Origin of the sequence: uncultured Gilliamella sp., assembly GCA_945271295.1 — a bacterium.
In the GTDB taxonomy this organism is placed as follows: domain Bacteria; phylum Pseudomonadota; class Gammaproteobacteria; order Enterobacterales; family Orbaceae; genus Gilliamella.
The window spans coordinates 57672-115342 of record CALYPG010000005.1 but is presented as its reverse complement, the minus strand read 5'-3'; the positions used below and the strand labels follow the sequence as shown (position 1 = coordinate 115342).

General features: G+C 32.0%; 52 protein-coding genes and 1 pseudogene (1 of these 53 only partly in view). 15 read left to right on the top strand and 38 right to left on the bottom strand.

The genetic code is table 11. The annotated features are described in order from the left end of the window. Positions 1-256: 256 nt before the first annotated feature. From rhaD to rhaB, 3 genes are read right to left on the bottom strand one after another with little or no spacing between them, the layout of a single operon-like run. Positions 257-1081: a rhamnulose-1-phosphate aldolase gene (gene rhaD / locus Q0K76_RS04635; protein ID WP_294612132.1), complete on the bottom strand. Its 825-nt coding sequence runs from the start codon at positions 1079-1081 to the stop codon at positions 257-259. A 13-nt stretch (positions 1082-1094) separates the two neighbouring features. Then, complete coding sequence (locus Q0K76_RS04630; RefSeq protein WP_294612130.1) at positions 1095-2345, bottom strand: L-rhamnose isomerase; 1251 nt, start codon at positions 2343-2345, stop codon at positions 1095-1097. A 37-nt stretch (positions 2346-2382) separates the two neighbouring features. Further along, complete coding sequence (rhaB, locus tag Q0K76_RS04625; RefSeq protein WP_294612128.1) at positions 2383-3804, bottom strand: rhamnulokinase; 1422 nt, start codon at positions 3802-3804, stop codon at positions 2383-2385. A gap of 209 nt (positions 3805-4013) precedes the next feature. Here rhaB and asd point away from each other — a divergent pair. Then, positions 4014-4850 (top strand): annotated as a pseudogene (gene asd / locus Q0K76_RS04620) (archaetidylserine decarboxylase); the annotation flags it as partial. A gap of 97 nt (positions 4851-4947) precedes the next feature. Here asd and Q0K76_RS04615 read toward each other — a convergent pair. Then, a complete protein-coding gene (locus Q0K76_RS04615; RefSeq protein ID WP_294612124.1) occupies positions 4948-5478 on the bottom strand; it encodes a DedA family protein in 531 nt (176 codons plus the stop codon). A gap of 179 nt (positions 5479-5657) precedes the next feature. Between Q0K76_RS04615 and fdhD the strand changes: the two genes are divergently transcribed. The 4 genes from fdhD to Q0K76_RS04595 all read left to right on the top strand — a co-directional run bounded on the left by fdhD (position 5658) and on the right by Q0K76_RS04595 (position 10020). Continuing rightward, positions 5658-6470, top strand: coding sequence for a formate dehydrogenase accessory sulfurtransferase FdhD (gene fdhD, locus Q0K76_RS04610; protein ID WP_294612122.1), 813 nt, complete (start codon positions 5658-5660; stop codon positions 6468-6470). Between the two features lie 402 nt (positions 6471-6872). Beyond that, on the top strand, positions 6873-7691 hold the full coding sequence (locus Q0K76_RS04605) for a purine-nucleoside phosphorylase (RefSeq protein ID WP_294612120.1): 819 nt from the start codon (positions 6873-6875) through the stop codon (positions 7689-7691). Between the two features lie 62 nt (positions 7692-7753). Continuing rightward, positions 7754-8992: a nucleoside permease gene (locus tag Q0K76_RS04600; RefSeq protein ID WP_294612118.1), complete on the top strand. Its 1239-nt coding sequence runs from the start codon at positions 7754-7756 to the stop codon at positions 8990-8992. Positions 8993-9120: 128 nt separating this feature from the next. Continuing rightward, on the top strand, positions 9121-10020 hold the full coding sequence (locus Q0K76_RS04595) for a DMT family transporter (protein ID WP_294612116.1): 900 nt from the start codon (positions 9121-9123) through the stop codon (positions 10018-10020). 57 nt (positions 10021-10077) lie between these two features. On the opposite strand, the gene Q0K76_RS04590 is transcribed toward Q0K76_RS04595, so the two are convergent. Both Q0K76_RS04590 and dsdC read right to left on the bottom strand, forming a co-directional pair. Next, complete coding sequence (locus Q0K76_RS04590; protein WP_294612114.1) at positions 10078-11028, bottom strand: hypothetical protein; 951 nt, start codon at positions 11026-11028, stop codon at positions 10078-10080. Between the two features lie 1523 nt (positions 11029-12551). After that, entirely contained in the window at positions 12552-13526 is a 975-nt protein-coding gene (gene dsdC / locus Q0K76_RS04585; protein ID WP_294612112.1) for a DNA-binding transcriptional regulator DsdC, read from the bottom strand. A 234-nt stretch (positions 13527-13760) separates the two neighbouring features. Between dsdC and dsdX the strand changes: the two genes are divergently transcribed. The 3 genes from dsdX (at position 13761) to Q0K76_RS04570 (ending at position 17173) form a co-directional block, all read left to right on the top strand. After that, positions 13761-15098 carry a D-serine transporter DsdX gene (gene dsdX, locus Q0K76_RS04580; protein ID WP_294612109.1) on the top strand — a complete coding sequence of 446 codons (1338 nt, stop codon included), beginning with the start codon at positions 13761-13763 and terminating at the stop codon, positions 15096-15098. Between the two features lie 21 nt (positions 15099-15119). Then, on the top strand, positions 15120-16454 hold the full coding sequence (locus Q0K76_RS04575; RefSeq protein ID WP_294612106.1) for a D-serine ammonia-lyase: 1335 nt from the start codon (positions 15120-15122) through the stop codon (positions 16452-16454). Between the two features lie 242 nt (positions 16455-16696). Then, positions 16697-17173, top strand: coding sequence for a hypothetical protein (locus tag Q0K76_RS04570; protein ID WP_294612103.1), 477 nt, complete (start codon positions 16697-16699; stop codon positions 17171-17173). A gap of 139 nt (positions 17174-17312) precedes the next feature. Here the strand turns inward: Q0K76_RS04570 and amtB are convergent, their stop codons facing one another. The 9 genes from amtB to Q0K76_RS04525 all read right to left on the bottom strand — a co-directional run bounded on the left by amtB (position 17313) and on the right by Q0K76_RS04525 (position 27653). Continuing rightward, positions 17313-18593, bottom strand: a complete 1281-nt coding sequence (gene amtB, locus Q0K76_RS04565) for an ammonium transporter AmtB (RefSeq protein ID WP_294612101.1) — start codon at positions 18591-18593, stop codon at positions 17313-17315. Positions 18594-18613: 20 nt separating this feature from the next. Beyond that, positions 18614-18952 (bottom strand): P-II family nitrogen regulator, encoded by a 339-nt coding sequence (glnK, locus tag Q0K76_RS04560; RefSeq protein WP_294612098.1) that lies wholly within the window; start codon positions 18950-18952, stop codon positions 18614-18616. A 352-nt stretch (positions 18953-19304) separates the two neighbouring features. Continuing rightward, positions 19305-20792, bottom strand: coding sequence for a dGTPase (gene dgt, locus Q0K76_RS04555; RefSeq protein ID WP_294612095.1), 1488 nt, complete (start codon positions 20790-20792; stop codon positions 19305-19307). 38 nt (positions 20793-20830) lie between these two features. Next, a complete protein-coding gene (gene purK, locus Q0K76_RS04550) occupies positions 20831-21904 on the bottom strand; it encodes a 5-(carboxyamino)imidazole ribonucleotide synthase (protein WP_294612093.1) in 1074 nt (357 codons plus the stop codon). Between the two features lies 1 nt (position 21905). Further along, positions 21906-22406 carry a 5-(carboxyamino)imidazole ribonucleotide mutase gene (purE, locus tag Q0K76_RS04545; protein ID WP_294612092.1) on the bottom strand — a complete coding sequence of 167 codons (501 nt, stop codon included), beginning with the start codon at positions 22404-22406 and terminating at the stop codon, positions 21906-21908. Positions 22407-22623: 217 nt separating this feature from the next. Continuing rightward, positions 22624-22974 (bottom strand): RidA family protein, encoded by a 351-nt coding sequence (locus Q0K76_RS04540; protein ID WP_294612090.1) that lies wholly within the window; start codon positions 22972-22974, stop codon positions 22624-22626. A 25-nt stretch (positions 22975-22999) separates the two neighbouring features. Beyond that, positions 23000-25006: an excinuclease ABC subunit UvrB gene (gene uvrB / locus Q0K76_RS04535; RefSeq protein ID WP_294612175.1), complete on the bottom strand. Its 2007-nt coding sequence runs from the start codon at positions 25004-25006 to the stop codon at positions 23000-23002. Between the two features lie 393 nt (positions 25007-25399). Continuing rightward, positions 25400-26860 carry a molybdate ABC transporter ATP-binding protein ModF gene (gene modF, locus Q0K76_RS04530; RefSeq protein ID WP_294612087.1) on the bottom strand — a complete coding sequence of 487 codons (1461 nt, stop codon included), beginning with the start codon at positions 26858-26860 and terminating at the stop codon, positions 25400-25402. A gap of 16 nt (positions 26861-26876) precedes the next feature. Next, positions 26877-27653 (bottom strand): TOBE domain-containing protein, encoded by a 777-nt coding sequence (locus Q0K76_RS04525; RefSeq protein ID WP_294612083.1) that lies wholly within the window; start codon positions 27651-27653, stop codon positions 26877-26879. Between the two features lie 428 nt (positions 27654-28081). Here Q0K76_RS04525 and modA point away from each other — a divergent pair, with 428 nt between their 5' ends. From modA to modC, 3 genes are read left to right on the top strand one after another with little or no spacing between them, the layout of a single operon-like run. Further along, entirely contained in the window at positions 28082-28834 is a 753-nt protein-coding gene (modA, locus tag Q0K76_RS04520; RefSeq protein ID WP_294612079.1) for a molybdate ABC transporter substrate-binding protein, read from the top strand. 12 nt (positions 28835-28846) lie between these two features. Then, positions 28847-29536, top strand: a complete 690-nt coding sequence (gene modB, locus Q0K76_RS04515; RefSeq protein ID WP_294612076.1) for a molybdate ABC transporter permease subunit — start codon at positions 28847-28849, stop codon at positions 29534-29536. 6 nt (positions 29537-29542) lie between these two features. After that, the gene (modC, locus tag Q0K76_RS04510; RefSeq protein ID WP_294612074.1) at positions 29543-30223 is read left to right on the top strand and encodes a molybdenum ABC transporter ATP-binding protein; all 681 of its coding nucleotides are present in this window, start codon (positions 29543-29545) and stop codon (positions 30221-30223) included. On the opposite strand, the gene Q0K76_RS04505 is transcribed toward modC, so the two are convergent. The 4 genes from Q0K76_RS04505 to Q0K76_RS04490 form a co-directional block, all read right to left on the bottom strand. Continuing rightward, entirely contained in the window at positions 30202-30939 is a 738-nt protein-coding gene (locus tag Q0K76_RS04505) for a UDP-2,3-diacylglucosamine diphosphatase (RefSeq protein ID WP_294612071.1), read from the bottom strand. The genes modC and Q0K76_RS04505 overlap by 22 nt on opposite strands. Beyond that, positions 30932-31423 carry a peptidylprolyl isomerase B gene (gene ppiB / locus Q0K76_RS04500; protein WP_294612069.1) on the bottom strand — a complete coding sequence of 164 codons (492 nt, stop codon included), beginning with the start codon at positions 31421-31423 and terminating at the stop codon, positions 30932-30934. Before ppiB ends, Q0K76_RS04505 begins: the two co-directional genes overlap by 8 nt. 72 nt (positions 31424-31495) lie before the next feature. After that, positions 31496-32347, bottom strand: a complete 852-nt coding sequence (gene folD, locus Q0K76_RS04495; protein ID WP_294612066.1) for a bifunctional methylenetetrahydrofolate dehydrogenase/methenyltetrahydrofolate cyclohydrolase FolD — start codon at positions 32345-32347, stop codon at positions 31496-31498. A gap of 62 nt (positions 32348-32409) precedes the next feature. Then, positions 32410-33099, bottom strand: a complete 690-nt coding sequence (locus tag Q0K76_RS04490; RefSeq protein ID WP_294612063.1) for a DUF2884 family protein — start codon at positions 33097-33099, stop codon at positions 32410-32412. A 457-nt stretch (positions 33100-33556) separates the two neighbouring features. Here Q0K76_RS04490 and Q0K76_RS04485 point away from each other — a divergent pair, with 457 nt between their 5' ends. After that, positions 33557-33823 (top strand): GrxA family glutaredoxin, encoded by a 267-nt coding sequence (locus Q0K76_RS04485; protein ID WP_294612061.1) that lies wholly within the window; start codon positions 33557-33559, stop codon positions 33821-33823. 73 nt (positions 33824-33896) lie between these two features. Here Q0K76_RS04485 and tsaB read toward each other — a convergent pair whose 3' ends face one another. The 4 genes from tsaB to Q0K76_RS04465 form a co-directional block, all read right to left on the bottom strand. Continuing rightward, positions 33897-34577 (bottom strand): tRNA (adenosine(37)-N6)-threonylcarbamoyltransferase complex dimerization subunit type 1 TsaB, encoded by a 681-nt coding sequence (gene tsaB / locus Q0K76_RS04480; protein ID WP_294612058.1) that lies wholly within the window; start codon positions 34575-34577, stop codon positions 33897-33899. A gap of 30 nt (positions 34578-34607) precedes the next feature. Then, positions 34608-36512, bottom strand: a complete 1905-nt coding sequence (locus tag Q0K76_RS04475; RefSeq protein ID WP_294612055.1) for an ATP-dependent DNA helicase — start codon at positions 36510-36512, stop codon at positions 34608-34610. Positions 36513-36926: 414 nt separating this feature from the next. Next, positions 36927-37901: a glycosyltransferase gene (locus tag Q0K76_RS04470; protein WP_294612052.1), complete on the bottom strand. Its 975-nt coding sequence runs from the start codon at positions 37899-37901 to the stop codon at positions 36927-36929. A 10-nt stretch (positions 37902-37911) separates the two neighbouring features. After that, positions 37912-38892, bottom strand: coding sequence for a glycosyltransferase (locus Q0K76_RS04465; protein WP_294612049.1), 981 nt, complete (start codon positions 38890-38892; stop codon positions 37912-37914). A 137-nt stretch (positions 38893-39029) separates the two neighbouring features. Between Q0K76_RS04465 and Q0K76_RS04460 the strand changes: the two genes are divergently transcribed. Then, a complete protein-coding gene (locus Q0K76_RS04460; protein WP_294612046.1) occupies positions 39030-39968 on the top strand; it encodes a glycosyltransferase in 939 nt (312 codons plus the stop codon). Between the two features lie 377 nt (positions 39969-40345). Here Q0K76_RS04460 and Q0K76_RS04455 read toward each other — a convergent pair whose 3' ends face one another. Beyond that, the gene (locus tag Q0K76_RS04455; protein WP_294612043.1) at positions 40346-41314 is read right to left on the bottom strand and encodes a glycosyltransferase family 8 protein; all 969 of its coding nucleotides are present in this window, start codon (positions 41312-41314) and stop codon (positions 40346-40348) included. Between the two features lie 188 nt (positions 41315-41502). Here Q0K76_RS04455 and Q0K76_RS04450 point away from each other — a divergent pair, with 188 nt between their 5' ends. Next, the gene (locus tag Q0K76_RS04450) at positions 41503-42480 is read left to right on the top strand and encodes a glycosyltransferase (RefSeq protein ID WP_294612040.1); all 978 of its coding nucleotides are present in this window, start codon (positions 41503-41505) and stop codon (positions 42478-42480) included. 16 nt (positions 42481-42496) lie between these two features. Then, the gene (locus Q0K76_RS04445; protein ID WP_294612038.1) at positions 42497-43564 is read left to right on the top strand and encodes a glycosyltransferase family 2 protein; all 1068 of its coding nucleotides are present in this window, start codon (positions 42497-42499) and stop codon (positions 43562-43564) included. Positions 43565-43590: 26 nt separating this feature from the next. On the opposite strand, the gene msbA (Q0K76_RS04440) is transcribed toward Q0K76_RS04445, so the two are convergent. From msbA (Q0K76_RS04440) to Q0K76_RS04375, 14 genes are all read right to left on the bottom strand, one after another. Next, positions 43591-45363 (bottom strand): lipid A ABC transporter ATP-binding protein/permease MsbA, encoded by a 1773-nt coding sequence (msbA, locus tag Q0K76_RS04440; RefSeq protein WP_294612035.1) that lies wholly within the window; start codon positions 45361-45363, stop codon positions 43591-43593. 26 nt (positions 45364-45389) lie between these two features. Then, positions 45390-47126 carry a lipid A export permease/ATP-binding protein MsbA gene (gene msbA, locus Q0K76_RS04435; RefSeq protein ID WP_294612032.1) on the bottom strand — a complete coding sequence of 579 codons (1737 nt, stop codon included), beginning with the start codon at positions 47124-47126 and terminating at the stop codon, positions 45390-45392. Positions 47127-47251: 125 nt separating this feature from the next. Continuing rightward, complete coding sequence (locus Q0K76_RS04430) at positions 47252-48310, bottom strand: glycosyltransferase family 2 protein (RefSeq protein ID WP_294612029.1); 1059 nt, start codon at positions 48308-48310, stop codon at positions 47252-47254. A 128-nt stretch (positions 48311-48438) separates the two neighbouring features. Next, positions 48439-49389 (bottom strand): hypothetical protein, encoded by a 951-nt coding sequence (locus Q0K76_RS04425; protein ID WP_294612025.1) that lies wholly within the window; start codon positions 49387-49389, stop codon positions 48439-48441. After that, positions 49382-50698, bottom strand: a complete 1317-nt coding sequence (locus Q0K76_RS04420) for a UDP-glucose/GDP-mannose dehydrogenase family protein (RefSeq protein ID WP_294612021.1) — start codon at positions 50696-50698, stop codon at positions 49382-49384. The genes Q0K76_RS04425 and Q0K76_RS04420 overlap by 8 nt, the downstream gene beginning before the upstream one ends. A 2-nt stretch (positions 50699-50700) precedes the next feature. Next, complete coding sequence (locus Q0K76_RS04415; RefSeq protein ID WP_294612018.1) at positions 50701-51657, bottom strand: UDP-glucuronic acid decarboxylase family protein; 957 nt, start codon at positions 51655-51657, stop codon at positions 50701-50703. 82 nt (positions 51658-51739) lie between these two features. Further along, positions 51740-52795 (bottom strand): glycosyltransferase family 2 protein, encoded by a 1056-nt coding sequence (locus Q0K76_RS04410; protein ID WP_294612015.1) that lies wholly within the window; start codon positions 52793-52795, stop codon positions 51740-51742. Positions 52796-52839: 44 nt separating this feature from the next. Further along, positions 52840-53895 carry a WavE lipopolysaccharide synthesis family protein gene (locus Q0K76_RS04405; protein WP_294612012.1) on the bottom strand — a complete coding sequence of 352 codons (1056 nt, stop codon included), beginning with the start codon at positions 53893-53895 and terminating at the stop codon, positions 52840-52842. 23 nt (positions 53896-53918) lie between these two features. Next, the gene (locus tag Q0K76_RS04400; protein ID WP_294612011.1) at positions 53919-54881 is read right to left on the bottom strand and encodes a glycosyltransferase family 2 protein; all 963 of its coding nucleotides are present in this window, start codon (positions 54879-54881) and stop codon (positions 53919-53921) included. A gap of 34 nt (positions 54882-54915) precedes the next feature. After that, the gene (locus tag Q0K76_RS04395) at positions 54916-55239 is read right to left on the bottom strand and encodes a hypothetical protein (RefSeq protein WP_294612009.1); all 324 of its coding nucleotides are present in this window, start codon (positions 55237-55239) and stop codon (positions 54916-54918) included. After that, complete coding sequence (locus Q0K76_RS04390) at positions 55239-55973, bottom strand: glycosyltransferase family 2 protein (RefSeq protein WP_294612007.1); 735 nt, start codon at positions 55971-55973, stop codon at positions 55239-55241. Before Q0K76_RS04390 ends, Q0K76_RS04395 begins: the two co-directional genes overlap by 1 nt. 1 nt (position 55974) lies before the next feature. Next, a complete protein-coding gene (locus Q0K76_RS04385; RefSeq protein WP_294612004.1) occupies positions 55975-56604 on the bottom strand; it encodes an HAD family phosphatase in 630 nt (209 codons plus the stop codon). Continuing rightward, positions 56594-57220, bottom strand: coding sequence for a hypothetical protein (locus tag Q0K76_RS04380; RefSeq protein ID WP_294612002.1), 627 nt, complete (start codon positions 57218-57220; stop codon positions 56594-56596). The genes Q0K76_RS04385 and Q0K76_RS04380 overlap by 11 nt, the downstream gene beginning before the upstream one ends. Beyond that, positions 57217-57671 carry the 3' portion of a glycosyltransferase family 2 protein gene (locus Q0K76_RS04375; protein WP_294611999.1) on the bottom strand. Its footprint extends 295 nt past the window's final position, so the window shows 455 of its 750 coding nt (coding positions 296-750); its start codon lies off the right edge, out of view — the gene reads right to left on this strand; it ends in the stop codon at positions 57217-57219. Before Q0K76_RS04375 ends, Q0K76_RS04380 begins: the two co-directional genes overlap by 4 nt.

Sequence of the window (57671 nt, the reverse complement as noted above, 5' to 3'; positions counted from 1 at the left end):
ACAAGCATATTTACGCTACACAAACAAAGATCTCACAATAAATTCGTTAATTAGTTAATCCAAAAAACAATCATTCAACGTAAAACAATCCATTTAAAATACCTATTAACTGCACCATTGCCAAATACCCATTTTTTTTATTTTTTTAAGGTATAAAAAATATGTTACTTAAGTAGCATTAACAAACTCCTCAAATTCCGGAAGGTTACCTTATTGCCCTGCTCTTTGCCTTTTCATTTAAATAAACATTAAAATATTATACTTTTAAAGCATCTTCCATAGGATTAACGCCAAAACGTTCAGCTAAGTGTCTAAATTGTTCAACAGAAATAGTTTGCCGTTTACCGCCCATAGACATGACTTTTACTAATACTTCGGCGGATTTTTCTGCTGTATCAATTAAACCAAATGCTTCATCTAAACTTGGACCTGTACCAAATACACCATGAAAAGCCCATAATACTAAGGTATGCTTAGCCATTTGTTTGGCGGTGGCATAACCAATTTCATCTTTACCGGGAACCATCCAAGGTACCACGCCAACGCCATCGGGGAAAACCACCAAACACTCAGTACTCATTTCCCATAATAGTCTGGTTATTACGGCGCTATCAAGTTCTAATACATAAGTTAAAGCAATTAAGTTAGTCGCATGGCAATGCATAATAACGCGATCTTTACCTTGGCTTTTTTCCATGCGAACAATATGGGATTGTAAATGCGCAGCAAGCTCAGAAGTTGGTGTTCCGCCGTTTATTAGCCCCCACATAATGTAATAACCTTTACCTTGTTCATCTATTTTCACTACCGCTAAAGTATCAGCGGGATCAAGAATGACATTACGGAAAAATTTACCAGAACCTGTTACGATAAAGTATTGATTAGCAAGCTTGCTCACATCTTGAGTTAAAGAAACATGGCGTGGATTTGCATAAAAATCACTTTGAAATGACGTTACATCACTGTCAAGTAATCGTAAACTAACATTACCACCATTACGTTCATCCCAACCTTTTAACCACATATCATAAGTAGCTTTAATCATGCCTTGTACAAACCATGAAGAGAGAATTTGTTGCATTGTATTCACCTTATTATCGTTGACTTAATACCGTTTTTTCGTATTGACGAACCTCATCCAACCATGCACTACCAATTGGTACATCATTTAGCTGACAATACTTGTCCCAAACAGCTTGCCATGGTAGGGACTTTTGCTCTTCTAATAATGCTAATCGAGAAGTAAAGTCGCGATCATGTTCCATTTTTTTAAGTTGTGCAGTAGGCTCCAATAACGCTTTTAACAAACATTTTTTCATATTACGTGTACCAATAACCCAAGCGGCAATGCGATTAATTGAGGCATCAAAGAAATCTAAACCAATATGGACTCGGTTAAATAAATTGTTACGAATGATTTCGCTAGCAATATTTTGAGTTTCATCATCAAACAGTACCACATGATCACTATCCCAACGTACTGGGCGGCTAACGTGTAATAACAAATGTTCAACAAATGGCATCACCGCTGAAATTTTATCCGAAATAACTTCAGTTGGATGAAAGTGACCGGCATCTAAACAAAGTGCGGTTTTACGTGAAGTAGCATAAGCTAAGTAAAATTCATTCGATCCAGCAGTATAAGATTCTAAACCGATACCAAATAATTTACTTTCAACGGCATCGATATGGAATTTTGTGTCTATTTTTTCACTAATAATGTCATCTAACGATTCTAATAAACGTTGTCTTGGTGCAAATTTATCAACAGTAATATCTTTCATACCATCTGGTAACCAGATATTCATTACTGATGCCGTACCTAATTCTCTCCCAAAATATTCCGATACTTTACGGCAAGCTTTACCATGATCGATCCAAAATTGACGAATTTCATTATTGGTATGCGTTAATGTACCATCACTACTTAAAGGGTGAGAAAAATAAGTTGGATTAAAGTCTAATCCGATTTTTTGCTGTTTTGCCCAATTTACCCAATTAGTAAAATGTTCAGGTTTTACTTCATTACGATCCACTTTTTGATCCGATTCTAAATAACATGCATGTAAATTTAATCTTTTCGGTCCAGGAATAAGGTCAAATGCTTTATCTAAATCAGAACGGAGTTCTTGTGCGGTGCGAGCTTTACCGGGGTAATTACCTGTTGCTTGTATACCACCGGTCAAATCACCTGATTGATTTTCAAAACCGGCGACATCATCACCCTGCCAGCAATGAACAGATATCGGTAATTTAACCATCATAGCAATTGCCGCATCGGTATCGACACCTATTTCGGCAAATCTTGCTTTGGCGATCTGGTAGGCATTGTCAATTACACTCATTTGTTGCTCCTTGATAAAGTAAGTAATTTTTTTGTAGTTAATTGTTCTCTTTGGGGGAATAATATTTTGTATTAAAATTTTGGGCTATGATGCGACGTAAAGTTGTAACATCTTTGATATCCCCTAATGAAATAAGTTGATAACCAATATTGCCTAATGCTGAAGATTCAATAGGGCCAGCAGTAACATTTATGTGGCAAATATCGGCACATAACTGATTCAAAAATTCATTTTGGCAACCACCACCAACAATATGTAACGTTTTAATTGGTTGTTTGCTTAACGATGAAAGTTGGTCTATGACATCTTTATAAAGCATCGCTAAACTATCAAAGATACAACGAACTAATTGGGGGAGGCTTTGAGGTATGTTATTGCTATCGTTATGGCTATTTTCTAAACAAATTTGTTTGATTGCCTCTGTCATTGATTCTGGGTTTAAAAATCTTGGATCGTTTGGATTGACAAGGTATAAAAATGGCTGTTCTTTTTTAGCAAGTTCAATCAACGGTACGATTTCTTTAACATTATGTTCTGCACATACTCGCTGAAATAACCATAAACCCATAATATTTTTAAGCACTCGATAATGACCATTAACGCCACCTTCATTAGTGATATTGCTTATTAATGCTTCTGATCCAGTAACTGGCGTTTTGGACTCAATACCCATTAACGACCAAGTTCCCGAACACAAATATGCACAATTTTGATGACTTAGTGGCGCTGCGATAACTGCACTTGCAGTATCATGACTCGCAACAGCAATAACAGGAATTTGATCACCTTTGGCGCTTTGCCAATACCCGACTATATTGCCGGGTGATTGAATATCGCCAAACCATTGACGTGGTAAACCAAGATAACTAAGAAAATCATTATCCCAATCATTAGTGGTAATATTGACCAATTGGGTAGTGGTAGCATTGGTATATTCACAATTAAGCTTACCGGTTAATCTATAAATGAGGTAATCGGGAATCATCACCAAATTAGTGACTTGTGATAGCCAATTTGGCTGTTCTAACATCATCGCTTTAAGTTGATAAAGAGTATTAAATGTTAAAAATTGAATACCGGTTTTTTGATAGATATTTTCTGTACCAAGTTCTTGTTGGACTTGATGCATAATATTATCAGTTCGATGATCGCGATAAGAATACGTAGGGCCGACTAGATTGCCATCTTTATCTAGTAGCACATAATCCACACCCCAAGTATCAATACCAATACTGTCAAGTTTGATGTTTTGATCAAGGATTATATTTAATCCAATCAATATTTGTTGTTCGATATAAGCCAGATCCCAACAAAAATTTGATCCAAGTTGTTTAACTGTATTACTAAATCGATATATTTCTTTAAGCGTTAACTGCTGTGTTTGTTGTTGATAACATGACAACATTACTCTACCGCTAGAGGCACCTAAATCGATAGCTGCAATATATCTATCCGCCATTATCATCATCCCTATTATTAAGATAGATATAATGTAATGTGGAATGATTAAAATAGCTTTTAAACGGTTGCCATTGTTTAAGCCTAATTGGCAAAATATTTAAAATCTGTGTGATCCATACCACAAATAATCAAATAGTGGGGGATTCACACATTCTTTGTAAATATTTGTTATAATTATTTACTTCGATCATAATTAGGGAGTAATAAATGTTAAATCAGCTAAAAGCAATTATTCAGTACCTTCTGCCTAAACAGTTGTTAACCAATATATTCGGTTGGCTAGCAAAAAAACAATTAGGTAAAGTCACAACATGGATGATTACAGGTTTTAGTAAACTGTATAAAGTAGATTTAAGTGAAGCCCAATTGAACGATGTAAAAGACTATAAAACTTTTAATGACTTTTTTGCTCGCGAGTTAAAAGATGGTGCTCGTCCTATCGATCAGGCAGACAATGTAATAGTGATGCCTGCTGATGGAGTAATGAGTCAATTTGGTTCAATTCAAGATACACAACTCATACAAGCTAAAGGTCATTTTTATTCATTAGAATCGCTTGTTGCTTGTCATCCCGATATGATTAAGTTTTTTAAAAATGGGGCTTATGCAACCACTTATTTATCGCCTAAAAATTACCACCGCTTTCATATGCCTTGTGATGGAATCTTGCGGGAAATGATCTATGTTCCAGGTACATTATTTTCCGTAAATAAAGCCACTACTGAAAGTATTCCTAATATTTTTGCGCGCAACGAACGGGTAATTTGCTTATTTGAAACTGAATTTGGGCCGATGGCGCAAATTTTAGTCGGTGCAACCATTGTTGGTAGTATCGAGGTTAAATGGGAAGGCGTTATTACCCCGCCACGTGATGGTATTATGAAACGTTGGACTTACGCTGGTGAAGTAAAATTAACCAAAGGGCAAGACATGGGATGCTTCAAACTAGGTTCCACTGTCATCACGCTATTTGCTTCAAATACTGTAGAATTTGCCAATAACTTGAAAGTGGGTGATATAACGCGTGTGGGGCAAAAATTAGCAGAAAGGATTTAACCTAAATTAATTATTGTTCTCTTTAGTTATTTAACTAAAGAGAACATAATATCTTTCTATAACTCAATCATATGATGGCTAACTGTTAGCCAAAAAGCGTCTCTAACCAAGGTACACCATATGCACCCGGCGCAAGAAGAACAAATGCCCAGATCGGTGCTGAAGCAATATTGGCAAAGTTAAACTTGGTTGTTGGCATATGCATAGTACCAGCAATTAATGGAACTATCGCTCGCAGCGGACCAAAAAATCGTCCGATAAAAACGCCCAATGTACCATAGCGATGAAAAAACTGTTCAGCACGATAAACCAATTTGGGATGCTTATTCAGTGGCCATGAAGTAATAATCTTTTGATGATAATGCTTACCCAACCAATATGAAACCCAATCACCAACAACAGCCCCCAGCGAAGCTGCAATCAAAACAGGTAACAACGAAATAGCACCGGCGCCAATTAATGCGCCAGCCCCAAGTAAAATTGCTGTTGCTGGTACTAGCAATGAAATAACAGCTAGCGATTCCCCAAAAGCCAAAGCAAAAATAATCGGCACTGCCCAAATTTGGTTATTTTCAATAAATTGCATTATTGCATGTGTAATTTCGGATAATGACATATTTTGATTATGTAAATTATAAATTGATTAAGGTAGGTTATTTTACCATAATAATATAATTGCAGTTTAGGTTGTTAACTTATGCTTGAAGATTAGCATTGATTACATAATTACTTGCCTAGTCAACATGACAATTGCTAACGCTATTTTTAAAAATCACCGTTGCCAAGAGATGAACTATGAGTACCGGCATTGAAACCATTACAGTAAATAAATTCCAGACGAATCAATTACAGTTGCCAGAAAATGATTATTTGGCTATCGAGCAGCCTGTAGCATTAATTTATAATGGTATTTCACATGTCGTGATGATGGCAACACCAAAAGATCTTGATTATTTTGCTATCGGTTTTTCATTAACTGAAAAAATTATAGAATCAGTTAACGATATTTTTGGTATTGATATTATTGAAACTGCTAAGGGAATTGAAGTCCATATTGAATTGGCTTCTCGTCGTTTTATTGCTTTAAAAGAAAGACGTCGTAACTTAACTGGGCGCACTGGTTGTGGTATTTGTGGTACGGAACATATTGATCAAGTTTGTCAAATAGCGCCGATCTTATCTTTTAACGATAAAATTGTATTATCTGATTTTGACCATTCGCTAACTTACTTAAAGCAAGTACAACTAGTGGGGCAACAAACCGGCTGTACTCATGCTGCAGTATGGCTTGATTTACACGGTAATTTTATAGCTGGATTTGAAGATATTGGTCGTCATGTTGCGTTGGATAAGTTACTGGGTTATCGTGCCAAACACTGCCAAAATAATAACCAAATGCCAAAAGGCGTGGTACTGATTTCTAGCCGGGCAAGTTATGAAATGGTACAAAAAATAACCTGTTGTGGCATTGAAATTTTATTGGCTGTTTCTGCTGCTACTTCAATGGCAGTGAATATGGCAAAACAGAGTAATTTAACCTTAGTTGGATTTTATCGAGGTGATAAAGGTGTGATTTATTCCGCTCATGATCGCATCAGTCAATACTAATATTATTAGATTATGCTAACTACCCTTTATAACGAAATTTGGCGATGTAACGCTTAATAGGAAATTAAAGAAAAAATACTAATTGTACGATTATTCAATAATATACTTAACATGCCTCTTTCTTTATTTTGCATAAACGATCATAATATAACCTTATAAATAATAACCACATTATTTAATAACAATTTTTATTCTGTGATCTTTTTCTCATTAAGGAGAAAAGTAAATTACTATTTTTTTTGTTTATGACATACTATGTCGGCATAATTAAGCTAAGCTTATATAAATTCAAGATATAGTACTGTTAACAAATATAAACAGTAACAATTTAAGAGATAAATATGGTACTTTACCAACAAATATCAAAGCTCAAATCTATAAATAATTTCAAAGGACACCGTTATGCATAAAACAGCAGATATTCAACAAGCAGTCAATTATATTCAACAACTAACAAGCCAAAAACCAACTATTGGGATCATTCTTGGTTCAGGACTAGGGCCTTTTGCTGATACTTTGGAAGATGCTGTGCATATCCCTTATGATGACATTCCTCACTTTGCTAAATCTGCTGCTGTTGGTCATGCTAATGAATTAGTGATTGGTAAAAGTGGCAATAAAACCGTCGTTGCTATGAAAGGACGTTTCCATTATTACGAAGGTTTTACGCTTGATCAAGTTACTTTCCCGGTGCGGGTGATGAAAATGCTTGGCGTTGAAAAACTGATAATTACTAATGCCTGTGGTGCGGTTAATACTGGTTTCCAACCTGGTGATTTAATGCTTATTACCGATCATATCAATCTTACCGCTAATAATCCGTTAATGGGGCCTAATAATAATGAATTAGGGGTGAGATTTTTAGATGTCAGTGAAGTCTATAATAAACAATTACGTGCAACTGTCGTTGAGGTAGCCAAAGAACTCAATATCACTTTACGTCAAGGTGTATACGCATGGTGGACAGGTCCAACTTACGAAACCCCAGCAGAAATTAGAATGATCCGTGTGTTAGGTGCTGATGCGGTCGGTATGTCAACCGTTCCGGAAGCCATCATAGCACGTCATTCTGGCATTAAAACAATTGGCATCTCCTGCTTAACTAATATGGCTTGTGGTATTTTGGATCAACCTTTAGGGCATGAAGAAGTAATTGAAACTGCGGAACGCGTTAAAGCAACATTTTTAAAATTAGTTACCCAAACCATTGCACGTTTTTAATAGGTAATTTTTAAATATTTTAATAATTTAATAAAAGTTCACCTTCGATTAGGTATAAAACAATGAATATAAAAAATAGATTAAAAATAATGCTGTTTTTGCAATATTTTATATGGGGGAGTTGGTTAACAACATTTGGCGCTTACATGAATAACACCTTGCATTTTTCAGGGGTTGAAGTTGGTATTGTTTTTAGTTCTAAAGGCCTTGCAGCCCTGATTATGCCAGCTGTTCTTGGTATTATTGCAGATAAATTTATACCGGCTAAATATTTGTATATGCTTTGCCATTTAGTTGGCGCGATTGCCCTGTTTTATGCGGCACCTATTAATAATTCAACCATTATGTTTTGGATTATGGCGTGTAATGCATTTGCGTTTATGCCAACTATCTCACTATCTAATTCCATTAGTTATTATTGTTTGGAAAAAGGTGATTTAGATACTGTTACTGTATTCCCTAAAGTGCGAGTGTTTGGAACTATAGGTTTCATTGTAGCGATGTGGACAATTAGTTTACTTGGTTATGAATTAAGTAATATGCAACTTTATGTGGCATCAGCGGCATCAGTTTTATTAGTGCTGTATACAGCAACGTTACCTAATATTCCAATTGTCAAACAACAACATCAATCTTGGTTTTCACGTTTAGGGTTAGATGCATTTGTGTTATTCAAAAAACCAATTATGGCGGTGTTTTTCCTTTTCGCCATGTTACTAGGAGCTATATTACAAATCACTAACGTTTTTGGGGGAGCCTTTTTACATGATTTTGCTAATTACCCGCAATATAAAGATAGCTTAGTTGTAAGCCATGCGGCTATTTTACTATCCGTTTCGCAAATGGCAGAAGTTGGCTTTATTTTAACCATCCCATTTTTCCTCAAGAAATTTGGAATAAAAAAGGTCATGATAATAAGCATGATAGCGTGGACACTCCGTTTTGGGTTATTCGCCTTTGGCGATCCATCACCATTCGGATTTGTATTACTGATGTTATCTATGATTGTTTATGGTTGCGCATTTGATTTCTTTAATATTTCTGGTTCTATTTTTATCGAAAAAGAAGTTAGTTCAAATATTAGAGCTAGTGCCCAAGGTCTTTTTATGACAATGGTAAATGGTATTGGTGCCTATATTGGTTCAATTCTAAGTGGATTAGTCGTCGATATGTGTACTCATGATGGTATGAAAGATTGGCATACAATTTGGTTAATTTTTGCTTCTTATGCATTATTACTCTGCATCATTTTTTACTTTACCTTTAATTATGATCATAATAAAACACCAATAACCAACTAACATTCCTTAGTTAAATAAAGTTTAAAATTTATGAAAAAGTAACAGGATTTTATCCTGTCACTTTTTCTTTGTTATTTCATCGAAAAGTATCGATGAAATTAGTATTAAAGTAATGAGATATAAATAATATGAAAGAGCAGTTTTTAGGTGGATTTTTAGTTTTTTTAGGGGCTTGTAGCTTTGGGGTTCTCTCTTCTATCGTTAAAACCGCTTATCGTGCAGGTTATACCCTCGGTCAAGTTACCGGTGTTCAGTGTTTTTTTGGCATGTTAATGTTATGGGGACTTCATCTTATTTTCAGTTCGATTAATAAGAAAAAAACAAACGCCAACAAACATAAACAAATTACCAAAAAATGGAAAGTTATTATTGTGGGGATTTTTCCTGGTTTGGTAGGAATATGTTATTACCAATGTGTCCAGTTAGTACCGGCATCGATTGCCATTATTTTATTAATGCAATATTTATGGATAAGTGTCATTATTGATTTTGTTGTGTTTAAAAATAAACCCTCAAAATTACAACTGTTAGCGGTTTTTGTAATTATTGTAGGAAGTTGTTTAGCTGCCGGGATTTTTAATAATGAAATCCGATTAAATTTAAAAGGTTGTGCATTCGGATTTTTAGCCGCATTGATGTATACACTATTTATTAGTACTAGTAGCAAAATTGGCAATGAGTTACCTAAATTAGAAAAAAGTGCCTTAATGATAAGCGGAGCTTGTATTATTACCTTTTTGATTTTTCCGCCATTGTTTTTCTTTAAGCTCAATATTAGTGATCAAATTTATCAATTAGGCTTTTTATTAGCACTTCTTGGTACGGTAATACCACCTTTTTTATTTTCTGTTGGTATTCCTAAAATAGGAATTTCTTTGAGTGCTATATTATCGGCTGCCGAACTCCCAGTTGCTGTTATGTCATCTTATTTTTATTTAAAGGAATCAGTGTATTCTACTCAATGGTTTGGTGTAATAATTATCTTATTTGCCATTGCTTTACCCAATTTGAAACACCTCAAAAAATAAACACAATGTTATAAAGCTAGGTGTGGGCAAAAACCACACCTACTTTAATCAGGAAAGTCAATGATACATTATTTTTACTGATAGTCGACTACTGCAAAAACAGAAGATGAAATGAATCAGAATAAAGCTAATATACCCGCTTATCAGGTTATCAGAAAACAACTTCACGAAGATCATAATTTGATAAAATATAGGAACAATCAATGTAAATATAATTGTAATAATTACTGTTATAAGCAATTTTCCAAATTTTATGCTTGAATCAATTTTGGTAAAACGGTTACGAGCAGCAAAATAAAATATGGCGTAATAAAGTACCATTAATAACAGGAAAGCAAATAATACAATTAAATAACTTCCATCATTTAATTCAAACAAAATTCTATAAAATAATGGATATACGACATCCGTCCAAAATAATGCAATGAAGAGTAACATCAAAGAACTAAAGACATGTGCATAAATTCGACTACCAGTTAAACCTTCTAATATATAAGATTGCTGCTTAGTAACATTGGTTTTAGCAAATAACAAAAACAGCAAATACAATAAAAATATAGATATTATAAAAATTATCAAACTTGCTAATTTACTAATCAATGTCAACCATAAACCTATTTGAGATAGAGACATAAATAATTCGGTAGATGATATAATTAGTATAAAAATGCGAGAATAAATAACAACTTGATATATTATTTTAATTCCAAAATAACATAGAGCAAAAATAAGCCCTATCAACGCTACTTTTATTCCAAAGTCAGCAATTGAATATAGCCGAAATTTCTGACAGAAAAAAATGGTAGCTATAAAAAATAAAAGTAGGGTAGATAAATTAAAGGCTAAAGACATAATGATTTGTTTGGATAAAAAATTATCTGGTAAATATGAATTGGCATAAGATTGGATTAATAAAAAACCATACATCAATCCGAAAAAAATAATAAAAAAAACACTGATAAAAATGAACGGTAATTTGAAAAAAGATGGGCGATTGATTGTATTCATTACATGTCCTTATAGTTATAACTTGTGAATAACATTCTGATATATATCCATATTTTGAAAGTAGATTGTTAACTATTCTAGTTAACATCGTCAATATATTTATCCCAATGGTTGGGTGTGAGAATTATCTTATTTGCTAAAATATTACCCACTTAAAATACATTATAAAATCGATATAATTTTATAAAGCTCAGTGTGGGCAAAAACCACACCTACTTTAATCAAGAAGGTCAATGATACATTATTTTTACTGATAGTCGACTACTGCAAAAACAGAATATGAAATGCATCAGAATAAACAGATTATTTACGCCAGTAATGCTATTTTCGGGTGCAAGGTATTCAAATATCAAAATTAGGATATCTTTTAAATTAAATAAAGGAACAATTAATAGCAAAATAAATACAATCAGTACCATTACAAGCATTTTCAAAAATTGAAGCACTGAATTAAATTTTTTAAAACAGTTACGAGTAGCAAAATAAAAAATGAAATAATAAAGCATTAGTATCAATAATTCAAAAACAAATATTAAGATTAAGTAGCTCTCATCGATCAATATACCGGGGAAAAGGAGGTAAGGATATCCGATGTACATCAAAAATAACGAGACCAAAAGTAACATCAAAAAACTAAACGTATGTGCATAAATCCGACTGGCAGTCAACCCTTCTAATTTATAAGGTTGTCGCTTAATGACATTTTCATGACCGAATAAAAAAAACAATAAATACAAAAAAAATAGAGATACTAGATAAGTCATCACATCTCTCCATTTAAATAGCATAAATAGATCTATTTTCCCAATCCAACTTGACCGAGATGATGATATAAACTGTTCATTAATAATTCTTATCGCAAAAATATTTAATATGTGGAACCCAACATAAAATAGAGCAAAAATAACGCCAATCATCTCAACTGTTAATCTAGAATCAACAAGATAATGAAATCGAAATTTATAACAGCACAAAATGGCTATCATTAAAAATAAAATTAAAGGAAATAACTCTTTGATAAATAAAAAAATCATTCGTTTGTATAGAAACTGATCGGATAAATCCGGTAAATTTTGTGCAAAGTAAAAAACCATCATCAATCCAAAAAAAATAACACCAAATACACTTATGAAAATAAACGGTAATTTGAAAAAAGATTGACGGTTACTTGTAGTCATTATATTTCCTAACAGTTATATTTGTTAAATAACACTTCTAGATTTGTTATCCTATATTTAACAAATAAGCTGATAACTATTTTTACTAATTATTCTAGGGGGATGCTGATCTTTAATAAAAAATTAAAAACAGGCATAACTAATTGTTATAATTGAATTCTTAACAACAAAAAACAACCTTATTATCCAGATTCATGTTACCAGATAATCAATGGATAAATCTATAAAAACGCTTAATCAAAACAAAGCGAGCACAATTAGTACTCGCATATTGCTATATTTATTACCTTGGTGGGTTGATTAAAATGAAAGATCAACAGATCCTAGTATTTGTAATGATATAGATTATTCATTATTTTCATAATTATCCGAATTATCAATAGCAGATGCATTACTTTTTAACCATTGAATAAATACATCAACTTTAGGATTGTACTTGCCATGAGGTGTTAATATATGATATCGCTGTTTACATAATGCATGCATTCTCGGAAACGGTGCCACTAATTGCCCTGATTGAATACTTTGTTCAATTAAATGTTTTCGTCCCATTGCAACCCCGGCATGATTGATGGCAGCAATTATTGCTGAATCGGAACGATCAAAAAATATTTTATGGATATCATTAAAGGCTATTGATAATGAAAAATGCGTGGCCCAAGTATCCCATTCATCAAAGTTGGAGTCACTACCCCACGCCTGATTATCATGCAACAAGGTGCACTGATATAGATTATCAACATTATCATACAAGTTATTTTGTTTTGCATAAAATGGGCTACAAACTGGAATGATCGTTTCACTCATTAAATACTCACCATTTAATTTTTCATAAAAAAGATCATCATAATAAATAGCTAAATCAATTCTGTGTTTGTTAAAATCGATAATTTCATTTCCAGACAAAACGTTAACAGTAATATAAGGGTATAACTTAGTGAATTGTCCGAGTTTAGGTACTAACCATCTTTGCGCAAAAGAAGGCCTTGAATAAATTGTTAATGTACCTATTATTTCTTGATTTTTAATTTCTAAAATTTCTTGATTCAAGATATTTAGTGATTTTTTAAATACATTAAATAAATTTCTACCATCACGAGTCAGTTCAATTCGTCGATGAAAACGTTCAAATAATTTAAAGCCTAACTCTTCCTCTAATTTATTGATCTGATGACTTACAGCACTAGGGCTAATACAAAGCTCTTCGGCAGTAGAACTGAAGGATAAATGTCGGGCAGCAGATTCAAAAGTGTGTAACTTTGCTAATTGATAACGATTAACGACGCGATTTGTTGCTAGATAGTTTTCTTCCTTATACATCTGTCATTTCTCCTGTACTTCGTTTTTGGTAACTTTGGTTAACAGTTTTACTAATAGTAATGATTATATTCAATTAATTTTCTTAAATATAAATATTGAAATGAGCTTTTATTTGATTTAAATCACTTCTTTGCGTGAATCTAGTTCATGTTAAATTGTTTATTTATCATTTGTCAAATACTAACCAAAAACATTTAATAGGAGTAATTTTTTTAAACTTAAGAGAGGAGCATTATGGATTCACAATTTTGGATTATCTGTGTTTTAATCACCAGTATTATTTTAATAGTAATTTCGATTGTAAAATGTAAACTTCATCCTTTTTTAGCTTTATTACTTGCCAGTTTTTATGTTGGAGGATTGATGGGGATGGCTCCCCTGAAAATGATTAATGCAATAGAAAGCGGTGTTGGTGGTACCTTAGGTTTTTTAGCGGCAGTAATTGGACTAGGAACCATTCTTGGTAAAATGATGGAAATTTCAGGCGCGGCTGAACGAATAGGGATAACATTACAGAAATGTCGCTGGTTATCGCCGGAAGTGATTATGGTGTTAGTCGGTTTAATTTGTGGTATTACGCTTTTTGTTGAAGTCGGTGTCGTGTTACTTATACCATTAGCTTTTTCCATTGCCAAAAAAACAAACACCTCATTGTTAACTTTAGCTATTCCATTGTGTACTGCGTTAATGGCTGTTCATTGTATTGTTCCACCTCATCCTGCCGCATTATATGTCACCAATGCACTAGGCGCCGACATAGGTACCGTAATTGTATATGGATTAACGGTAGGACTGATGGCATCATTAATTGGTGGACCACTGTTCCTTAAAGTAATTAAAAATAAAATACCTTTCAAAACCGTACCGGAAGCATTTTCTGATATGAAGGTAAGAACAGAAGAAGAATTGCCTTCTTTAAGTTCAACATTATTTACTGTCTTACTCCCGATTGTTTTAATGTTAATTAAAACGGCTGCAGAATTGAATATGGATAAAACGTCCCCATTATATTCAATACTGGAATTTATTGGCAATCCAATTACGGCGATGTTTATTGCTGCTTTTGTCGCTTACTATATTTTAGGTATTCGTCGTAATATGGGAATGGCAACATTATTAACCAAAACTGAAGACTGTTTTTCATCAATTGCGAATATTTTGTTAATCATTGGAGCAGGCGGTGCCTTTAATGGAATTTTAAAAGAAAGCGGTCTTAGTGATGGTCTGGCGGGTATTTTATCTCATTTAGATATGCACCCTATTTTATTAGCTTGGTTAGTTGCAATTATCTTACATGCAGCAGTCGGTTCTGCTACAGTCGCAATGATGGGAGCTACGGCGATAGTGTCGCCAATGTTAGCTTTATATCCAAATGTTAGCCCTGAAATTATTACATTAGCAATAGGCTCTGGCGCCATTGGCTGTACTATTGTTACTGATTCACTATTTTGGTTAGTTAAACAATATTGTGGTGCAACACTTAGCGAAATATTTAAATATTATACTTCCGCGACCTTTATTGCTTCATTAATCGCGTTAGCTGGAACATTTTTATTATCTTATATTATTTAATAAAAAGAGAGGAAAGGAATCATGACATCTAAAGATATTAAAAATCTAATTCAACAACATCCTTTAGTAAATAATTTAATAAAATTACAAGAAACAACTTGGTTTAATCCTAAAATCACTACCTTAGCAGAAGGTTTACCTTATGTTGGGTTAACCGTTAAAGATGTACAAGATGCAAGTGCAAGATTAGTAAGATTTGCCCCTTATTTATGTAAGGCATTTCCGGAAACAGCAATAACAAAAGGAATTATTGAATCTGACATTGTTGCAATACCGAATATGCAAACCGCATTAGAGTCACGCTATCACACTAAAATCGCGGGCAACTTATTACTTAAAAAAGATAGTCATTTACCTATTTCAGGTTCAATTAAAGCGCGTGGCGGTATTTATGAAGTACTCACCCATGCAGAGAAACTGGCTATTAAACATGGTTTATTAACCGAAAAAGATGATTATAGTCAATTATGTTCCGATAAATTTAAACAGTTTTTTAGCCAATACAGTATTGCTGTTGGTTCAACTGGCAATTTAGGTTTATCTATAGGTATTATCAGTGCCAAACTTGGTTTTAAAGTGAGTGTGCATATGTCAGCAGATGCACGTGAATGGAAAAAACAAAAATTACGCTCACATGGCGTTAATGTTGTTGAATATGAACAGGATTATGGTGTTGCTGTAGCACAAGGTCGCCAAGCAGCACAATCTGATCCTAACTGTTTTTTCATAGATGATGAGAACTCACAAACACTATTTTTAGGTTATTCGGTTGCAGGAGAACGCCTTAAAAAACAGTTTGAGCAAATGAACATAAAAGTAGATAAACAACATCCACTATTTGTTTATCTTCCTTGTGGTGTAGGTGGCGGCCCCGGTGGTGTGGCATTTGGTCTCAAATTAGCCTTTGGAGACAATGTCCACTGCTTTTTTGCTGAACCAACGCATTCACCATGCATGCTATTAGGTGTTTATACTGGTTTACACGATCATATCGCTGTGCAAGATATTGGTATTGATAATATTACTGCGGCAGATGGATTAGCTGTTGGTAGACCTTCAGGTTTTGTAGGTCGAGCAATGGAGAGATTGTTAGATGGTTTTTATACCATTAGCGATCAGCATATGTATGACTTACTTGGTTTACTCAATCAACAAGAACACATACAGCTTGAGCCTTCAGCTTTGGCTGGCATGATTGGCCCTTTACGAATAGAAGGAGATAAAACATATTTAAATCACATAGGTATATCTAACGAGGTATTAAACAATGCGACACATCTTGTATGGGCAACCGGTGGCGGTATGGTACCTGATGAAGAAATGAAAAAATACCTTAGTTTAGCAAAGTTAGATTAGCATTTACCAATAGTCATTAAATTAATTACAACACAAATGGTTTTTTATATAGCAACAAATAAAAAACCATTTATTAAAACATTTTAAGCAACATATATCCTTAAGTTTATAACGTTATAATTTTTATAATATAGAGTTCTTATTAACCAGAAATATCATTACCAAACAAGTAGTAACTGTTTTTTTTCATTGTCAGACATTTTGTTATATTTTTATCCTAAAAATAAAAAGGAAGTTATAGAATGGCAACATATAAAAAACCTTTATTTACCTTAATCCCTAGCAATGAAGCTGTACTTAAACAAAAATTAAGTTATTGGGATGAAGAATTAGATTTATCTGATCCTGCTAATGAAGTTTTTGCTTTACGTATTAAGAAACTTAAGCTTCATCATTCAAAGTACACTGAAAAAGAGTATACGGAAAATCACTCTGTTAATACTAATCGAGGATTTTCTTTTATTTTCAATGAAATTTTTGAATCAGAACATCATGCAAAACAAATAAGAATGTTAAAAGATGAAATAGCACTGGATAAAGAATCCAATAAAATAAAGGCGTTACTTGGTAATCGTTTAAAAGAGATTACTCAAACTCATCCAGAGCTAGAAGTTGATTTAAATGATTTTAGTAAATTACCCACTAAAGTCAAAGATCATCTTTTTGCTCCACCTCTAGTTTTAGTTGAAGATAATGCCATTATGTTATGGGATGATTAAGTTGTGTCAGAAATTATTTTGATCAGTTCATCTTAATTAATAGTCACTTATCTTTTTTTTGCAGGGCTTAATGCCCTGCACTTTAATACACTGTTTAGTTATTTTTTAATTAATAACAATTTAATTATTAAAAATATGGTTAATTATTAAAGGCACTTTCACCGTGACTGTTGATATCTAAGCCTTCGCGTTCATGTTCTTCGCAAACACGTAAACCTACACACAAATCGGCAATTTTATAAGCGATAAATGCCACAACTGATGTCCAAATTACACAGGTCACTATACTCATTACCTGAATACCAATTTGAGTTGCCATGGTGATACCTTCTTGATAGCCAACTCCACCTAAAGCTTCTGAGGTGAATATACCAGTAAGTAGACAACCCACCATACCACAGACCCCATGAACGCCAAACACATCGCATGTGTCATCTACTTTCAAGATTCGTTTGAGTGAAGATACCCCCCAAACGCCAGCAGCACCGCAAATAAGACCAATTAATAATGCTCCCCCTACGCCAACAAAACCTGCGGCTGGTGTGATACCGACTAATCCAGCGATAACTCCTGATGCAGCGCCCAAACAAGATGGCTTACCTCGGCGTATCCATTCAGTTAATGCCCAAGATAATACGGCAGCAGCTGTTGCAACAACGGTATTAATAAAAGCTAATCCCGCTACTTCATCGGCATGAGTTGATGAACCAGCATTAAAACCAAACCAGCCAATATAAAGGATTGCCGCGCCAATATAAACTAGTGGTAAGTTAAAAGGTTTTAGCGGTTCACGGTTAAAACCAATGCGGTTTTTAAGTAAATAAGCACCCACTAAACCAGCTACAGCAGCATTAATATGAACAACTGTACCACCGGCAAAATCTAATGATCCTTCATCACCTAAAATCCCTCCTCCCCAAACCATATGCGCCATGGGAATGTATGAAAAAGTAAACCAAATCACCATAAAAATTAATACCGCAGAAAAGCGAATTCGTTCGGCAAAAGCGCCGGGGATTAAGCAACAAGTAATGCAAGCAAACGATCCTTGGAAGGCAATCCAAATTAATTCATAAATCGTGCCAGAAACATCGGTAATACCAACACCAACCAATAATATATGCTTGAAATTACCAAAGAACCAGTTCCCTTCACCAAACGCAAGAGAATAACCATAAATCACCCATAGAATAGCAATAAGGGAAAAGCTGACTAGCACTTGAGATAACATGGATAACACGTTTTTAGCTCGTAACAAGCCACCATAAAAAAGCGCAATACCCGGTACAGACATAAATAGTACTAAAGCAGTACAGATCATCATAAATCCATTATCAGCTTTGTCCACAACCGCAACTTCATCAGCAAACACAGGGCACGCCAGCAAAAAAAACAAAGTTAAAGTGAATTTTTTTAACATAATTATATCCTTAATAATCATTACAATGCTGATTCATCGGTTTCGCCAGTACGAATACGGACGACATGTTCTAAAGGCGTCACAAAAATTTTGCCATCACCAATTTTGCCAGTATAGGCAGCTTTAGTTATGGTACTAATTACTTCATCAAGAAGATCATCGCTTATCGCTAATTCAATTTTTACTTTTGGTAGGAAGTTGACATTATATTCAGCACCGCGATATAGCTCAGCATGACCTTTTTGACGTCCAAAACCTTTGACTTCGGTTACCGTTAATCCAGTAATGCCAATATTAGATAGTGATTCTCTAACTTCTTCTAATTTAAAGGGTTTGATAACTACTGCGACTAATTTCATCAATATCTCCTCATTTACTGTTATACTTTGGAGTTAATGCAAAGCTTATGCCACATTTTTTAAATTTAAGATTTTACGGATTACTAACAAAATTTTTAGTTAGGTTGAAGTAAGATTAGAAGCTGTGAGATCTATAGCAACAAGTTTTGTTTGTTTTATTATTTATTATCAATTGGTAGCTAACGATTCATCCTTTTAGACTATGTTAAATTTCCTGTTGTGTAACAATAGCCTATTTGTAAAAATGTTTCAGGAGAACCATACGTTTCAGTAAAAAAACCTATCTTTACGCTCTTACTTGGTGCGTATGCTTTTTTTTAGTGCCAGGTTGATTGCTAGTAATTATGGTAAATCAGAAGGTTACCATTAGGTTACGATATTCATCATAAGCAAAATGATCAGTCATACCACTGATATAATCTTGTAGTAATCGACAACGATAATAAAACTCCATACTAGCAAAACTTGGTTCATGTGTTTGGAGCTTACTGACTGCTTGTTGGTAAGCATCACAATATTTAGCTGAGAGTTTATGGTAAAGGCGTGTTTCAATTGGATAATCTACATGATGACCTGTTTTACTTAATTTTAAAAAATCATCAGTTGACATATCTAAAAGGGGGCTATAAATATCAAGTAAGCCACTAATAATGCGATAACCTTGTAGTTCTATATTTTCAACTGATTCATGATTAAATACATATTCAAATCCAACTGTTTTAAAAATATTGAGTAATTTATATTCAGCATCATGATCTTCAAGTAAAGCATGGTTGAACGAACCATGGTAAATGGCTTCGATATTTTCAATAAAACGTTCGGCCGCATGTGGAACCAGTTTACCTATGGTGTATACGCGCAAATACATAAAGAATTGATCAACTGCGATGGCATCAAAATCGCTTTGTTTTAAATTATTATAAGGTTGATTAACTACATCATCGAATAAATCGCCAGTTTTAACCGGTCCCCAAGCGTTTTTTAAATGGGTATAAAGTTGCTTGATGGTTAAGATTTTCTTTTCAACTGCATCTTCTAAATCTGCAATACAATAAGAAATATCATCCGCTGCTTCCATAATATATGTTAGCGGGTAACGGTGGAATGGTTGGATATCAAGTTGTTTGGATAACTCTTTAACAAATGGCTCTTCAGATAAATAATAACCCGGTTTTTTCATTAAATAGTCAAATTCAATCGGTACTGATGCTGACCAATAGGCTGGTTTGGAATATTTGAGGATTGAAGCAATTTGTGAATAGGTTAAGTTAAGTCGTAAAATGGTATGCACTAAACGAATAGCCTGGGCATTACCTTCAAAATTGGACAAATCTTGGCGAATTTTACATTTTAATGCTTGCAACTCTTTACTATCATCTGCTTGGCATTCAATTGCCAGGTAATTTGTCGGTTTACCAATTGCTAAGCGTTTAACAAACCATTGATTGATTGCCGCTTCACCAAAATGACCAAAAGGCGGATTGCCGATATCATGCATTAGACATGCCATTTCCACCAGACTTTCAATCGCCATAATTGACTTATCTAACCCATAGCTTTTTAATTGCCCAGATTTGCCAAGACGGTTGATAATTTCTTTAACAATATAACGTCCAACTTGTTGCACTTCCATTGAATGTGTAAGTCGCGTTCTTACTACCGAATTACGTTCTAAAGGGAAGACTTGCGTTTTTTGTTGTAACCGTCTGATGGCCGCCGAGTTAATAATGCGCCCACGATCACTTTCAAAACGGCGGATTATTGAATATTCGTCAGATAAGATCTCAGGTTGCTTGCTTGCAAAACGTTGATAATTAATTTTGTTGCTAAAGTTTATCATGACTCAATCCTTGGAATTTTAAAGCACTCACTAAATAGTTACAGCTTTTGCTTCGCCCATGTAATGGCTAATTGGTAATCAGTTGGCAGGAGTGGGGTTAACGCCTCTAATGAACCACGTAATTTTTCAGGCTGATTATGGGTTAAATTTAAATGGCCTACTTTACGCCCAGCACGCACTTGTTTGGCATACCAATGTAGATGCACTAAATCAATGGCTAACCAATGCTGATTTAACTCGGTTCCAATTAAATTGACCATTATTGAAGGTGTAAATACATCTGGTTTAGGTAATGGCAGGTCAAGAATCGCTCGCAAATGAAGTTCAAATTGGCTAATTGACGCCCCATTTTGAGTCCAGTGGCCACTATTATGCACTCGTGGGGCCAACTCATTTATCAGAAGTTTATCAGCCACCACAAAACACTCCATTGCCATGACGCCTACATAATTAAGCTTATGCATAATCGCGCCTAGCATTTGTTCGGCTTGTTGCTGTTGTTGTAGATTTTCGTTTGGCAAGACAACACTCATTTTCAAAATGCCATCTTGATGCAAATTATTGGTGAGTGGATAAAAAACCGTTTGACCTTTGGCATTTCGTGCGCCAATCAAGGATACCTCTTTATCAAAAGCAATAGCTTGTTCCACAATAGAATGTTGATAGACATCTTCAGGCACATCAATATTATCGCTACTATTAGCAATGCGCCACTGCCCACGCCCATCATAACCACCAGTGCGACGTTTAACAATTAATAAATCACCCAACTTATCAAATAGTTGCGACCAATCCTGTGGATGATTAAGCGGTAACCACTTTGCGGTAGCCAGACCAAGTTCATCGAGTAATTGTTTTTGAGTTAAGCGATCAGCAATAATCGGGAAAATATCGCGGTTAATAAAGTGCGGGTGTTGAGCGAGTTGTTGAGTAAATGGTGTATCAGGCCAACGTTCAATCTCGGCGGTGATCACCGAATGCTGATAAGGAATACTATTAGGATCAACTTCAGCACCTACCGGATAAACATCAATGCCTAGTGGTTCGCCAGCTTGCTTTAACATTCGCCCGAGCTGACCATTACCGAGTACACAAACAGTTGGGGTTATCATATTAGGCTTCCACTCTGGGATCAGCATTATTTAATACTTCATCGGTCTGACTAAGTCGCCAAAGCGATAAACGTTGATATATAGCATTATCGTGTAGTGCTAATATTTGCGAAGCCAGCAAGGCGGCATTCGCCGCTCCAGCTTTACCAATTGCTAAGGTACCTACCGGAATGCCTTTGGGCATCTGCACAATCGAATAAAGGCTATCCACACCATTTAAGGCTGCACTTTGTACAGGCACACCCAACACTGGTAATAATGTTTTAGCCGCTAACATACCGGGTAAATGTGCGGCACCACCAGCGCCAGCAATAATAACCTCAAAACCTCTTGGTTTAGCATCTTGAGCAAAGCAAAACAGTTTATCAGGAGTACGGTGCGCCGAAACAATTTCGACATGATAAGGAATAGTTAATGCGTCAAGCACATCAGCAGCGTGCTGCATAGTGGCCCAATCACTTTTTGAGCCCATTACAATGGCAATTTTAGGTTGATTATGCATAGGATTGCTATCACTATTTACAAAAATGATATGCAAGGAGTATACACTAAATTTTAATGGATGAGGATAGCTGGGAGCATGATTACTGATTAATCGGCTACGCTAAAGTTAGAAATTAAATTGATCATGCTAATAAAATTTTATTCATTAGCTCAGTTATTTACTTTCCTCATCACTAAAAATAAGGAAAGTAAATAATAATACCATAGGTGGGCATTTATTGGTTTACAGCAGCAACAATTTTAATTTCTACCAAATATTCTACTTTCATTAATCCTGCTTGCACGGTACAACGAACCGGAGCCTTACCTTTAGCAACCCATTCATCCCATGCTTTATTCATTGCCGCAAAATCACTTTTGTTCACCAAAAATAATGTCACATCTAAAATTCGTGTTTTATCACTGTTGGCGCGCGCCAAAATTTTATCAATTTCAGCCAAAGCACTTTGCGTTTGCAGATAAGCATCATTGACCAAATTAGTTGGTACGCTAGTGTAATAAATTACATTTTCATGGATCACTGCTTCTGACCAGCGATCAGCCGGATCGATTCGTGTTATTGTCATCTTTTTTCCTTTTAAGATCGATTAGTTAAGATACTTTAATAAAATCTGCTCGCAGTTTTTTTATCTCATCACGTAACACACCGGCTTTTTCAAACTCAAGATTTTGTGCAGCTTCGTACATCATGGCTTCAAGTTCTTTGACTTTAGCTTGCACCTCTTTTATTGACACGTAATGATATGGCTTGCCGGGTTCAAATGCCTGAACTTTAGCGGTAGATTTTTTAGTACTCAAGCCGGCATCTAAAATGTCTTTGATCTCTTTACGCACCGATTTTGGCGTAATGCCGTGTGCAGTATTAAAATATTGTTGTTTTTTACGGCGACGAGCGGTTTCATCAATGGTTTTTTGCATCGCTGGCGTGATTTTATCAGCGTATAAAATGGCTTTACCATTTACATTACGTGCAGCTCGCCCAACAGTTTGAATTAATGAACTTTCCGAACGCAAAAAGCCTTCACGATCAGCATCTAAAATCGCTATCAACGAGACTTCTGGTATATCTAATCCTTCACGCAATAAGTTAATGCCAACCAATACATCAACTTTACCTAATCGCAAATCGCGAATAATTTCCATACGTTCAACCGTATTGATATCCGAGTGAAGATATTTGACATTAATATTATGTTCAGATAAATAATCGGTTAAGTTTTCTGACATTTTTTTCGTTAGTGTAGTAACAAGGACTCGCTCTTCATTTTCAATACGAATTTTAATTTCCGACAGCAGATCATCGACTTGCGAAGCAACCGGACGCACTTCTAAAATTGGATCGAGTAACCCTGTTGGCCTAACCACTTGTTCAATAATTTCACCGCCTGATTTTTCAATTTCATATTTGGCAGGTGTGGCCGAGACATAAATCGTTTGTGGCATAATATTTTCAAATTCGGCAAATTTTAATGGGCGGTTATCTAATGCTGATGGTAAACGAAAACCGTATTCAACTAGATTGAGTTTACGAGAGCGATCACCATTATACATTGCCCCTAATTGTGGGATTGCCACATGTGATTCATCAATAAATAATAACCCATCAGCCGGCAAGTAATCAAATAGTGTCGCCGGTGGATCGCCTGGATTACGTTGAGCTAAAAAGCGCGAATAGTTTTCAATACCCGAACAGTATCCCAATTCTGTCATCATCTCAATATCAAACAAGGTACGCTGAGTAAGGCGTTGTTCTTCAAGCAGACGATTGTTGTCTAATAACACTTTTTGACGTTCTTTAAGCTCTTGCTTAATTTGGGCAATCGCATTTTCCATAATGTTTCTTGGTGTAACATAGTGTGTTTTAGGGTAAATGGTGATACGTGACACGTCATTAACACTATTTCCAGTTAATGGATCAAACAGCACTATCCTTTCGACTTCATCATCAAACAATTCAACTCGCACGGCCAATTCGTCCGAATCGGCGGGGAAAATATCGATTACATCACCACGCACCCGAAAAGTACCACGACTAAAGCCAATTTCATTGCGGATATATTGCATTTCGGCCAAACGAGTCAAGATCGAACGCTGATCGGTAATGGTACCTTTAGTTAAATGCAAAATCATTGACATATAGGTTTCTGGTGCGCCCAAACCATAAATAGCGGATACCGAAGCCACTATGACTACATCACGGCGTTCTAATAACGATTTAGTAGCGGATAAACGCATCTGTTCAATGTGTTCATTAATTGATGCATCTTTTTCAATAAAAGTATCAGTTGAAGGCACATAAGACTCTGGTTGATAGTAGTCATAATACGAAACAAAATATTCGACAGCGTTTTCCGGGAAAAAGGCCTTCATTTCACCATACAGTTGTGCTGCCAATGTTTTATTTGGCGCTAAAATAATTGTTGGTCGATTATGTTTAGCAATTACATTAGCCATGGTAAATGTTTTACCCGATCCCGTTACACCTAACAGTGTTTGATGTGCTATTCCATCTTCAAGATTTTGGTTAATCCTTTTGATTGCTTCTGGTTGATCACCAGCGGGTTTAAAATCGGAACATAATTTAAATTTTTTCATTATATCGCAACCTAATATTTTACCTATTAATAAAAATTATCCCCAAAAAGGCTTGACCTTTAAAAATCTTATATTTTTTGTTCAGTTAGCATAAAAACTCAAAAACTGTATACTAAATTAGTAGCTTGATTTATGCTAATTTATTGATATATTTAAATAAATATAAACTCGATTAAGTTGTAACCAAATCAAGCTAAAACCTGACAGTAATTGAGGTCAGGACTCTTTTCAAGAATCTACTCACAGAGTTATCCACAGGCATCGGGGATAACTCTATAAGTATAATTGTTATTTCTCTTTTTCGATCGTCAAGCTAAATTTTCATGATCGAAGTAATTTTTTTTAATTGATTATTCCTATTTTTAAATATTATTTTAATAGTTTAAAACTTATATGCTAATTAATTTGCTCTATCTTATATTGATAGTTATGATCTAAATCAGGTACAAATGTTAATCGATGTGTGATGCATTTTGGCGCATCTTCTGCATGATGAGAAACAAATAATAGTTGAGTATACCCATCATTAATTAACTGATCTATCCATCGTTTAACTAATTCACGATTAAGCTGATCAAGTCCTTGCAATGGTTCATCTAAAATAAGCAAAGTTGGATGTTTTACTAAAGCTCTAGCGATTAATACAAGTCGCTGCTGTCCCCAAGAAAGCGATTGAAAAGGTTTGTCAGCTTGCGTTTGCAGATTTAATAATTGTAACCATTCATCAACTAATTTATTTTGCTTATCGCTTGTTGCTTGATATATGCCAATCGAATCAAAATATCCAGAAAGTAATACATTTTTGACACTAACACTGACACGGTAATCTAAGTGTAAACTACTGCTGACATAACCAATATGTTGCTTAATATCCCAAATGGTTTCACCCGATCCTCGCTTGTGACCAAATAAAGTTAAATCATTACTATAACCTTGAGGGTGATCACCTGTAATTAAACTTAATAGCGTAGATTTCCCAGCACCATTTGGACCAACTATTTGCCAATTTTGCCTCGCTTTTACTCGCCAGGTTAGTCCATTGATAATGACTTTATCATCATATTGAACATGGCCATTATTTAAAATAATCCGATCTAATTCGTTTGCTAATTTAATCGGTGGTTTGTCTGCTTCTGGTAATAAAACATTTTGTTTGTTTTCCATGTCAGCTAGCTGTTTGACAATAACATCATCTAATATTGTGCCTTTGTCGCCAATTTTCAATAGCTGACAATCAGCTAGTATACCGATATTTTCAATAAAATTTGGAATTTCATTAAAACGATTCAACACTAATATTATCGTCATTCCTTGCTTGGCTAAATCGGCAAGCCTTTCAGCTAAATTCTCTCGAGATAAAACATCTAATCCATCAAAAGGTTCATCCAATATCAATAAATCAGGTTGTGTCATTAAAACACGACAAATTAGCGTTTTACGAGTTTCGCCAGTGGAAAGGTATTTAAACCGCCTTGATAATAAATGTGCAATACCAAATTGTTCAGCTAACTGCTGACAAAGCCTTTCATCAACACTATTTGCTTGAATAATTTGTGCTGTCGTTAATCCGGTGTCTTTTTCCCCTTCACTAAGCATATCGGTATTATTACGTTTCCATTCATCTTCGATGAGTTTTTGTAATTGTTCAAACGAAATATGGGCTATTGATTTAAATTCATTGATGACATGACCTGATAATAATGTTTGTTCACCCGCTAATATCTTGACTAAAATTGATTTACCACTACCATTACGCCCAACAAAAGCAACACTAGTTGCAGGTTTGATAGTTAATGATTCAATTGAAAAAACTTTATAATCACTAATTTTATAGTGGGCATTTTCTATTTTTAACATATAAATCCTCGTTTTACTAAACCAATGTAGCCACAATAATATTTTCAGGATGAATAGACAAAATCGTTTGTTTACCTATCGTTAGGGCTAGTTGTTCAACTACACCGACTGGTTGGCTAGCATACAGCTTTATGCCTGATGCTAATAAAAAAGTGATTTCACACCATTGACCATCGGTAGTAATTTTTTCAACCGTCACCGACAGACTATTTTCACTGCTATCATCTAATTTAATCAATGGTGCTTTAATAAGTAAAAGAACGGTCTTATCTATACTTAATTGCAATCGTTCAATACTTTTTTTAGTAACATAAACGTTTAATTCGGTTTGCTCATCACTTAATTTTACTGTAATAAAACCCGCTACATTGTTGGTTTTTATCTGTTTAACACTGCCATATAATTGATTACGAGCGCTGGTTTGTAACGATAATTTGGCCGTTGTTTTTAAAATATCATCGAGAGGGACATTATCATCACTCAAAATTTTGAAAGCATTATGCTGTAATTGGGTCAGTAAATCATACAGTTGAATAAATCTGATCGCATAAACACTGAGTTTGGTACCACCACCATTTTTACCACCGGTTGCCGTAATTAGAAAAGGCTTAGGTGCTAACTTATTTATTTCGCTAATCGCATCCCATGCGGTTTTGTAGCTTATATTAATCTGTTTAGCTGCTTGACTTAATGATCCTGTTTGTTCAATAGCTTTTAATAATGCTAAACGTCTTGGATCAGTAAAAAGTTGTTGGTTTAAGTATAATGTTAATAAAATTTCAGGGTTGAACATATTTAGTCGCCTTTAGGAGCTAACACCTTGTTGTACCAATAGATATGATCATTGTAGACGCTTTTTATTGATCCTTCAAAAATTGTAAGGATCCTCAATAAAATAAACATAATGTTATTGTTAAAATCGGGATGATAAGTAGGTAACAGCGAATGCAGAATAGAAATAAGAATTAAAAGTGAATGAGCTCCAGTTGAAGTATAAAAATCGCCCGAACATAAAGTTTAATTGTACTTTAGCGATTAATTTTGATAGCATCGATATATATTATTTTATATAGCGAATAATTATTAAATAGCTATAATTAGCATCCAAGGGTTGGAAAACCGAGGCATGCTTTTAAAGAAAGATAATATCAATTATAACTATATTTATGGAAGATTATCTGTCAACAATTGAACTAACTTATTAATGTTGTGAGGAGTAAGATGAAAAGAATTTTTGGAATATTGTTTGCTGTTTTAGCAATAACAACGTCGTACTGTGCCACTGCTACTGAAAAAGTAATGGTATTTGCTGCGGCATCATTAACTAATGCGATGCAAGATATTAGCACCGCTTATAAAGCGGAACATAAAGATGCTGATATTGTATTCTCGTTTGCCTCTTCATCAGTGTTAGCTAAACAGATTGAACAAGGAGCACCTGCTGATATTTTTATGTCAGCCGATCAAAAATGGATGACATACTTAATTGAACGTAAATTAGCTAACAATAAAGAAGATCTGCTAAAAAATGCGCTAGTGCTTATTGCACCAAAACAATCTAAACTAGATAAAGTAGAAATTAATACGACCACTAATTGGGATGCAATTTTACCTAAAGGTGAAAGAATTGCAGTTGGCGATCCTGAGCATGTTCCAGCGGGACTTTATGCTAAAGAATCATTAACCAATTTAGGCGTGTTTGATAAATTAACGCCCCAATTTGCACCTGCCAGTAATGTACGCGATGCATTAATGTTAGTTGAACGTAATGAAGCAGTATTAGGTATTGTTTATAGTACTGATGCCAAAATTAGTGATAAAGTTAAAATTGTTGGAACTTTCCCATCTGATACTTTTAAATCAATTGAATATCCGATTACATTATTGAAACCAGAAGCTAAAGATTTTTATCAATATTTAAAATCAGCACAGGCTAAAGCTATTTTTGAAAAATATGGATTTGTAACCAAGTAAGACTTAAATAATATGATTCTTACCGAATTTGAATGGCAAACTTTGCTACTTAGCTTAAAAATCGCTGGAGTAGCAATTATATTCAGTCTACCCATTGGCATTTTAACCGCATGGATTTTAGCCCGTTGCCAATTCTGGGGGAAATCATTATTTGATAGTATCGTTCACCTTCCGCTAGTTTTACCACCGGTTGTATTAGGTTATTTATTACTGTTAACCATGGGCCGACGTGGTATTTTTGGGGAATGGTTAGATCAGTATTTTAATATTAGTTTTAGCTTTAATTGGCAAGGTGCTGCTCTGGCTTCAGCTGTGGTAGCCTTCCCACTGATGGTACGTTCGATTCGTTTAGCTATTGAATCAATTGATATGCGCCTTGAAAATGTTGCGCGTACCCTCGGTGCGCATAAATTCCGTGTGTTTATTACAATAACGCTACCATTAGCGTTCCCTGGTATTTTAATGGGAGTGGTACTTGGGTTTGCTCGTTGTTTGGGAGAATTTGGTGCAACCATTACTTTTGTCTCAAATATTCAAGGTGAAACGCGTACATTACCACTAGCAATGTATACGTTGTTACAGATGCCAGACGGTGAACAAGCAGCAATGCGACTATGTATTATTTCAATTGTTTTATCATTGGTGGCATTGTTCTTATCTGAAATGTTAAACCGTTGGCATAAACGCAAACTAGCTGGGTAATAAATTATGTTAAAATTACAGGTAAGCAAGCAGCTTGCTTCTTTTTTGTTTCAATTAGAATTGAATATAACATGCCAGGGTATCACCGCCATTTTAGGTGTTTCGGGCTCAGGAAAATCAACGCTAATCAACCTTATAAATGGTTTAATCAAACCAGATACTGGTAGTATCATCCTTAATGAAGTTACTCTGGTTGATACTAAGCAGAATATTTTTATTCCTCCGGAAAAACGGCATATTGGTACCGTTTTTCAAGATGCTTTGCTGTTTCCACACTTTAAGGTCATTAACAACCTCACTTATGGTACTTATAATAAAATGCCGACAAGGTTTGATGAGATTATTGATGTACTTAATATACGTCCGTTATTAAATCGTTATCCGGCTATGTTGTCCGGTGGTGAAAAACAGCGCGTTGCGATTGGACGAGCGATATTAACTAATCCTAAGTTACTTTTAATGGACGAACCCTTATCGGCTCTGGATATGCCTCGAAAAAAAGAACTATTATCTTATATTGATAGGCTGGTTAACGAACTAGATATTCCGATCATTTATGTAACTCATAATATTAATGAAGTAAAACAAATTGCTGATGAAGTAGCAATTTTAGATCAAGGCAAACTTTATGATTATGGCAAGGCTAATAACATTTTACAAAGTGATTATTTACAACAATGGTTATAAAGGATTATATCGGAACTATTACACTCCTGCTTAATATATGAGATTCCATCATGCCAAGCACTAAGCACAATCCTACTTACTGGCTCATCATTGATTAAAAATGTGTGGGTTGCCGGTTTATGGGTATGACCATGAATCATGGTATCAGCATTATATTTGACCATCATATTAATCACGCTTTGCTGATTAACATCCATAATAGCTTCAGATTTTATTTGATTATGTTGACTACTTTTTTGGCGTAATTTAGCTGCTATTTTTAGGCGGATAAACAAAGGTAAGCATAAAAATAGTTTTTGTAACCATTTACAATGCATGATTTTGCGAAATTTTAGATATTGGGGATCATCACTACATAATAAATCACCATGTAAAAAAACAATATTTTTATTTGGTTTTGTTAAACAATTTATATCGGTTAATAATGTCATATCACACGATTTAGCAAATTGTTTACCCAATAAAAAATCACGATTACCATGAACAAAATATTTTTTGATATGTCGATTAGTTAAGGAATGTAATGCCCCAGCAACTTGTTGATGCAAAGTAGAATTAACATCATCACCAACCCAATAGTCAAATAGATCACCTAAAATATAAAGTTCACAATGATCAGGCAAAGTATCCAAAAATGACAAAAAGCCTGCTGTTATGTCAGGCTGATTGTCAGTTAAATGAATATCGGCAATAAAATAGCGGTTAGGATTATTCAACCGTTACGCTCGTAATAACCACATCTTCGACCGGAACATCTGAATGCATGCCTTTACGTCCAGTTTTTACCTCTTTAATTTTATCAACTACATCTAATCCCTCTACCACTTCAGCAAAAACGCAATAGCCGTAACCATTCATATCCGCAGAACGATAATTTAAATAATCATTGTCTACAACATTGATGAAAAACTGTGCTGTGGCCGAATGTGGATCAGCAGTGCGTGCCATCGCTAAAGTGCCGCGATTATTTTTTAATCCATTATCAGCCTCATTTTGAATTGGCGCTTTAGTTTTTTTCTGTTTCATTTCCGGTTCAAAGCCACCGCCTTGAATCATGAAATTATTAATCACTCGATGGAAAATGGTATTGTTGTAAAAACCTTCTTTACAATATTCAACAAAATTAGAGACTGTTTCTGGCGCTTTATCATCAAATGTATTGATTTTAATATCACCTAATGTAGTGTGAAATATTATCATAAAATGTTCCTTGTTTTTTTACCCAAAATAAATCTATAAATCTCAAAAAATGTGAGTTTTTACTCACTTCACTCATTTATTAAAGCTTTCACACGCTTCAAGTGTATTACTCATTAACATAGCTACAGTCATTGGACCTACTCCGCCAGGAACAGGGGTTATCCAACCGGCTCGTTTCACAGCATTTACAAATTCAACATCTCCAGCAAGTTTACCATCTGGTAATCGATTAATCCCAACATCGATTACAATAGCACCAGGTTTTATCCACTCACCTTTAACATAATTAGCAATACCCACACCCGCTACAACAATATCAGCCTGACTAACATGTTTAGCTAAGTCTACTGTGCGGCTATGGGTAATGGTTGTTGTACAACCTAATAATAACAATTCTAAAGCCATTGGACGCCCGACAATACTTGATGCTCCAACCACCGTTGCATTTAACCCGGCAAGTTCAACGCCAGTTGACTGCAACATTTTTACCACACCATAAGGGGTGCATGGACGTAAAATTGGATCACGTTGCAATAAATGACCGATATTATAAGGGTGAAAACCATCAACATCTTTACTTGGCGCTATACGTTCTAACACTTTAGTTTTATCAATATTCTTAGGTAAAGGTAGTTGAACTAAAATACCATGGACATCATTGCGTTGATTGAGCATGTCAATAAGTGCCAATAGTTCTTCAGTCGTTGAAGAAGGGAAGTCATAAGCAAATGAGGCAAAACCAACATCATCACAAGCCTTTTGCTTATTTTTAACATAAATTTTTGAAGCCGGATCAGATCCAACTTGTATTACAGCAAGCCCTGGAACAGATAAACCTTGTGAAATCCTTTGTTTTACTTTACTAGCAATTTGATTTCGAACTTGTTGTGCTAATGCTTTACCATCAATTATTTTTGCCGTCATGAGCATCCATTTTGTAATCTGTGTTAAAATATTATTTTCGCAAAAGTTTTTACTTATGTCTATTATTTGTCTACAGTCTCATGCAGTTGAGTTAATATTTGCTGGTATTGCAAATCAATATCCGTTATGACAGAACAAATATGCGCATCAAATTTTTTTAATTTTGGTTTTTGTGATTTCCACTCATTTTTAGAAATTTGTTTAATTGCACCATAATTTTTAAATAGGTTTAATTGTAAAATACTATTGCCAACTATATTATAAAAAACCCGTTGTCCTATATCTTCACCTTCTTGTTTAATTTTATTAAAATTATTGTAATAAAATCGTGTTTCATCATTGTCAGTAATGATTGAACGATGCAGTAAGTTCACTAACCTCTTATATAATTTATTTAATTGATTGTATAAATCACTATCATCACCTAATTTTGTTTTTATCGCCTGTTCAAATGTGACTTTAACTTCACCTAGCAGCGTATATGCTTGATGTTCAAGCAAAGGTAATTGCTGGCGTAAATTTTGTTGCAATTGTTCTGTCTTTTTTTGTAATGTCGGAGCAAGAGGAACTGATTGGCCATTTAACATAACTATACCTTTAGGCAGAATAATTAGATTATCTTGTTTATTAAAAATATGTACATTTTGTTTACTGATGACAATATCATAGCTTGGTTTTACCTCACATTTTTTTTGAGAAGCAAATAATGACATGGGTAATAGTAATAAAATGACTAACAATTTTTTTAACATATTTATATCCGAATTTTTTAATACTTATAAAATGATCACTATTGATAATTAATAGGAATAACAATACATATAGTTACATATTGTCAAAAAATCAACTATATGCAACTCAAATTTGTCAATTCCAATTTTCAATATCATCTACGGCGTAATCAGCCAATATCAATAAAGGTTTTTAAAGGTTAAACATTAACAAGCTAATTTTATTGCCAAAAATTAGCGATATGAATTGAAATGTAAAGATGTTTCAGGTGAAGCATACGTTTTAGTATAAAAATAATAAAAAATGTCCCAAAATATTACAATTGATCGGAAGTTATCAAATTTAATAACGACTTCGCTTTATAATAGTTTAATCAATAGATATAATCTATTTAATCAACTATGAATAACTGCTTTTTTTTCTTTAAAAGTTAAGTATAGTAATCTTAAATTTAAAATAAACAATTAGAGGTGTCACATGTATACTGTAATTTTTGGGCGTTCAGGCTGTCCTTATTGTGTTAGAGCTAAAGAATTAGCTGAAAAATTATCTCAAGAGCGTGATGATTTTACATATCGTTATGTGGACATAAATGCCGAAGGTATCACTAAAGAAGATCTTTCCAAAAGTGTCGGTAAGCCGGTAGAAACCGTACCGCAAATATTTATTGATGAAAAACCGATTGGTGGTTGTACGGATTTTGAAGCGTATGCAAAAGAGCATTTAGGGCTATTTAAAGAATAAATAATAAATTATCTATTAATAATTATTCTGCCATTATATTGGTGGCAGAATAATTTAAGTAACCTACTGTTAGTTATCGGCCAGGTAATTTTTTCCAAGTCACTTCATTACGTAAATAAGTTGGTTCCACATCTTCAACATTTAATAGCTGATTTTTTTGCCATTTTTGTTCAGCAATTACAATCATATCTTGTGCATGGGGCAGTAAAATTTCACTTGGTTGTATATCTTTGAGCATATTGGGATAAGTTTGCCAACCAGTACCAGCTGTATAACTATTTTTATAAACTTGCTTGACGTGTTCAACTACCTTTTCCGGAGCAATGACACATTCTGGAATGATAGCTTGCCATTGATTATTAATTAACTGATATTGACCTAGATACACTTCATTCATTCTGGCATCTATTGTAGCAATTACATTAGTCGCTTTTTGAGTACGGTATACACCTTGTGCTAAAGTCATTAATGTTGATACACCTATCATGGGTTTATCTATACCTAGCGCTAGGCCTTGAGCAACGCCAAGGCCGATTCTAACCCCAGTGAAACTACCTGGACCTTGCCCAAAGGCAATTGCATTAACTTGTGAAAGAGCACAGCCTGATTGTTTCAGTAATTTATCAATCATTGGTAGAATTTGCTTGGTATGATCGCGGGCAGAAATAATAAAATCATGCGTGATCTCATTACGATATAATAATGCGACTGAACAAGCTTCTGTTGAGGTATCAATGGCTAAAATAGTACTCATTTTTTTTCCAAAATAATTAATCTGTATAGGTCATTTTTTTGTTAATAAAAAATTTATTACATTATGTACATCTCGCGTTCTAGGTGATGGTGGTAAACTATTAATAAATGTTGCCCCATAAGGTTTCATAACTAAGCGATTATCACAAATAATAATCGCTCCACTATCATTATGATGACGAATTAATCGCCCTACTCCTTGTTTTAATGTGATAACCGCCTCGGGTAATTGTACCTCATTAAATGGATCCCCACCTTGCAGTTGACAATCTTCCATGCGAGCTTTAATTAATGGGTCCTCTGGTGAGGTAAAGGGTAATTTGTCTATAATAACACAAGAAAGAGTATCACCTCTAACATCAATCCCTTCCCAAAAGCTACTTGTGGCAATTAACAATGCATTACCATTATGAATAAATTGCTCTAGTAATTTAACTTTGCTTGTTTCACCTTGTACTAAAACAAGTAATTTAGTCAATTCACGAAACTGTTTAGCTAAGGCATTCATCATCGCGTATGAAGTACATAAAAAGAAACAGCGACCTTTATTGGCTTCTATAACTGGAAGTAAAATATCGACCAGTTTTATAGCATTATTGGGTTCATTAGGAGATGGAATATAGCGAGGCACACACAGAATAGTTTGATGTAAATAATCAAATGGACTTTCTAATATCAACGATTCCGCATTGGTTAATCCCAATCGCTTGGTAAAATAATCTAGTTTATTATCAACCGATAATGTAGCTGAAGTAAATATCCAACTGCCTTTGCGTTCGGTTAAAAGTTCTGTAAATTTATCTGCTACAGATAAAGGAGTAAGTGCAAAAACAAAATAATTATAACTACTTTCATACCAATAACTAAAACCCGCAACATTGGTTTCGAGTAGTTTTTTTAAAAGCGAATTATATTGATTTACTCGATCAAAACAGTTATCAAGCGTTGAAGAACGCCCTGATGCCAATAATAAAACTTCATGACAAAAATTTAAAGCATCGCAAAGAAAAGACAACTCTTGTTTTACTGAAGGTTGATTAAATAAATAACCTAAATTTCCTTTGCTATTTTGTTGATTAATAACAATACGCAAATCTTGAATGCTTTTTTGCAATTTGTCAGCACATTGTTGTAACTGTGATAAGTCTCTAACTTCCGTGCGATAACAGAGATTGATCTCTTTGGCTAGATCAAATAATTGTCGACTACTTAATTGTTGACCAAAATAGTGGCAAGCTAAATCGGGGAGTTGATGTGCTTCATCAAAAATTGTTACGTCTGCTTTTGGAATAAGCTCCCCAAAACCAGTGTCTTTCACAACCACATCAGCTAAAAATAAATGATGATTAACAACAACAATATCAGCATTTAACGCTCGTTTTCGAGCTTTTACAACATAACAATCACTATAATGTTCACATTCACTACCAAGACAACTATCATTGGTGCTGGTTAATATTGGCCAAATAGCATTATCTTCAGTAACAGTGGTACATTTGCTAATGTCACCATCTTTAGTTTTGATTGACCAGTTTTTAACACGAACTAACTCAACACGTAGATCCTTATCAAGATCCCCTGCTGCGGCATATTGATGATACAACCTTTCTAAACAAAGATAATTAGCTCGCCCTTTAAGCAAGGAAATTTTACCTGTATAATTCAAAGCTTTTTTAATAATTGGCAAATCTTTATTAAATAGTTGCTCTTGAAGATTTTTAGAGCCAGTCGAAATAATAACTTTCTTATCACTACGTAAAGCTGGCACTAAATAAGCAAATGTTTTACCCGTTCCAGTTCCAGCCTCAATAACAAGTGGTTGTTGTTTTTGTATTGATTGTGTGATCTTATTTGCCATATTTCGTTGTGGTGCTCTAGCCACAAAGCCATCAATAGTTTTAGCCAACAAACCATTCTCTGCAAAATCATCAATCACTTAAAATATACCCAGTAAACAAAGAAAAGATAAATTCAATATTCAAATGAACTTTAGAAAATCTATTTAATAAATTAAATAACATCATGAAAACACTAAGCCTTCATTTCAAAGAGGCGAACATAAGTACTTTAGGATTAAACAACTAATATAGTATGACGAGTTAGTACTATAACAATTACCAAGCAAAAAAGAAATATAAGAATATTAACCAGAGTATTTAGACTACTACAATTGAATAATTATAATAGATAATTGTTGGAAAATATATTTTCCTTAACAACTTATTTATTTACTAGTTCGAAAATAGTTTATTAAGAGAAAGTTAAATCACCTCAAACATTATTCTATATAATTAACTCATCACACAAGACAAATTGTAATTAAAAGTTAACCCTTTAAATTTAGTCATATTTATTTTATAAATTTGGTTTTTAGATAAATAAAATAATGTTTAATCGATAATAGGTATTTTTTTTCTTTATACATCAATTTCGAATAAGCTCGGATTGATGAAGTTTTTTTGCCATTATATAAAGGTAAAACATCGTTTTTCCAAGGAGATTTAGCTAAATAAGAATCATATAATCTAGTTCTATACGGCTGATGCCAAGGTTTATTTTTAGTAACATAATGAATTATTACTGTATCTACTGATACATTAGAATCTTCATTACCATTGACTGATAATCCTAATAAATTATTATATTTTCTTTCTAATATTTTTCTTTGGGTACCCACAACTATATTTAATACATCTTGATCCGGATAATTAAACTTCTGTCCACTATTAAGTAATTGCAATGTCTTTAAAGTAATATTTTGTTTACACCAAAGTTCAACATTGATTAGCATTACACCAGAATTAAAATAAGTTCCAAATGCCACACCATATTTGCTACATTGAGACTGCTGCATATATGGCTCATCAGCCACTGCAGCAATAATAATATTATCTAAATTTAGATCAGAAATTGGGGCTAAACTGTTAATACAAAGGGTGTCACTATCAATATATAATAATCTTTTGGCAATATCTTTCAAAATTATAGGGGCAATTAATCTAACACAAGCAACGATAGGAAATTGTACAGTATTTTCAGGATTAATTTGGAACTTATCATTAATGATATATTCTGTTATAGCAATATTTTCAGATTTAATGGTAGCTAATTTCTGCCTGTTTTCATCAGAAATATTATGAGTAAATAAATGAAAATGAATATTCTGATTTTTATTATTTTCAATAACAGAAATAATATCTACACCAGCAGACAAAGTATAATTATTATCGAAACATAAGAGAATATGTAATACATGTTCACTATTTAAAAAAGTGAATGTGAGCAACTCATTTTTTTCACTAATAAACTTATCAACTTCTATCACAAATTCATCCCTAACGTTTTTTATTAATTTTATGTTTTAAATAAAGTAAATAATATTTAAAAGCAGCAAAATATTTATGTTGGCTAGCTAGTAGTTTTGCATATCGCCTTGTCGTTGAAGGTGCATTTTCGTTAGCTAGAAGTAATTTATCCTTTGCCCATGGTGAAGAAGCAATATACCCCTCATAAGTTGGTGTTAGATATAATTTGTACCATGGTTTATTACCTGTAACATAATGGATAATCACAGCATCTTGAGCAATCTGATGATCCTCATTACCAGCAACAGTTAGCGAGGTAAGATGATTAAAACGTCGAGGTAAAAATACAGTTTTACCCTGCATTAAAATATTGAGTACATCTTGATCGGCAAATTTGTATACTTTGCCACTATTAATCATAGTAAATGCTTTTTCGGTCAGATTATTTTCAACCCACATATCAGTGTTAATATATATCATACCAGCATTAAAATATTCACCATAAGGAATATTACAAGCATCACATTGTTTTTCCTGCATTTTTTCTATATCAGGAACAACAGCTGAATATTTATTTTCTAACTCCACATTGATTAACTCATTTAGATTATTGGTACACAATACATCACAATCCAAATATAAAACGCGTGAAGTAACTTTATTTAAAATTTGAGGAACAATAAAACGTAAGCAAGTCGATGCAGAAACATGTAAAACTAAAGTATCAGGATTTACCGAAAACTCTTCACTAATCTCATAACAAATAATAGTTGTATTATTTTTTTTTAATTCATGGAAGCGCGAGATTTTCTCATTTGAGACCTTATTAGCAAATAAATGGAAAACAAGGTTTTTATCCGGATTATTGATAATAACAGATGACATGGCAATACCCGCTGGCATTGCATAATTATCGTCAAAGCAAAAAGCAATATGCGTAGTTACATAAGATTCAACAATATTATTAAATAAGGTTGTAACTTTACCAATAAAAAAATTTTGCTCTACCATATACTTTTACCAACAGCTAATAATTTTTCTATTGTAACATAACTAAAATTCAACTAAGAAGGGATAATCAATTATATATTGACATATCTATTATCTAATGACTAAATAATACAAAATTTTTTTAAAAAAAATCTCACATGGGCAACAATATAATTAATATCGCATATTGTACTGATTCAAATTACCTTGAACATGTATCAGTATCAATTCAATCAATAATTTTAAATAATTTAGCCGAAAAACTGCAATTTCATGTATTTTTATACAATGTACCAGAAAAGGATATTGAAAAGCTTAAAAAAACTTCCCAATTAATAACTGTTTATAAAATAGAACAAGCAGATGTAGAAAAATATCAACATGATTTTTCAACAAAACATATCAGTAATTCAACTTTTATTCGTTTAATGGTACCTAAATTATTATCAAATAAAGTTCATAGACTTCTTTATCTTGACGCTGATATATTATGTTTTGCCAATATATCCTCTATTCTTGACATTAATATAGACAATTATATTTGTGCAGCGGGGAATGATTCTAACTCAAATAAACCAAACCCCAATTTAACAAGATTGAAACTAAACACTTCGTTTTACTTCAATGCTGGTGTTCTATATATTAATATACCTAATTGGGTTACTTTTAATATTGAAGAACAAACCAATGAAATTTTATTTGAAAATAAATCTTTAAAATATGCAGATCAAGATGCATTGAATATTACACTACAAAATCGCGTATTACTCATTGATTCTAAGTGGAATTACTTATTTACCTGGATGACAGCAAAACAAAAAGAAACTTTTTTTTATAATAAACATAACTTACCTTACTTTATTCATTTTACTGGGCCAAGAAAAATGTGGTACCAAGAACATGAAGGGTTAGCTCAAACTTTATATGATTTTTATAAACATTTTACACCTTGGTCAAATATGCCGCTTAAATCTTATAAAGACAAAATGAGAACTGTTGATTATAGAGTCTATGCCATCGATTTTTTTAAAAAAGGTTCAATTTTAAAAGGAATTGATCATTACATTAAATATTTGATAAAAAAAGTAACAAAGTAACTAAATTAAAGAAAGTAGGAAAGGATACCACTCTGTATATATTAAATAATATTTACCGAATTGTTCTGTCACAGATTAGATATAAACACATTAAAATTCTCTATATAATTAGAATAATAATTAATAATAGTATTATGAACAAAATAAAATGGTTTCATTCTATATATCAAATCACAGTGAAATAATTAATATAGATTATAGACATTAAGAAAAATAAAAGACTATAGTTACCTATTTTATTTATTGGGCTTTTCAGTAAATATTGATCTATTTTCTATCTAAAATAATTTGATACTATCTAAACATATATTATTTTTATTGAACCATAGATAACAAAAGAGAATTGTAAATATAATAAATATTATTATTAAACTAAATCAAATTTTTTTCTTAAACAAATATAAACAATAAAATCGCATGGCCGTAATAAGTTTACCATTTTTCAAACAAAATTTAGCATAATGACGAAGCCATGATCTTTTTAATGCAAATGGTCGTTTTGTATTTTTCCAAGGTGATAAATTAAAGTATTTTGGAAATAACTGAGAATTAAATGTCTGGTACCAAGGCTTGTATCCTGTGACATAATGCAACAATACCGTATAGGGCGCTATAGCTTTTTCTTCTTTGCAAGATGTAGTAATTTGAATTTTTGTATTATATTTAATAGGTAATTGCAGTGTTTTATTTTCAAGTAGAATATTTAAAACATCTTGATCTGCAAAACGATAAATATTGCCATCATTGATGGTTTTCATACAAAGATCAGTAATGTTATTTTCGGTCCATTTTTTTGTATTTATAAGTAATACACCTGCATTGAAATAATTTTCGGAATTTATCGGATATAAATCTTTCACTGCTTTTTTCATTATGTCATCATCTGATATTACACCAACAATATAGTTTGTCAGTTCATAGTTATACAATGGCCTAATAGATTTTAAACATAGAATATCACTATCAATATACAATATTTTATCTGTTTCATTCTTCAGGACATCCGGAATAATAAATCGCACGCACGACATTGCAGATAAATATCCTAAAATCAATGTGTCTGAATTAATCTGAAAATTATTATTCAAATAATATATTTTTATTGTGATGCAATCACTTACTAACTGTTCAAATCTTTGTAAATTATTAGATGATATTTGATCAACAAAAAGATGAAAGCATAAATGTATGTCAGGATTATTATAAATAATGGAGGAAATTGTTACACCAGCTGGCATTGCATAGTTATCATCAAAAGCTAATGCAATATGCATTATATCTGAAAATTGCTTATTGTTTTGTGAAAAGATCTGTACTTTACTGATATATTTTTCTGAGTCAAACATTTATTGTTTTCATTTAAATAGATTTGAATCATTTTAAATAAAATCTATCACAGTGTAAATGTATTTAATTTTTTATAATTTTTAATAGGTTAAGCATATTTTTTTGCTATTAAAAATTTATTTAACCTATATTTTGATAAGAATTGAATATATAATTGATTAAATACTTTATTATTAAAATAATTTATATGATTAACGCTAATAACTTTATTGATCAAGTAAAATCTCTTACTAACAATAACAATCCGAATTATCCAACATTAAATATTGCTTTAGGATTTGATGATAATTATGCAATGCCAGCTGGTGTGGCAATGTTATCGGTAATTAAAAACACACCAGATTATAACCTTAATTTTCATTTATTTATTGATAATGTCTCAGAGCAAAATATAGAAAAATTCAAACAACTGAGTGCTAATAACATTTCAATTACACTTTATTATTTAAATAATAACTTTGTTATAAATCCAAAAACACTTGTCTTACACATAAATACGGTATCAACCTGTATTCGTTTTATCATGCCAAAATTACTTGTATCAATAACAGATAAGTTAATTTATCTTGATAGTGATGTAATTTGTTTAAAATCCTTAGCAAAAATAGCCGAGTACGATATTGAAAATTATATTGCGGGAGTAGTCAGTGATACTAAAGATATGCAACAAACTATCAGTAATATGTATAAAATAGATTCAACTAAATATTTTAATGCTGGCGTTCTTTTGATAAACACTAAAAAATGGTGTGAAGCAAATATTACTGAAAAAGCTCTAGAATTAATCAATGATGGAAATGTATATAAATTTGCAGATCAGGATGTCTTAAATATTTTGTTAGAAAACAATACCCTGTTATTACCCATCAAATTCAATACTAAAATAAAAATCTCTATTGATGCGCATCAAGAAAAAGATATAAAACCATACACAGTCATTTTACATTATATCTCACAAAATAAACCTTGGTATAAAGTCTACCTTTCAGAAATATTTAAAAATTACTTTCAGCTTTCCCCGTGGAAAAATGAAAAATTACCGCTTAGTGGCGATAGCTCATCAATCAGAAATTATGCTAAATATTTAATGAAAAAAGGATGTTATGTTAAAACCATTTATTATTATGGCATATATTTGAAATATAAAATATTACTTAGAAAATAACCATTAAAGGGACATTATGATTAGTGAAAGTGCTTGTATATCTGTAATAATACCGTGTTATAACGTACAAAGTTATATTATTGATTGTCTAGATTCTGTTATTAATCAATCCTGTTTACCAAAAGAAATCATTTGTATTGATGATGGATCAACAGATGATACACTATTAATACTTCAACAATATGCATCAACGTACGGTTTTATTAAAATTATTCAACAAGCTAATCATGGCGTAAGTATAGCTAGAAATAAAGGTTTTGAAATAGCAACTGGTGATTATATTTTTTTCCTCGATTCTGATGATATATTAAATACTAATCTATTTTCTAAGTTTAAATTATTATTAAACTCAGAACCTAATTTAGAGTTCTTTTATTTTGATCATACTTCTTTTGAAAATGATGAAAAATACCCTACATCAAATCAAATTAAATCAATAGATACCGCACTTTTTCAATCTGGTACTTCGCTATTGAGTTATTTATTAGAAAGAAAGAATTATTCGGGTGTTGTATGGAGATATATATTTAAACGAGATTTATTTCAAAAAAAATTCACCGGAAAATTTCATGAAGACCACCTTGTTTCGCTTTCTCTTATATCAAAAGCAAAAATTGCATGTTATTGTATGACTAAACAAGCCTATTTCCATCGTATCCGAGTTTCATCATTGTCAGCACAAAAGAGTGATTATCTTTATGTTGATACATTAAAAAATATTTTGATTGAATGCATAAAAATCATTAATGAGTTACCTTTATCAAATATCGCTAAACGCAATTATATACTAGTAATGAACGTAACATATTTAGAATCATTGTTAAAATCGAATCAAATAATTGACCAGGAAAAAAAAGAAAGCATAATAAAAGATCTGGGGCTACTCAAAATTTTAATTAGAATTTATATAAACAATAAACCTAATGTTTTTAAAAACATTTGTTACCTGTTAAAATATATAAAACAAAATCCTTGTTCAATAAGCACAAAAAAAGCACTATTAAAATGTGCTTTGACTAAACAATACCCTTCATTAAATATCAAAAACAATTATATTGAATATTCAACATTACATAATTTATAACAAAATTCTTATAATAAAAAATAATACTATTCATTAAAATTACTTTTGTATAATTTTTTATATATACCATTTTTATTTAATAATTCAACATGAGTACCTTGCTCAATAATTTTTCCTTCATTCATAACTAATATTTCATCAGCATTTTCAATAGTTGATAATCGATGAGCAATAACGATAGAAGTTCGCCCCTTTTGTAATTCATCCAAAGCTTTTTGTATTGCACGTTCAGATTCTGTGTCTAAAGCAGATGTAGCTTCATCTAAGATTAAAATTGGATTATCACGTAATAAAGCTCTTGCTATCGCAATCCGTTGACGTTGTCCACCGGACAATAGTACTCCATTTTCACCTACCAATGTATCAAATCCTTTATCAAACTGCATAATAAATTCATAAGCATTAGCTCTTCTGGCTGCTTCTTCAATCTGTAATTGCGAAAATTCACCAATTTTTCCATAAGCAATATTATTAGCAATAGTATCATTAAATAAATGAACATGCTGAGAGACTAATCCAATCTGATTCCTTAAACAATATAAGGTATAATCTTGTATATTGACACCATCGATTAATATTTTACCTTGTGAAACATCATAAAAACGAGTTAACAAACTAGCTACTGTTGTTTTTCCTGAACCAGATCGTCCAACTAAAGCAACCGTTTTACCTGCCGATACAGAAAAACTGACGTGTTGTAAGGCTAGCTCATGTCTGGTTTCATAACCAAATGAAACATCTTCAAAAACAATATCACCCTTTACTTTTTCAATATTTAATGAACCTTTATCGTTTTCAATTGGCTGTTCTAAAATAGAAAATAATGTTTGACAAGCAGCCATTCCTTTTTGAAATCCTGCATTCACACTTGTTAGACTTTTAATAGGTTGCATCAAAGCAACTAAAGACGAAAAAACAACGGTAAATTCACCCGGTGTTATATTCAAATCAGGATTACTGGCGGTTAATAACACAAAAGCTATTGCAAAAGAAATAATAACTTGAACAATTGGTGTAGACAGTGCAGAGATAGAGACCAATCGCATGCTATCACGACGAAACTTATTACTTACTTTTTCAAAATGCTTTGATTCTTCTTCTTGAGCACCAAATATAATGATTTCTCGATGTCCTTTTAACATTTGTTCAACTGACATAGTGACATTACTCATAGAGTTTTGCATATTTTTTGCCAAACGTCGAAATCTAACTGATATAAAAGTGATAAGTGCAATTACTATTGGGGTAATAATGATTAAAGATAAAGACAACTGCCAACTATTATAAAACATCGTATAAAACAAACCACAGATGAAAGCTGATTCTCTAATAATAGTAATTAATGCATCGGACGAAGATGATGCCACTTGCTCGGTATCGTATGTTATACGTGATAATAATCGACCTGTTGAATTTTGATCATAATAACTAACCGGAGCATCAACAAAATGACCAAATAGTCTTTGTCGAACTTTCATCACAATTTTACCTGAAATTAATGATAGCAGAAGAGAATAAACATAATTTGCAATACCTCTTATTAAGACTAAACCAAAAATATAAAAAGGAGCCATCAATAAAAAATCTTGATCATTCATTGAAAAACCACGATCAAGCAAAGGGCGAAGTAAGGCAATTAATGAAGTATCAGCAAAAGCACTTGCAATGAGAAAAATAACAGCCAAAAATAAAATAAATTTATGTTCTGCAATTAATGGCCATAGTTTTAAGAAGGTTCTCCATGTTGATGAATCTTTGTCGATATCGTTATGATTTTCTCGGTTATTTTGTTGAGTCATAGTATTTATAATCTATTTTAGTTATATTAAGAATTAAATTGCATTTTATGCATTCGAGCATAAATTCCACCTAAATTGATCAATGACTGATGATTTCCATCTTCAAGAACTTTTCCATCATCAATGACTAAGATTCGATCTGCTTTTTCAATCGTAGATAACCGGTGAGCAATCATAATGGATGTTCGACCTTTTTGCAGAGTATCAATAGCATCTTGAACAAGTCGTTCGGACTCATTATCAAGAGCAGAAGTTGCTTCATCAAAAATTAAAACTGGGTTATTACGTAACAGCACACGAGCTATAGCAATTCGTTGTCGTTGTCCACCGGATAATAAGATACCATTGTCACCAATTTCAGTGTCTATGCCTTTTTCCAATTTATCAATAAATTCAATAGCATTTGCCAATGTAGCGGCCTTTACTATATCTTCTCGACTATGAAGTCCTTTTTCACCATAAGCAATATTTTCAGCAATAGTCCCATTAAATAAATGCACATTTTGAGAAACATAACCAATTTGTTTGCGTAATGAGCTCAACGTATATTCTTTAATATTTATAGCATCTAATAATATTTCACCTTGCGAAACATCATAAAAACGTGGGAGTAAACTTACAATTGTTGATTTACCTGCTCCCGAACGACCAACAAGTGCGATCGTTTGCCCAGCGTTTATTTTAAGAGAAATATTATTAAGTGCTGGTGTATTTCGAGTTGGATAAGTATAAGTTACATTTTTAAACTCAATATCTCCTTTAATTCTGTCAGCAATAATAGTTCCATGATCATCCTCTAACGGGGAGTTCAAAAGAGCAAATAGCGATTCACATGCCACCGCACCTTTTTGTAGTTCTACATGCAAACTTGTTAGTTCTCGTAACGGACGCATTACGGCAACCATTGCAGAAAAAACTACTGTAAAAGATCCTGGGGTAATATCTAAATTTTGACTGGCAACTAAATATAGTATAAAACCTAATCCAAAAGTAGCAACTAATTGAATAATTGGTGTCGATAACCTAGAAATTATTTCTATTTTCAACATTCCTTTTCGAACACAATCTGTTATGTAATTAAAATTACGTTTTTCATACTCTTTAGCATTAAAGATCAAGACTTCTTTATGTCCTTTTAACATTTCATCACTAGCAGTTGTAATTTGTCCCATTCCTTGTTGCATAGAGGCAATTGTTTGTCTAAACTTTTTTGCAATAAATTGAGCGATAAAAATAATCAGGGGAACTAAAACAACAAGGACGGCAGCTAATTTCCAGCTTCCATATAGCATAACTATACATAATCCTATTGCATAGGTTATCTCTCGAACAAGTATAATTAATGCATCAGAAGAGGCTTTTGATAGCATTTGAGCATTGAAAGTAATCACTGAAACAAGCTCCCCAACAGATTGCCTGTCATGAAAACTTATAGGACTCTTGACTAGATGATTAAATATCATTTGTCTAAATTTTGTTATTACTTTGCCAGATAACCAAGAAAGACAGTAAGTTGATATATAATTAGACATGCCCCTAAGTAAAATTAAACCAATAATTGCTACAGCAATCGCTATCAGCAGTGAATAATTTTTGTCCATTAAACCATGATCAAGCAAAGGCTTTGTCAAGGAAATTAAAGTTGCATCGGTAGTAGCATTTAATAAAAGTCCAAAGACTGCAACAATTAATGCTTTTTTATATGGTCTGATAAATGGCCAAAGTTTTTTTAACGTCGTAATTGAATTTAATTTTTGAGACATAATAAAGTATTTAAATAATAAAATTATTAACTATTATACTATAAATGGAACCTTGCTCGTTAATTTAATTATAAGTTAGATAGAATAAGTAAATACTTCAATCCTATACATAACAAACTGTGAATTTATTTTTTTATTTTAATTTTAATACCGAGCAAACAAAGAATATAATATTTGTCAGCATCCCAGATACCAAATAATCGCTGTTTCTTAGTCAAAAATAAATGATTTATTTTGCCAATATTATGATATTTTTTATTATATAATGAATTTAAATAATAATTATCAGGAAAATAAAATTTGAGATTAAATATATTAACAATTTCTGTTGCTTTATTTAAAGCAAGCATACGATCTTTTTTAGGAAGACAATGGAGCGACTCATAAATTTTTTGCTGAAATAAGTCAATTAAAACAGGTTTAAACATTTCAAATAAGTCCCATTTAAACACAAAATGGAGTAAATATTCAAAACCTAACAATGAATCTAATTCATGTAATGTTTTAGGATAGACTTTACCTTGTTGATTATGTTGACTCATTATCGATCCTGTTCTTATTAGATAATTATAAAGTTTATCATTCACGAAAAATGCGGAATCACTTACCAAAGCATAAGACCAGAAAAATGGATTATCTTCGTACCAAAGACCATTTGGAAATCTAATATCATATTTCTTTAATATTGAAAGTTTATAAATTTTATTCCATGCACAGACATCCATTTTTGCTATTACATCATTGGATAAATCAACCAAACCAGTATACTTATGTTCAAAATATCGTTGATCTTGTGTACGGCTAATATTATCTTCTATCACTAACTGAGTAGAGAAATAAACAAGATCAACTTTTGGATTATCGAAATAGAAAAGTGTATCTTGATAAGCATTAGACTCAATAAAATCATCAGAATCAACAAAAGTAATATATGAACCTTGAGCATGTTCAATACCGATATTTCTTGCAGAAGATAATCCACCGTTTTCTTTATTAATTATTCTAATTCTATCATCTATTCTTTGATATTTTTTTAAAATATCAAGTGAATTATCGGTTGAACCATCATTAACACAAATAACTTCCATACTTTTAAAAGTTTGATTAATAACACTATCTAAACATTTAATTAAATATTTTTCGGTGTTATATACAGGGATGATAACAGACAAAACAGGAAACATAACTATAAAACCTTCTTAAATCAATGCTAATAAAATAAAATCATAAATAAAAATTTATTTTATCCATCTAAAATCTAATGCTTTGCTTAAACAATAAATATATTTTTTTATCAGTTAACATGCTTAAGTTAATGTTTATAAAATTTCTTCATGTTTTCAATTTTCTTTTGTAATCTATTAATTTTATTTTTAACGAGACAATAAGGGAATAAACTTAATAAAAATCGTAATATAATCCTTTTGAAATACCTACTTTTAGAATTTCTACTTAGCTTATTATCTTGCAACATCTCTGTTTTAATAACGTCAAAATCAGGACCGTGCCTATAATTAATAGGAAATAAAGTCATCTCTTTTTTCTTCCAAAAATTTGCCCACCAAACCTCCATACAATAAAAATTTTCTGGGAAGATATTGTCATTAAACTCAGTATACAATGACGAAGACTTATCAATATTTTCAGGCTTACCGAAAAAAATTAAATCAGAACCTGCCAAAAAACGTGGATCCTCAATCAAATTACCTCGTCCAAAAGGATTAAAACCATGAAAAATAGCCTTATCAGGTATTTTTAGCCCAAAGTTAACATAGCAACTAATAATGTTATCAATACGGAAAGGAGATTTAAAAAAAATATCAGGTCTCGTCACAATAACCCAATCATAGTGAATATTATTCTCTAATTCATATTCATTACGCAATTTATTTACTATATAAATGGTATACGAATTATTTAAACATCCCTTTTTAGCTCGAGGAAATCGACCAATTTTCTCAATTAAAACTTCGTCTTGACAATCTAACTGTGATTCAACAACTATTTTTTTTGGTTGATATAGCTTATTAACTAAAGAAAGCTCTTCATTTGTTAATGATTTATCAGTTAAAGCCTTTCCATCTAAATTACGGTAATTTATTGTTGCATGATCTAATTCATTCCAAGTATGAATAAAAATATCAATTTGATAATCATCTAATATATTTTCTTTTAATAAATATTTATTAAATGATTCAAAGGTATACTCAAATGTTCTTAAATGTCCAAATAATTGAATTGCAATTCTTTTTGAGTTACTCATCAAAATAGTTTCCTATACCCAGAGAACTAAAGGAAAAACCTAACTTAAAAGCTTCTTGTTTATTTAGCATATTTCTAGTATCAAAAATATTTTTCAATCTCATTTTTTTATTTACAATATTTAAATCATAGTTTCTAAAATCATCCCATTCGGTAAGCACTACCAAAAGATCTGCGTTATCGGCAACTGAATACATATCTTTTGCATAGCTTATTTTATCTCCCAAGATTAATTTAGCGTTTTTCATACCTTTTGGGTCATAAGCAACAATATTTAATTTATAATTTAATAATTCAAATATAATGTCCATCGCAGGACTTTCTCTACAATCATCAGTCCCTCCTTTGAATGTTAAACCTAAAATAGCAACTTTAGGATTTTCAATATGATCCACTGTTAATATGATTTTTTTTGCTATCTCTTTTTTACGTTTCTCATTACCATTTATGGCAGCCTCAATAAGAGTTAATTCCACATTATTTTGCTTAGCCATAAAATACATGGCATGAGTATCTTTAGGGAAACAACTGCCCCCATAACCCGGACCTGGATTTAGAAACTTACTTCCTATACGAGAATCCATTCCCATTCCTTCAGCCACCTCATAAATATCTGCATTTACTTTTTCACAAAAATCAGCCATTTCATTAATATAATGAATTTTCATAGCAAGAAATGCGTTAGAAGCATATTTGATTGTTTCACTAGATCTTCTTTTAACAAATAAAATCTTAGATTTTTCTTTAAATGGCTTATACAATTCATTTAACTTAGCTTTTGCCCTTTCTGAATTTGTACCAATCACAATACGATCAGGATTAAAAAAATCATAAACAGCGAACCCCTCTCTTAAAAACTCAGGTAATGAAACAACATCAAAATCAGCTTGAGGATTTCTTTTCGAGATTAAATTTTCAATATCATCACCTGTACCTACAGGAACTGTTGATTTGTTTGCTATGATAGTATATCCGTCTAAGTATTGCGCTAGTTCGGTAGCCGCTGCATGAACATATTTCATATCAGCTTCTTTTGTTACTGGATGAGGAGGTGTTCCAACGGCAATAATCACAATATCCGAACCTGATATACCTTCTTGCATAGATGTGGTAAATGAAATATTTCCGTTCTTCAAATTTTTTTTTAATAATTCTTCTAATCCGCTTTCAAAAAGAGTAATTTCTCCTTTTTTTAAATATTCAATTTTCGTAATTTCCCTATCTATACATTTTACTTTGTGCCCTAACTCTGCCAACCCTACCCCTGTAGGTAATCCAACATAACCGGTTCCAATGATGCCTATTTGCATAATTATTTGCCTCTAATAATCAATTCTGATTTAAAATATTTAATTGTTTCTTCTAAACCATGGTCCAAGTCAATTTGTGGTTCCCATAATAATTTTTCTTTTGCTAAAGATATATCTGGTTTTCGTTGCGATGGATCATCTTGGGGTAAATCACAATAAATAATTTTAGAAATACCTCCTATTTTCGCAATAATTTTCGTTGCTAGTTCTTTTATTGTAAACTCACTAGGATTACCAATATTAACTGGTCCAACAAAATCATCAGGACTTGCCATCATTTTTATCATTGCATCAATAAGTTCATCTACATAACAAAATGAACGAGTTTGATCTCCTTGACCATAAATAGTAATATTTTCACCTCGTAGCGCCTGACAAATAAAATTACTTATCACTCTTCCATCATTAGGATCCATTTTCGGACCGTAGGTATTAAAAATACGAATTACTTTTATTATGACATTTTTTTGCCTATAATAATCAAAAAATAAACTCTCTGCACATCTCTTTCCTTCATCATAACAAGCTCTTATACCAATAGGATTAACATTCCCCCGATAACATTCAACTTGAGGATGAGTTAAAGGTTCTCCGTAGATCTCCGAAGTAGATGCTAATAAAATTTTAGCTTTTTTGCTTTTTGCCAATTCCAACAAATTGTTGGCTCCATATACACATGTTTTTGTCGTCATAATAGCAGCTTTTCCTTGATAAGCTGGAGGAGAAGCTGGGCACGCTAAATGATATATTTCATCAATAGGACATTCTATACTTAGAGGATAAATAACATCATGTTTAATAAATAGAAAATTAGGATCATTAATTATTTCATCTAAATTTTTTATTCGACCTGTATAATTATTATCAATACAAATAACTTTATTTCCTTCATTAATGAGTCTGATACATAAATTAGAGCCTAAAAAACCACTTCCACCTGTAACTAAGATAGTTTTCATTAAAGTATATTCCTTATATTAAGGTTAAATAAAATACTACTTCAAGGTTAAATAAAATACTACTTCAAGGTTGAATAAAATACTACTTCCAAAGAAAGGCAAGTTTTTTCTCGATTTTTTCTATGCAATTTTTAGGTTCAAAAATCACTTGATAAATAAAATGGAACAATATTAGGATAATTTGCGAAGGAATAAAAACTAATTTTACTAAACAATGAACTATGCCATATTTTCTGCTTAACAAAAAACTTAAATAGTGTAAATAAGGAATAAATTTTGAATTGTTCTTTTTATATTTTTTTAAATCATTTAATAATCTACTATATCTATATTTTGTTGCATCGTAGATATTTTGTTTTAATTTACGTTTTGATACAATTTTTTCTTGTTTGTAAATCTCAATAATGTTGCGAATAAATCTTTCGTGCTCTAAAAAATGTTCAATAAACAAGGTACTTGATACAGATTCTTCATGCATACGCCATCCAACATATCCTGCATTAAAACAGCAAAAACTTTTATCTTTTTTATACGAATCCATAACGAAATCAAAAAATAATTGCCAATCACAAAGAAACTTATAGCTTTCATCCATTCCTTTTACTTGAGACAATAATGAGCTACGAAAACATAAACATGATGGCAAAACAGTATGAGTAAAAATACTTCTATCTAACCAAACTTTCGATTTATATAAATTCATTTTTACATCTTCTTGTTCAGCGACAAAATCTAATTGTTTAGAAAAAGCAATACTACAATGATATAAAAAATCAACTTCAGGATTTTTTTCGAAAAATTCTATCTCTTTACCAATACATTGAGGAGAAATAAGATCATCCGAATGAAGAATCCTAATATACGAACCACTTGCAATCTTTAACCCTTGATTTGTATTAGGTGCTTGCAGTATATTAGGTTTAGTAAAAATATACTTTATAATCATTCCTTTATATTGATATAAAGAAACTAATTTTTTAATTTTATCTCTATCCTCAATTAGAGGTGAGTCATCTGATATTATCACTTCGAAGTCTTTACAGTTCTGATAATATAATGATTTTAATGTATCCTCAAATAAATTAACCCTTCCATGTGTAGGTACAACAACTGACAGTTTAATTATGTTTTTTTTCATTTAATATATACCTATTGAAATGTAAAATCTAATTACACTGGAATTTACTTATTCCACTTCTTAAGTAAAGGAATAGCTAATTTAGACAACAATGGAAACATCAATGTTAGTTCAGTTGCCCAATAAATATATCTTTGATCAAACTTCCTAAATTTCGGATAAAGTCTTTTATGAGACTCTTTGAAATTTTTCAAAAGAGAATACCTTTGAAAATTTATAGGAAAATAATATTTCCTTCCATTGGAAAAACTATTGTATATTTTGAGGAAATCAATATAAGTAATAACCCTCCATCTATCAGCACCAATTCTCATTTTTTTTAAAAATTTTATTCCAAATTGCTTTTCAGAGAGAATTATCAAATTATTTGCATAACTTTTTAGTGTTTCCTCAATTGATTTATTATTGATATCAAACATATGATCAGCATGTATTTTCTTGAATTTACTTATAAAACCAATCCAAATTATTTGTTCTGGATTATATCTAGCAATAAGATGAGAATAGAATTTTTTGACTAATTCTGGTTTTGGTTTATTTTCAAACCAATACTTATCCTTTTCGGTGAGAAAATTATTGTCCCATAATGACAACATATCTTCTCTTAGACCAAATGAACACCAGTCACTTGGACACATTGGAGACTCCCAATACCGAGGATCTCTTGTTACCATATTGGGTATTATAATCCTTCTATTTAGGAAATGCCATTCATCATCATAATTACAAAATTTATTAAAATATTTTATAAATCCCTTATGATCTAAAAAAATATCACTTCTTATCTTTAAGACATATAAACGTGACGATTGTTTTAATCCTGAAACAGTAGAAATAATTTGTCTTTCAACATTATTTTTTTCGTGAGGACTCATATCAAAATTACCAGGATCTTTATTAAATATAACTTTATCATAATTAAGACGTTTTACGTTACTTCCATCCCAAGTAGACAATATGATTTCACAATTTGGTAATTGCTTTCGAATACTATTTAAACATATAGGTGTATTTATTTCATCTATAGCACCCTGAACTACTACAGATATATCCGTGTCTTTAATATTTTTATCTACCGTATTTTTTCTATTTAATAGCATTTTAAAATTAATCCAATGTTAAATTAATGTTCAAGTTGTTCTTTTTTACTCTTAAAAATCAATTTTAAAAATTTACGTAAAAATAATAACCTAAATAAGAAATTTAGTGATTTATAATCTCTAACAAGTCGAGAAGTTCTATAAGAAAAAGCACAAGATTTATATAAATTAATCTCTACGAAACCAAAATCATTCGGGTGTTTTTTTAAAAAATTCAAGTTAGAATCACTGATTTTCTTATATTCTTTATAATTGGATAATTTAGTCAAAATTTTATTAGTATTAGAACCATTATGAATTCTGTGATATACCATTCCAGGTCTAAACTGAATAATTTGTTCTTTGTTATTAAATGCTTCAATTACTAATTTAGAATAAAAGTCCCAATCGCAAGCTCTTTTCATTTTGTTATTAAATCCACCTATAATGTCCAAACTTTTCTTCTGAAACAATAATGAAGATGGAATAGCACAATGAGTATGTAAACCGTATACTATCATATGATATGCACTAGCTTTGTTATACGTTGGTAATACATTAGCATTGGTAATTATTTCATCAGAATGACTAAAATTAATAATTGAATGAAATATTAAATTAATATCCTTATTTTCTTCTATTATTTTTTTTTCTAACTTAAATATATTAGAATGTAAAATATCATCAGAATGAAGAATTCTTATCCATTCACCATTTGCATAATGCAACCCTTGATTCGTATTTCCACTTTGTCCAAGATTAGATTTAGTAAAAACATATATAACATTAACCCCCATTGTTGCATAAATATCCTGAACCCACCTTTTTATAGTTAATCTATCTCTTTTCGAGTTAGAATCATCAGAAATAATAATTTCAATATCTTTAAAATCTAGCTTTTTAAGCGAGTTTAACGTTACTTCTAATAGAGATAAACGTCCATGCACAGGTATAACTAAACTAAAAAAAGGTTTATTTTCATTATTACCAAAAAACAAATGTTCCACTACTAAATTCCTTTTTTAAAATTAATATGCTTCTTTATTTTATGTATTTATCATTATTTGCACCGGGTAATTTAACCACAACATTTATAGTATCATCCTCAAGACACTCAAAATCGGTAGCTTCTTCAGGCTCCATAACAATAATATCACCAGCACAATATTCAACATTATTCATTTTCACCCTGCCTGATAGAATAACCGTATATTCGGTTGCAATTTTATGATAATGTTTCTCTTCACAATCGCCTTTTTTATATTTTTTCACTGCGACTTCGACATCATTAGTTTTACAAACAGATGGTTCAAAATTACCAATAAACCAGCCTTTTACCATGTCATTTAGCTTTGCAATTTTCATTATTTACTTTCCTTAACATCCATTAGTTCAGTTAAATATTGAGCCAATTGCATCTCTGTTTTTAATGGGTGAAATTTTTCATTTGTAATTTTATAAAGTAACACTTTTTTTTGTTTAAGAATCATTTCATTGAGTGTTTGACTTAAATAAAACGATCCGTTAATTAAATTATCTTTGCGAATTACATTTTTAGCGCTTTCAACAAAATCAGAACCTTTTTTATAGTAATAAAATGAAACTAAAGCATTTTTACTAATAGGTTTTTTTTCAGATACCTCAATAACAGAATTATCGTCACCTAATTTTGCAAATGAATATCTTGGATGAACAGAATTAAAAGAAATCACTCCTGCATCACTTTGATTGTTTCTAAAAAAATTTAGAATATTTTCGCTTGATACTTCGATAAAATCATCAACCGCTAATAAAATTAACTCTTCTTCATTATCGATATACTCAATACCTAGCAATGCAGTACATACAGCCCCTTTAGTTTTGCCATTTATAACAATAATTTCACTATCAGGTACTAGCTGTTTGATAACTGAATCGACTTGAAAGTTTTTAATATCTAAATCTTTTATACAAAACAAGAACTTTCTAGGATTCAATCCTTTACAATAATCGATTTGTTTTTCAATGATTAGTTTTTCATTAATTTCTGTTAAGTAAAGAGGATAATTTTCTCCATTCTTTTCAAAATTTTGTCCCCCCATTAAGAAGATAATTTGCATTTTAAATCCCCTTTTCTATTTCTAAAATCCGATTCTTAATATTATCGTAAGTAACTTCATCTACTGTTTTTACAACTAATAAGTGAGCTCCAGATGCTTTTGCCGCTTTAATGCCATTTTCATTGTCTTCAACAACCAAGCATTCCGACGGAGATAACCCCATTTTTGACATTGCAGTCAAATAGATTTCAGGATCTGGTTTTGCATTTTTTACATCTTGATTACTTAACATAAATTCTAAATAATCAGTCAACTTTGCATAATCCATCATCATTTTTATTGTCATTCTTATTGAGTTGGAACCTACTGCAAGGCGGTAACCTTCGGATTTTAACTTTGATAATGCATATTCATGATTGAAACGAGGGCGACATAAATTTTGAATCATAGAAACAGTATATTGCTGTTTCATTTCATTGATAAATTCATGTAATTGATTAGGTAATCCTTTTTCTAAAGTCAATTTTTTCAACTTCATGGATGTAGGTAATCCATCATAACTTGTCAAATGTTCGAAACGATTTATCTCATATCCGAATAATTGTAAGGCTTGATTTAGCGCTTCATAATGCCAATCTTTCGCTTCTATTAACACCCCATCCATATCAAATAAAACAGCTTTAATTTTCATTAAAATACTCCCTTGCTCTTTCAGGAAAATCCGTGCAAATCATCAAATTATCACTATCTAAATATTTACTTTTTAGAATAGTTGCCCACTGTTTTGAGACATTCCTTTTATGTAAATCAGCTGAGACAAGACAAACCTTTTTTCCTTGATTAAGGAGACGATCTATTTCTGTGTAATCATACCAATCAGAATTAAAACAATCTAACCAAACCCCATCACATTCAGATAACAAAACAGGTTGTGTCAAAATATCACTTAACCCAGTAAAAACTTTCATTTTATTTTTTACCTGACAAACAAGATCAGGGATAGACATATCAAAAACAAAATAATTAGTATGATTGTATTTTTCAAGTGAATTTTTGATGCTAAGAAATAATCCATCAGCTTTAATATTTAAAGCTAATGGCAAATTTCGACCATCCATTATATTTAATAAATGATCAAAAGTTATTTCATCACCTTTCGGCATATCATGCGATATTACTATTTCACCATCATGATCTCTTAAGTCAGTTTCGGTACCAAAACCACAATCAAAACTTCGTTTAAAAGACGTTATTGTATTTTTTTCATCCTTAGTTTTCCAAAATCCTCGATGAGATAAAATAATCATTTTTTAATCCTTTGAGAAATTGGATGATTAATAAAAAAATCTAAATCTTTGGGTATACCTAATCCATACATGCCATTATATTCTTCACCAATTCCATATATACCTATTTTTTTTCCTTCTTGTACTAAATAATTATAACAAGGACAGGTGTAAAACTCATTATTGACTCGAATATTATCTCTAATCATTTGTTCAGCAGCTTTAACTAAATATTTACCTTTAGAAAAATTAAATATTCCGACAGTTGCATCATCTGATATTACCTTTTTTTCTGCCGTTTCCGTAACTAAACCGTTACTATCGGTTTTAGCATATGACCATTTTGGATCTTGAGATTTCATTGTCATAATCATTCCATCTAAATTTCTAGTAGAGATGGCATCTAAATATTCATTAATATCAAAATCTATAAATTGATCTGCATTTGCGTTCATTAAAGGTTCATCGTTAT

Excerpts from the sequence above, each read along its gene's own strand:
- rhaD (WP_294612132.1), bottom strand. The coding sequence starts at position 1,081 with ATGCAACAAATTCTCTCTTCATGGTTTGTACAAGGCATGATTAAAGCT.
- Q0K76_RS04630 (WP_294612130.1), bottom strand. The coding sequence starts at position 2,345 with ATGAGTGTAATTGACAATGCCTACCAGATCGCCAAAGCAAGATTTGCC.
- rhaB (WP_294612128.1), bottom strand. The coding sequence starts at position 3,804 with ATGGCGGATAGATATATTGCAGCTATCGATTTAGGTGCCTCTAGCGGT.
- Q0K76_RS04615 (WP_294612124.1), bottom strand. The coding sequence starts at position 5,478 with ATGTCATTATCCGAAATTACACATGCAATAATGCAATTTATTGAAAAT.
- fdhD (WP_294612122.1), top strand. The coding sequence starts at position 5,658 with ATGAGTACCGGCATTGAAACCATTACAGTAAATAAATTCCAGACGAAT.
- Q0K76_RS04605 (WP_294612120.1), top strand. The coding sequence starts at position 6,873 with ATGCATAAAACAGCAGATATTCAACAAGCAGTCAATTATATTCAACAA.
- Q0K76_RS04600 (WP_294612118.1), top strand. The coding sequence starts at position 7,754 with ATGAATATAAAAAATAGATTAAAAATAATGCTGTTTTTGCAATATTTT.
- Q0K76_RS04595 (WP_294612116.1), top strand. The coding sequence starts at position 9,121 with ATGAAAGAGCAGTTTTTAGGTGGATTTTTAGTTTTTTTAGGGGCTTGT.
- Q0K76_RS04590 (WP_294612114.1), bottom strand. The coding sequence starts at position 11,028 with ATGAATACAATCAATCGCCCATCTTTTTTCAAATTACCGTTCATTTTT.
- dsdC (WP_294612112.1), bottom strand. The coding sequence starts at position 13,526 with ATGTATAAGGAAGAAAACTATCTAGCAACAAATCGCGTCGTTAATCGT.
- dsdX (WP_294612109.1), top strand. The coding sequence starts at position 13,761 with ATGGATTCACAATTTTGGATTATCTGTGTTTTAATCACCAGTATTATT.
- Q0K76_RS04575 (WP_294612106.1), top strand. The coding sequence starts at position 15,120 with ATGACATCTAAAGATATTAAAAATCTAATTCAACAACATCCTTTAGTA.
- Q0K76_RS04570 (WP_294612103.1), top strand. The coding sequence starts at position 16,697 with ATGGCAACATATAAAAAACCTTTATTTACCTTAATCCCTAGCAATGAA.
- amtB (WP_294612101.1), bottom strand. The coding sequence starts at position 18,593 with ATGTTAAAAAAATTCACTTTAACTTTGTTTTTTTTGCTGGCGTGCCCT.
- glnK (WP_294612098.1), bottom strand. The coding sequence starts at position 18,952 with ATGAAATTAGTCGCAGTAGTTATCAAACCCTTTAAATTAGAAGAAGTT.
- dgt (WP_294612095.1), bottom strand. The coding sequence starts at position 20,792 with ATGATAAACTTTAGCAACAAAATTAATTATCAACGTTTTGCAAGCAAG.
- purK (WP_294612093.1), bottom strand. The coding sequence starts at position 21,904 with ATGATAACCCCAACTGTTTGTGTACTCGGTAATGGTCAGCTCGGGCGA.
- purE (WP_294612092.1), bottom strand. The coding sequence starts at position 22,406 with ATGCATAATCAACCTAAAATTGCCATTGTAATGGGCTCAAAAAGTGAT.
- Q0K76_RS04540 (WP_294612090.1), bottom strand. The coding sequence starts at position 22,974 with ATGACAATAACACGAATCGATCCGGCTGATCGCTGGTCAGAAGCAGTG.
- modF (WP_294612087.1), bottom strand. The coding sequence starts at position 26,860 with ATGTTAAAAATAGAAAATGCCCACTATAAAATTAGTGATTATAAAGTT.
- Q0K76_RS04525 (WP_294612083.1), bottom strand. The coding sequence starts at position 27,653 with ATGTTCAACCCTGAAATTTTATTAACATTATACTTAAACCAACAACTT.
- modA (WP_294612079.1), top strand. The coding sequence starts at position 28,082 with ATGAAAAGAATTTTTGGAATATTGTTTGCTGTTTTAGCAATAACAACG.
- modB (WP_294612076.1), top strand. The coding sequence starts at position 28,847 with ATGATTCTTACCGAATTTGAATGGCAAACTTTGCTACTTAGCTTAAAA.
- modC (WP_294612074.1), top strand. The coding sequence starts at position 29,543 with ATGTTAAAATTACAGGTAAGCAAGCAGCTTGCTTCTTTTTTGTTTCAA.
- ppiB (WP_294612069.1), bottom strand. The coding sequence starts at position 31,423 with ATGATAATATTTCACACTACATTAGGTGATATTAAAATCAATACATTT.
- folD (WP_294612066.1), bottom strand. The coding sequence starts at position 32,347 with ATGACGGCAAAAATAATTGATGGTAAAGCATTAGCACAACAAGTTCGA.
- Q0K76_RS04490 (WP_294612063.1), bottom strand. The coding sequence starts at position 33,099 with ATGTTAAAAAAATTGTTAGTCATTTTATTACTATTACCCATGTCATTA.
- Q0K76_RS04485 (WP_294612061.1), top strand. The coding sequence starts at position 33,557 with ATGTATACTGTAATTTTTGGGCGTTCAGGCTGTCCTTATTGTGTTAGA.
- tsaB (WP_294612058.1), bottom strand. The coding sequence starts at position 34,577 with ATGAGTACTATTTTAGCCATTGATACCTCAACAGAAGCTTGTTCAGTC.
- Q0K76_RS04465 (WP_294612049.1), bottom strand. The coding sequence starts at position 38,892 with ATGGTAGAGCAAAATTTTTTTATTGGTAAAGTTACAACCTTATTTAAT.
- Q0K76_RS04460 (WP_294612046.1), top strand. The coding sequence starts at position 39,030 with ATGGGCAACAATATAATTAATATCGCATATTGTACTGATTCAAATTAC.
- Q0K76_RS04455 (WP_294612043.1), bottom strand. The coding sequence starts at position 41,314 with ATGTTTGACTCAGAAAAATATATCAGTAAAGTACAGATCTTTTCACAA.
- Q0K76_RS04450 (WP_294612040.1), top strand. The coding sequence starts at position 41,503 with ATGATTAACGCTAATAACTTTATTGATCAAGTAAAATCTCTTACTAAC.
- Q0K76_RS04445 (WP_294612038.1), top strand. The coding sequence starts at position 42,497 with ATGATTAGTGAAAGTGCTTGTATATCTGTAATAATACCGTGTTATAAC.
- msbA (WP_294612035.1), bottom strand. The coding sequence starts at position 45,363 with ATGACTCAACAAAATAACCGAGAAAATCATAACGATATCGACAAAGAT.
- msbA (WP_294612032.1), bottom strand. The coding sequence starts at position 47,126 with ATGTCTCAAAAATTAAATTCAATTACGACGTTAAAAAAACTTTGGCCA.
- Q0K76_RS04430 (WP_294612029.1), bottom strand. The coding sequence starts at position 48,310 with ATGTTTCCTGTTTTGTCTGTTATCATCCCTGTATATAACACCGAAAAA.
- Q0K76_RS04425 (WP_294612025.1), bottom strand. The coding sequence starts at position 49,389 with ATGAGTAACTCAAAAAGAATTGCAATTCAATTATTTGGACATTTAAGA.
- Q0K76_RS04420 (WP_294612021.1), bottom strand. The coding sequence starts at position 50,698 with ATGCAAATAGGCATCATTGGAACCGGTTATGTTGGATTACCTACAGGG.
- Q0K76_RS04415 (WP_294612018.1), bottom strand. The coding sequence starts at position 51,657 with ATGAAAACTATCTTAGTTACAGGTGGAAGTGGTTTTTTAGGCTCTAAT.
- Q0K76_RS04410 (WP_294612015.1), bottom strand. The coding sequence starts at position 52,795 with ATGAAAAAAAACATAATTAAACTGTCAGTTGTTGTACCTACACATGGA.
- Q0K76_RS04405 (WP_294612012.1), bottom strand. The coding sequence starts at position 53,895 with ATGCTATTAAATAGAAAAAATACGGTAGATAAAAATATTAAAGACACG.
- Q0K76_RS04395 (WP_294612009.1), bottom strand. The coding sequence starts at position 55,239 with ATGAAAATTGCAAAGCTAAATGACATGGTAAAAGGCTGGTTTATTGGT.
- Q0K76_RS04390 (WP_294612007.1), bottom strand. The coding sequence starts at position 55,973 with ATGCAAATTATCTTCTTAATGGGGGGACAAAATTTTGAAAAGAATGGA.
- Q0K76_RS04385 (WP_294612004.1), bottom strand. The coding sequence starts at position 56,604 with ATGAAAATTAAAGCTGTTTTATTTGATATGGATGGGGTGTTAATAGAA.
- Q0K76_RS04380 (WP_294612002.1), bottom strand. The coding sequence starts at position 57,220 with ATGATTATTTTATCTCATCGAGGATTTTGGAAAACTAAGGATGAAAAA.